Annotated in this window: 52 protein-coding genes and 2 pseudogenes (1 of these 54 cut by a window edge); 27 read left to right on the forward strand and 27 right to left on the reverse strand. The window is 72.9% G+C overall.

The genetic code is table 11. The features are described 5' to 3' along the window. Positions 1-186: 186 nt before the first annotated feature. The gene (locus AC3ERT_RS31340) at positions 187-984 is read right to left on the reverse strand and encodes a G1 family glutamic endopeptidase (protein WP_435130746.1); all 798 of its coding nucleotides are present in this window, start codon (positions 982-984) and stop codon (positions 187-189) included. 352 nt (positions 985-1,336) lie between these two features. Here AC3ERT_RS31340 and AC3ERT_RS31345 point away from each other — a divergent pair, with 352 nt between their 5' ends. From AC3ERT_RS31345 to AC3ERT_RS31360, 4 genes and pseudogenes are all read left to right on the forward strand, one after another. After that, positions 1,337-2,299 carry a transcriptional regulator gene (locus AC3ERT_RS31345; protein WP_435130745.1) on the forward strand — a complete coding sequence of 321 codons (963 nt, stop codon included), beginning with the start codon at positions 1,337-1,339 and terminating at the stop codon, positions 2,297-2,299. A 183-nt stretch (positions 2,300-2,482) separates the two neighbouring features. Further along, positions 2,483-2,783 (forward strand): annotated as a pseudogene (locus AC3ERT_RS31350) (L-serine ammonia-lyase, iron-sulfur-dependent, subunit alpha); the annotation flags it as partial. 28 nt (positions 2,784-2,811) lie between these two features. Beyond that, a complete protein-coding gene (locus AC3ERT_RS31355; RefSeq protein ID WP_435130744.1) occupies positions 2,812-3,174 on the forward strand; it encodes a DUF6086 family protein in 363 nt (120 codons plus the stop codon). Between the two features lie 337 nt (positions 3,175-3,511). Continuing rightward, entirely contained in the window at positions 3,512-5,320 is a 1,809-nt protein-coding gene (locus tag AC3ERT_RS31360) for a relaxase/mobilization nuclease domain-containing protein (protein ID WP_435178216.1), read from the forward strand. Positions 5,321-5,343: 23 nt separating this feature from the next. Here the strand turns inward: AC3ERT_RS31360 and AC3ERT_RS31365 are convergent, their stop codons facing one another. Beyond that, the gene (locus tag AC3ERT_RS31365) at positions 5,344-6,549 is read right to left on the reverse strand and encodes an IS256 family transposase (RefSeq protein WP_435178256.1); all 1,206 of its coding nucleotides are present in this window, start codon (positions 6,547-6,549) and stop codon (positions 5,344-5,346) included. 164 nt (positions 6,550-6,713) lie between these two features. Here AC3ERT_RS31365 and AC3ERT_RS31370 point away from each other — a divergent pair, with 164 nt between their 5' ends. Next, entirely contained in the window at positions 6,714-8,006 is a 1,293-nt protein-coding gene (locus AC3ERT_RS31370; RefSeq protein WP_435178218.1) for an IS256 family transposase, read from the forward strand. A gap of 267 nt (positions 8,007-8,273) precedes the next feature. On the opposite strand, the gene AC3ERT_RS31375 is transcribed toward AC3ERT_RS31370, so the two are convergent. Next, positions 8,274-9,695 carry a recombinase family protein gene (locus AC3ERT_RS31375; protein WP_435178220.1) on the reverse strand — a complete coding sequence of 474 codons (1,422 nt, stop codon included), beginning with the start codon at positions 9,693-9,695 and terminating at the stop codon, positions 8,274-8,276. Between the two features lie 133 nt (positions 9,696-9,828). Then, positions 9,829-10,353 (reverse strand): annotated as a pseudogene (locus tag AC3ERT_RS31380) (recombinase family protein); the annotation flags it as partial. Between AC3ERT_RS31380 and AC3ERT_RS31385 the strand changes: the two are divergent. Then, positions 10,346-10,963 carry a flavin reductase family protein gene (locus AC3ERT_RS31385; RefSeq protein WP_435130741.1) on the forward strand — a complete coding sequence of 206 codons (618 nt, stop codon included), beginning with the start codon at positions 10,346-10,348 and terminating at the stop codon, positions 10,961-10,963. The pseudogene AC3ERT_RS31380 and the gene AC3ERT_RS31385 sit on opposite strands and share 8 nt — an antisense overlap. Here the strand turns inward: AC3ERT_RS31385 and AC3ERT_RS31390 are convergent. Next, the gene (locus tag AC3ERT_RS31390) at positions 10,917-11,825 is read right to left on the reverse strand and encodes a TVP38/TMEM64 family protein (RefSeq protein WP_435130740.1); all 909 of its coding nucleotides are present in this window, start codon (positions 11,823-11,825) and stop codon (positions 10,917-10,919) included. The two genes, AC3ERT_RS31385 and AC3ERT_RS31390, sit on opposite strands and share 47 nt — an antisense overlap. Positions 11,826-11,906: 81 nt before the next feature. Next, the gene (locus AC3ERT_RS31395; RefSeq protein WP_435178222.1) at positions 11,907-12,353 is read right to left on the reverse strand and encodes a hypothetical protein; all 447 of its coding nucleotides are present in this window, start codon (positions 12,351-12,353) and stop codon (positions 11,907-11,909) included. A 121-nt stretch (positions 12,354-12,474) separates the two neighbouring features. Between AC3ERT_RS31395 and AC3ERT_RS31400 the strand changes: the two genes are divergently transcribed. The 3 genes from AC3ERT_RS31400 (at position 12,475) to AC3ERT_RS31410 (ending at position 14,708) form a co-directional block, all read left to right on the forward strand. Further along, on the forward strand, positions 12,475-12,927 hold the full coding sequence (locus AC3ERT_RS31400; RefSeq protein WP_435130738.1) for an RrF2 family transcriptional regulator: 453 nt from the start codon (positions 12,475-12,477) through the stop codon (positions 12,925-12,927). Between the two features lie 74 nt (positions 12,928-13,001). Beyond that, positions 13,002-14,198 (forward strand): globin domain-containing protein, encoded by a 1,197-nt coding sequence (locus tag AC3ERT_RS31405; protein WP_435178224.1) that lies wholly within the window; start codon positions 13,002-13,004, stop codon positions 14,196-14,198. A 72-nt stretch (positions 14,199-14,270) separates the two neighbouring features. Then, positions 14,271-14,708: a hypothetical protein gene (locus AC3ERT_RS31410; RefSeq protein ID WP_435178226.1), complete on the forward strand. Its 438-nt coding sequence runs from the start codon at positions 14,271-14,273 to the stop codon at positions 14,706-14,708. A 79-nt stretch (positions 14,709-14,787) separates the two neighbouring features. Here the strand turns inward: AC3ERT_RS31410 and AC3ERT_RS31415 are convergent, their stop codons facing one another. Beyond that, complete coding sequence (locus AC3ERT_RS31415) at positions 14,788-15,738, reverse strand: LysR substrate-binding domain-containing protein (RefSeq protein WP_435178228.1); 951 nt, start codon at positions 15,736-15,738, stop codon at positions 14,788-14,790. 98 nt (positions 15,739-15,836) lie between these two features. On the opposite strand from AC3ERT_RS31415, the gene AC3ERT_RS31420 reads away from it, so the two are divergent. Continuing rightward, positions 15,837-17,090, forward strand: coding sequence for a gallate dioxygenase (locus AC3ERT_RS31420; protein ID WP_435130734.1), 1,254 nt, complete (start codon positions 15,837-15,839; stop codon positions 17,088-17,090). A 150-nt stretch (positions 17,091-17,240) separates the two neighbouring features. Here the strand turns inward: AC3ERT_RS31420 and AC3ERT_RS31425 are convergent, their stop codons facing one another. Next, on the reverse strand, positions 17,241-18,473 hold the full coding sequence (locus AC3ERT_RS31425) for an MFS transporter (protein ID WP_435178230.1): 1,233 nt from the start codon (positions 18,471-18,473) through the stop codon (positions 17,241-17,243). Between the two features lie 266 nt (positions 18,474-18,739). On the opposite strand from AC3ERT_RS31425, the gene AC3ERT_RS31430 reads away from it, so the two are divergent. Beyond that, positions 18,740-19,570, forward strand: a complete 831-nt coding sequence (locus tag AC3ERT_RS31430) for a spermidine synthase (protein ID WP_435178258.1) — start codon at positions 18,740-18,742, stop codon at positions 19,568-19,570. Between the two features lie 110 nt (positions 19,571-19,680). Here AC3ERT_RS31430 and AC3ERT_RS31435 read toward each other — a convergent pair whose 3' ends face one another. Together AC3ERT_RS31435 and AC3ERT_RS31440 are read right to left on the reverse strand one after the other, a co-directional pair. After that, positions 19,681-21,069 carry an MFS transporter gene (locus tag AC3ERT_RS31435; protein ID WP_435178232.1) on the reverse strand — a complete coding sequence of 463 codons (1,389 nt, stop codon included), beginning with the start codon at positions 21,067-21,069 and terminating at the stop codon, positions 19,681-19,683. A 66-nt stretch (positions 21,070-21,135) separates the two neighbouring features. After that, entirely contained in the window at positions 21,136-22,362 is a 1,227-nt protein-coding gene (locus AC3ERT_RS31440) for a DUF8017 domain-containing protein (protein WP_435178234.1), read from the reverse strand. A 72-nt stretch (positions 22,363-22,434) separates the two neighbouring features. Between AC3ERT_RS31440 and AC3ERT_RS31445 the strand changes: the two genes are divergently transcribed. Next, positions 22,435-22,887 carry a DUF4442 domain-containing protein gene (locus AC3ERT_RS31445; protein WP_335972385.1) on the forward strand — a complete coding sequence of 151 codons (453 nt, stop codon included), beginning with the start codon at positions 22,435-22,437 and terminating at the stop codon, positions 22,885-22,887. Between the two features lie 139 nt (positions 22,888-23,026). Then, positions 23,027-23,683, forward strand: a complete 657-nt coding sequence (locus AC3ERT_RS31450; protein WP_335972384.1) for a DedA family protein — start codon at positions 23,027-23,029, stop codon at positions 23,681-23,683. 35 nt (positions 23,684-23,718) lie between these two features. On the opposite strand, the gene AC3ERT_RS31455 is transcribed toward AC3ERT_RS31450, so the two are convergent. Beyond that, positions 23,719-24,300 carry a gamma carbonic anhydrase family protein gene (locus tag AC3ERT_RS31455; RefSeq protein ID WP_435178236.1) on the reverse strand — a complete coding sequence of 194 codons (582 nt, stop codon included), beginning with the start codon at positions 24,298-24,300 and terminating at the stop codon, positions 23,719-23,721. Between the two features lie 64 nt (positions 24,301-24,364). Between AC3ERT_RS31455 and AC3ERT_RS31460 the strand changes: the two genes are divergently transcribed. Next, on the forward strand, positions 24,365-25,174 hold the full coding sequence (locus AC3ERT_RS31460; RefSeq protein ID WP_435178238.1) for an acyltransferase: 810 nt from the start codon (positions 24,365-24,367) through the stop codon (positions 25,172-25,174). A gap of 130 nt (positions 25,175-25,304) precedes the next feature. Here AC3ERT_RS31460 and AC3ERT_RS31465 read toward each other — a convergent pair whose 3' ends face one another. Next, positions 25,305-25,751, reverse strand: a complete 447-nt coding sequence (locus tag AC3ERT_RS31465; RefSeq protein ID WP_435130760.1) for a CoA-binding protein — start codon at positions 25,749-25,751, stop codon at positions 25,305-25,307. A 115-nt stretch (positions 25,752-25,866) separates the two neighbouring features. Between AC3ERT_RS31465 and AC3ERT_RS31470 the strand changes: the two genes are divergently transcribed. The 3 genes from AC3ERT_RS31470 (at position 25,867) to AC3ERT_RS31480 (ending at position 30,993) form a co-directional block, all read left to right on the forward strand. Further along, positions 25,867-26,496, forward strand: a complete 630-nt coding sequence (locus AC3ERT_RS31470; RefSeq protein WP_435130727.1) for a YigZ family protein — start codon at positions 25,867-25,869, stop codon at positions 26,494-26,496. A 181-nt stretch (positions 26,497-26,677) separates the two neighbouring features. Then, positions 26,678-27,841 carry an exonuclease SbcCD subunit D gene (locus tag AC3ERT_RS31475; protein ID WP_435130726.1) on the forward strand — a complete coding sequence of 388 codons (1,164 nt, stop codon included), beginning with the start codon at positions 26,678-26,680 and terminating at the stop codon, positions 27,839-27,841. Next, positions 27,841-30,993: an AAA family ATPase gene (locus tag AC3ERT_RS31480; RefSeq protein WP_435178240.1), complete on the forward strand. Its 3,153-nt coding sequence runs from the start codon at positions 27,841-27,843 to the stop codon at positions 30,991-30,993. The genes AC3ERT_RS31475 and AC3ERT_RS31480 overlap by 1 nt, the downstream gene beginning before the upstream one ends. An 85-nt stretch (positions 30,994-31,078) precedes the next feature. Here AC3ERT_RS31480 and AC3ERT_RS31485 read toward each other — a convergent pair whose 3' ends face one another. The 3 genes from AC3ERT_RS31485 to AC3ERT_RS31495 all read right to left on the reverse strand — a co-directional run bounded on the left by AC3ERT_RS31485 (position 31,079) and on the right by AC3ERT_RS31495 (position 34,955). Further along, entirely contained in the window at positions 31,079-31,603 is a 525-nt protein-coding gene (locus AC3ERT_RS31485; RefSeq protein ID WP_435178242.1) for a GNAT family N-acetyltransferase, read from the reverse strand. A 194-nt stretch (positions 31,604-31,797) separates the two neighbouring features. Then, positions 31,798-33,486, reverse strand: coding sequence for a DUF885 domain-containing protein (locus tag AC3ERT_RS31490; protein ID WP_335972377.1), 1,689 nt, complete (start codon positions 33,484-33,486; stop codon positions 31,798-31,800). A 131-nt stretch (positions 33,487-33,617) separates the two neighbouring features. Continuing rightward, positions 33,618-34,955, reverse strand: a complete 1,338-nt coding sequence (locus AC3ERT_RS31495; protein WP_435178244.1) for a GNAT family N-acetyltransferase — start codon at positions 34,953-34,955, stop codon at positions 33,618-33,620. Between the two features lie 182 nt (positions 34,956-35,137). Here AC3ERT_RS31495 and AC3ERT_RS31500 point away from each other — a divergent pair, with 182 nt between their 5' ends. From AC3ERT_RS31500 to AC3ERT_RS31525, 6 genes are all read left to right on the forward strand, one after another. Further along, positions 35,138-36,235, forward strand: a complete 1,098-nt coding sequence (locus tag AC3ERT_RS31500) for a barstar family protein (protein ID WP_435178246.1) — start codon at positions 35,138-35,140, stop codon at positions 36,233-36,235. Positions 36,236-36,484: 249 nt separating this feature from the next. Continuing rightward, positions 36,485-37,351: a hypothetical protein gene (locus AC3ERT_RS31505; RefSeq protein WP_435178248.1), complete on the forward strand. Its 867-nt coding sequence runs from the start codon at positions 36,485-36,487 to the stop codon at positions 37,349-37,351. Between the two features lie 82 nt (positions 37,352-37,433). Continuing rightward, on the forward strand, positions 37,434-37,823 hold the full coding sequence (locus AC3ERT_RS31510; protein ID WP_435178250.1) for a hypothetical protein: 390 nt from the start codon (positions 37,434-37,436) through the stop codon (positions 37,821-37,823). 217 nt (positions 37,824-38,040) lie between these two features. Then, positions 38,041-38,307, forward strand: a complete 267-nt coding sequence (locus tag AC3ERT_RS31515) for a hypothetical protein (protein WP_435130719.1) — start codon at positions 38,041-38,043, stop codon at positions 38,305-38,307. A 44-nt stretch (positions 38,308-38,351) separates the two neighbouring features. Next, complete coding sequence (locus tag AC3ERT_RS31520; protein ID WP_435130718.1) at positions 38,352-38,843, forward strand: hypothetical protein; 492 nt, start codon at positions 38,352-38,354, stop codon at positions 38,841-38,843. Between the two features lie 32 nt (positions 38,844-38,875). Further along, entirely contained in the window at positions 38,876-39,148 is a 273-nt protein-coding gene (locus AC3ERT_RS31525; protein ID WP_435130717.1) for a hypothetical protein, read from the forward strand. 602 nt (positions 39,149-39,750) lie between these two features. Here the strand turns inward: AC3ERT_RS31525 and AC3ERT_RS31530 are convergent. Next, entirely contained in the window at positions 39,751-41,232 is a 1,482-nt protein-coding gene (locus AC3ERT_RS31530; RefSeq protein ID WP_335972375.1) for an NCS2 family permease, read from the reverse strand. 181 nt (positions 41,233-41,413) lie between these two features. Next, positions 41,414-42,160, reverse strand: coding sequence for an SDR family oxidoreductase (locus AC3ERT_RS31535; RefSeq protein WP_435130716.1), 747 nt, complete (start codon positions 42,158-42,160; stop codon positions 41,414-41,416). Between the two features lie 288 nt (positions 42,161-42,448). Between AC3ERT_RS31535 and AC3ERT_RS31540 the strand changes: the two genes are divergently transcribed. Next, positions 42,449-43,213, forward strand: coding sequence for a GntR family transcriptional regulator (locus AC3ERT_RS31540; RefSeq protein ID WP_335972373.1), 765 nt, complete (start codon positions 42,449-42,451; stop codon positions 43,211-43,213). Positions 43,214-43,362: 149 nt separating this feature from the next. On the opposite strand, the gene AC3ERT_RS31545 is transcribed toward AC3ERT_RS31540, so the two are convergent. Beyond that, a complete protein-coding gene (locus AC3ERT_RS31545) occupies positions 43,363-44,520 on the reverse strand; it encodes an ROK family protein (RefSeq protein WP_335972372.1) in 1,158 nt (385 codons plus the stop codon). A gap of 159 nt (positions 44,521-44,679) precedes the next feature. Continuing rightward, entirely contained in the window at positions 44,680-45,423 is a 744-nt protein-coding gene (locus tag AC3ERT_RS31550) for an SDR family oxidoreductase (protein ID WP_435130715.1), read from the reverse strand. 158 nt (positions 45,424-45,581) lie between these two features. On the opposite strand from AC3ERT_RS31550, the gene AC3ERT_RS31555 reads away from it, so the two are divergent. After that, complete coding sequence (locus AC3ERT_RS31555; RefSeq protein ID WP_435130714.1) at positions 45,582-46,535, forward strand: LysR family transcriptional regulator; 954 nt, start codon at positions 45,582-45,584, stop codon at positions 46,533-46,535. Here the strand turns inward: AC3ERT_RS31555 and mug are convergent. From mug to AC3ERT_RS31595, 8 genes are all read right to left on the reverse strand, one after another. Then, entirely contained in the window at positions 46,507-47,112 is a 606-nt protein-coding gene (gene mug, locus AC3ERT_RS31560) for a G/U mismatch-specific DNA glycosylase (protein WP_435130759.1), read from the reverse strand. The two genes, AC3ERT_RS31555 and mug, sit on opposite strands and share 29 nt — an antisense overlap. Further along, positions 47,109-48,542 (reverse strand): adenylosuccinate lyase, encoded by a 1,434-nt coding sequence (purB, locus tag AC3ERT_RS31565; protein WP_435178252.1) that lies wholly within the window; start codon positions 48,540-48,542, stop codon positions 47,109-47,111. Before purB ends, mug begins: the two co-directional genes overlap by 4 nt. 40 nt (positions 48,543-48,582) lie before the next feature. Further along, positions 48,583-49,461, reverse strand: coding sequence for an SGNH/GDSL hydrolase family protein (locus AC3ERT_RS31570; protein WP_435130712.1), 879 nt, complete (start codon positions 49,459-49,461; stop codon positions 48,583-48,585). Positions 49,462-49,550: 89 nt separating this feature from the next. Beyond that, positions 49,551-49,910 (reverse strand): hypothetical protein, encoded by a 360-nt coding sequence (locus AC3ERT_RS31575; RefSeq protein ID WP_435130711.1) that lies wholly within the window; start codon positions 49,908-49,910, stop codon positions 49,551-49,553. Between the two features lie 35 nt (positions 49,911-49,945). Then, entirely contained in the window at positions 49,946-51,658 is a 1,713-nt protein-coding gene (gene ctaD, locus AC3ERT_RS31580) for an aa3-type cytochrome oxidase subunit I (protein WP_335973015.1), read from the reverse strand. 279 nt (positions 51,659-51,937) lie between these two features. Then, a complete protein-coding gene (locus AC3ERT_RS31585; RefSeq protein ID WP_435130710.1) occupies positions 51,938-52,954 on the reverse strand; it encodes a hemolysin family protein in 1,017 nt (338 codons plus the stop codon). Beyond that, positions 52,951-54,294: a hemolysin family protein gene (locus tag AC3ERT_RS31590; protein ID WP_435130709.1), complete on the reverse strand. Its 1,344-nt coding sequence runs from the start codon at positions 54,292-54,294 to the stop codon at positions 52,951-52,953. The genes AC3ERT_RS31585 and AC3ERT_RS31590 overlap by 4 nt, the downstream gene beginning before the upstream one ends. 188 nt (positions 54,295-54,482) lie before the next feature. Further along, the gene (locus tag AC3ERT_RS31595) at positions 54,483-54,905 is read right to left on the reverse strand and encodes a GNAT family N-acetyltransferase (protein WP_435130708.1); all 423 of its coding nucleotides are present in this window, start codon (positions 54,903-54,905) and stop codon (positions 54,483-54,485) included. Positions 54,906-55,020: 115 nt separating this feature from the next. Between AC3ERT_RS31595 and AC3ERT_RS31600 the strand changes: the two genes are divergently transcribed. Beyond that, entirely contained in the window at positions 55,021-55,257 is a 237-nt protein-coding gene (locus tag AC3ERT_RS31600) for an antitoxin (protein ID WP_335972363.1), read from the forward strand. Beyond that, on the forward strand, positions 55,254-55,588 hold the 5' portion of the coding sequence (locus AC3ERT_RS31605; RefSeq protein ID WP_335972362.1) for a fic family toxin-antitoxin system, toxin component. Its footprint extends 37 nt past the window's final position; the window shows 335 of its 372 coding nt (coding positions 1-335); its start codon is at positions 55,254-55,256; the stop codon falls past the right edge of the window. The genes AC3ERT_RS31600 and AC3ERT_RS31605 overlap by 4 nt, the downstream gene beginning before the upstream one ends.

Consider the following 55,588-nt stretch of genomic DNA (forward strand, 5'->3'; position numbering starts at 1 on the left):
TGCCACGCTGAGCTCCTCGTCATTTGCGGACCGGGAGCGTTCCTGGCCGTGTCTGTGGAGGGTAGGGCCGAACCGGGGAGGGCCCCGACCGCTCCATGGAGCGGCCGGGGCCGCGCAGGCGGCGTGGGACCGACGGGCTGCCCGCGCACCGTGCGGGTCGCCCGCCGTGCGCTGATGGAAGGGCCGTCAGTCCTCCTGGCGCCAGGTGACCGGGAAGGACCCCCCGGACAGGCTGCCAGGAACGGCGGTGATGTCACGGCTGTCGTTGTTGCGCATGGTGATGCCGAAGGGCGAAGAGCCCGCGATGCCCTTGTCGTTGACGGTGGCATCGGTGAAGGTCACCGTCCGGAAGTCCGGAAGCGGCTGTATGACGCCGTAGTTGGAGGTGGCTTCGGCGATGATCTCGGCCGAGTTGTCCTGGCGGTTCGACGAGCCGGCCGCTGTCTTGGTACGGGTCCACCCGCGCGTTGCGTCGGCGAGGGTCATCGTGAACGTTCCGTTCCCGTTGTCGACCACGTCCGCGCTGAGACGGTCGCCGGGAGCCACGGTGACGCCGCTGAAGAGACTCTGGTTCGCGGGCAGCACCTCCCACCAAGCGTAGTAGCTGGCCTGGCCGTTGACGCAGTCGGCCTCGGTGCCGGTCTGCTCCAGCGCGTCGTTCGTCCACCCGTCGAGCCCGACCCAGAACGAGGACATGCCCGAGGGGGTGACAGTACAGTCGACGGCCGGTTGGACCCAGGACGAGGACACCTGCGTGTCGCCGCCGTTGCCGTTGGCGGCCGCGTAACCGGACCAGTTGCCGGAGTAGGAGGTACTGCGGCTGCCGCGGTGGACCTGTACGGCGTGGTCACCGCCGACCTGCGAGGCCGCGGCGGCGGTGCGGCTGCCCTGGACGGTGGTCGCAGACGCGGCGGGTGCTGCCAGTGCGAGCACTGCCGGTACGGCCAGGACGCTCAGCAAGAGGGGGACGCGGGAAGTTCGCATGGACGCTCTCCAGTCGTGAGGGGGAGGGGGCTGCGTGCGGTGATCCCGGCGCCGGGAGGGAGAGTCGGCGGCTTCGACGCCGACGTGGATAGGCTGCTGCAGGCGCCATGGCCATGGCAATATCAACAGCCCGTTAAGGGTTAGGCGTTGCCGACACCGGCGGTCTGCCGCACCGTTTCCGCTCGCGGCGCCGCTCCGCCTACGGCGGGTAGCCGTCGCGCGGACGCTCTTGACACGTCTCGTGCCGGTGAGTTCGGTGGGTGCCAAGCCGTCGGAGCGATGCCCTCGGCCGGCCAGTGGGGTTCAGCAGACCGCGAACTGCAAGCGCAGCCCTCGGGGAAAGGTGGTAGGCATGCCGGAGAACGACGCTCTATCGCTGACCGCCCTACTGCGTGACGGGCCGTTCGCCGCTGCCCTGGGAGCGGCGATGGAGTCCAGTGGGCTGACCCTGGACCGTATCCGCCAGCGCCTCGAACTCGCCGGTACGCCGGTGTCCACCGCGACTCTCAGTTGCTGGCGCTCGGGCCGGTACCAGCCTTCTCAGACCGCCGCGCTCGCCGCGCTCGGCTCACTGGAACGGGTCCTGGAGGTGCCGTCGGGCGCGCTGAGCGCCCTGTTGGGTCCGCCGAGGTCCCGGAAGCGGTGGCTGGGCATGGCAGCCGGCGCCCCGGGGCTCATCGAGGTCTGGCCCGAGCCACGGCGCAGAGAACTCGACGAGGCGTTCTGCGTGGTGGATACCCGCTGGATCTCCTCGCTGCGGTGCCTCAGCCGCCACGCGCGTCTGGAACTCGATGCCCACGGACGGGAGCATCGCATCTGGCTCCGGCAGGTCGTGCGGGCCGAGCGCGACGGCCCGGACCGGGCGATCCTCACCCACGTTCCGGATACGCCCGGCTCCGTACCGCGGGTCGAGGTGCGCCCGCCGTGCCGTCGAGGCGCCGCATTCGAGAACACCGCGACCGGCATGATCGTCCAGGAACTGCTGTTCGATCGTGCGCTGCGGCGTGGGGAGACCGCCATCTTCGATGTCACCCTGATCCACGGCGAACCCCGCCCCCTGAGCCGCGAGTTCATTGTCCACCATCAGTCTCCGGCCGGGAACTGCGTGATGGAGGTGCAGTTCGACCCTTCTGCGCTTCCCGTGGAAGTCGTCTCCCATGGCGGCACCGCTGGTCAGGGCCGTCAACAGCACCGTAGGCTGACGCTCTCCGGGGGCAGCGCCCACGTCATCAGCACCCAGGCGGGTCCAGGACGAACAGGCATCTCCTGGCGATGGCAACTTGCCGCCGAAGACCAGCACCAGCATGCCGAGTAACGTTTTCTCAACGCTCCTCAATTCCAGATCCCGTTGACGACGAGGGGGACCCGGGCGAAGTCGTCCATCCGGCTGGGCTGATGGCGGCGTGCTGCAATGTGCGCCAGCGCCTTTCGAGCGGCAGGGACGCTGCCGAGTTCAGGTCAGAGCCCACAGCGGGGTCGCGTCCGGCGCCCGGACAGGTCCTGCTCGATGGCCGCGGGCGGCCTGGCCGAGGCTCTGGGCCGGTATGCCCGAGCAGGTGGAGAACGCCCCCGAGACCGGCATGGAGCACAACACGGCCCTGACCTACGACCCGTCCGGCCTGGTGCAGATCCCGTACATCGAGCGCAACGGCATGGCCGCGGTCAAGACGGTCACCGCCGCCCGGATGGCGATGCGCCGCGATGGCCGCCACCACGTCTCCCTCGATAAGGTCATCAGGACCATGAACGAGACCGGCGCGGACATGAAGATCGAGTACGAGGAGAGCGTTTGCGGCGGCCGGGGTTTCCCGTCGGGTTCGACGCCAAGTGTCGGTTTTCGAGGCGGAGCTGGAACTCTTATCCGGCATCGGACCGATGGAGAACGACGAGTGCCAGATCGCCCCGGCCGTCTTCGAGATCCTCGTCAACGCCCTACTGGTGCAGCACCGAAGAACAAGCCACGCCGTAGTGCTTGCGCCCTCCGAGGGGTTCACCGCCACCGTGCTGGTTCTCGCCGAGCGCGCCGGGATCAGGGCGGACTGGGCACAGTTCCGATCCCTGCCGGAGGGCGTACTCGAAGATGCCCAGATTTCCGTAGCCGCAGGGATATCCGCTCCGGCCGAAGGACGTGCCTGGGGCGCGGGGCTGCGAGAGAAGACACGGGAGCTCGGGCAGCGCATGCCTCGCTGACCGGAACGACCGAGTCCGAAGAGGTAGTCGAGCAGCTCCGCGAAGGTGCGCTCATGTCTGTCGGCTATGTCAGGGCCTGCTTGCCCGTGCCCGATCATATCCACTCCAGTGGACGACTGGAGCGGCTGGCCGCTGGATGGCGCCACCGCACTTGACGAACGTCGGAGAGTTAGGTGTACGGTTCGATGTGTAACCATCCACCGTGGTGTTGCACCGCAGGTGGATGGGCCGACGGTCAACCGCGCCCCGGCGAACTCGACCACGCGCTCGCCGTACTGACCCGTGTCCTGGCCCGCGTCGACGACGCGGCGGACCACCTCGTCAGGAGGCGGACGTGATGGTCCCCGACGTAGGGCGCGGCGCCCGTACCTACGGCCTGCTCGTCTACCTCTACGGACCGGGCAGGCGTGAAGAGCACGTCGACCCCCACCTCGTCGGCTCCTGGGACGGCTTCGCTCCCGACCCCGGCCGCGACACCAGCCCCGTCCCCGACCCGAGGGCCACCCTCGCCCGGCTGGCCAACGCACTGGACCTGCGCGTCAAGCAGGCCGGTGCCCGGGCGCCGGCCGAGCACGTGTGGCACTGCTCGGTCCGTACCGCCCCTGGGGACCGGCCCCTGAGCGACGCCGAGTGGAACAGCGTCGCCCGCCGCCTCGTCCAGGCCGTGGGACTCGTACCCGACGGTGACCCGGACGGCTGCCGCTGGGTCGCCGTACGCCACGCCGAGGACCACATCCACATCCTCGCCACCATGGTCCGAGGCGACCTGCGCCGCCCCCGCATGAACTACGACTTCAAGAAGGCCCAGGCCGAATGCCGCCGCATCGAGCAGGAGCTGGGGCTGCGCCGGCTGAAGGCGGGTGATGGCACCGCCGCGAAGAACCCCACCAGCGCCGAACGGTTCAAGGCCGAGCGCACCGGCCGCGACGAGACTCCGCGCGACACGCTGCGGGAGGCCGTCCGCCACGCAGTGGCCGGCGCCGCGGACGAGGCCGAGTTCTTCACCCGGCTGCGGGACAAGGGCGTACGGATCAAGCTGCGCGAGGCGCCCTCCGGAGACACCATCGGGTACGCGGTCGCGCTGCCGGGCGACCGTAACCGGGCGGGCGAGCCGGTATGGTTCCCCGGCTCCAAGCTCGCCCCCGACCTGTCCCTGCCCAAGATCCGCCTCCGCCTGACCGGCACCGTCTCCGACGGCGCTGCGGGTGAGCGGGCCACGGCCACCGGTCGGACCGACTGGTCGCCGACCGCCCGCGGCCGCCGTATCGCCACCGGCGCAGCCGAACACGCCGCCCTCGCCCTGGACAACGGCAACGACGAAGCCGCCGCCCAACTCGTCGGCACCGGCGAACTCCTCGACGCCGTCGCCCAGACCTCCCCAGCCGCCACCCGCGCCGAACTGGCTGCCGCCGTCCGCACCTTCGAACGCGCCACCCGTAGCCACATCCGCGCCGAACACGCCGACGCGCGCGCTCTTCGATCGGCTGCCCGCGGCATCATCCACGCGGGCAGCGCACTCGGTCGCGGCGAAGACGGAGCCACCACCGCCATGCTCCTGTCCACCCTCGTCCTGCTCACCCTCGCCGCCGCCCACTGGCGCTCCGCCCGCGGCCACGCCCAACAGGCCGAAGCGTCCCGCCAGACCGCCCAGCACCTCCGTGCCGCTTATCGGCAGGCCGCGACCGCACCCCTGCGTACCCTCCACGCCCAAGGCCGCGCGATGCCCGCGGCCGAACGCCAAAAGTACGAGGCCAACATCCGCGCAGCCCTACCCGAAAGCGCTTCGCCGCGGCCGGACGGCGAACGGCACCACGACGCCCTGGCCGCCACCCTCGCCCAGGCCCGAGCAGCCGGCCACGACCCCGACACCCTGCTCCAACAAGCCATCGACATGCGCGAACTCGACTCCGCCGACAACGTGAACGACGTCCTCGTCTGGCGGCTGAGCCGCCTCACCGCCCTCCCCGCACACCCCACCGCCGCACCCTCCAAGCCGCAGGGTTGGCCCGACGATCCGAAGGCCGCCGTGTCCTCACACTCCCCAAACCGAAAACGCAAGCGGACGGCAGCGCTCATTTCCCGCAGCGCTGAACAATCAGTTGCGAGTTCGCCGGCCTTCCAGCGAAAGCGGGGTGTGTCAATTTAACGGCTGATCTTGGTTGTTGGGGTTCAGTTGTTGGCCGGGGTTAGACGGCCTTCGAAGGCGATCTGGAAGGCGTTCAGGGGTGCCTTCCAGCGCATGGTCCAGCGCTTGCGGCCCTTGCCGGTCGGATCCAGGCTCATCAGCGCCATGTAGACGCACTTCAGGGCGGCGGTCTCGGTGGGGAAGTGCCCGCGGGCACGGACAGCCTTGCGTATCCGCGCGTTGACGGACTCGATGGCGTTCGTCGAGCAGATGACGGTGCGGATCTCGACGTCGAAGGAAAGGAAGGGCACGAACTCCGCCCACGCGCTCTCCCACAGCCTGATGATCGCCGGGTACTTCTTCCCCCAGGCGTCCTGGAACTCTCCGAAGCGCTCGGCTGCCGCGCTCTCGTTCGGCGCCGCGTAGACAGGCTTGAGCGCCTTGGCGATCTTGTCCCAGTCCGCGCGCGAGGCGTATCGGAAGCTGTTGCGCAGGAGATGAACAATGCACGTCTGAACGATTGTTCGGGGCCGGACCGTCTCGACCGCATCGGGCAGGCCCTTGAGGCCGTCGCAGACCAGCATCAGCACGTCGTCCAGGCCGCGGTTCTTCAGCTCGGTGAACACCTGCAGCCAGTATTTCGCGCCCTCGCCCCCGTCTCCGGCCCAGATGCCCAGGATGTCGCGGGTGCCCTCGACGGTGACGGCCATGACGACGTAGACGGGCCGGTTGGCGACCTTCCCGTCCCTGATCTTCACGTTGATGGCGTCCACGAACAAAACGGGATAAACACGGTCGAGCGGCCGGTTCTGCCACTCGGCCATGCCGTCCATCACCTGGTCGGTGATGGTGGAGATGGTCTGCTTGGAGACCTCGGCGCCGTAAATCTCGGCCAGATGAGCGGAGATCTCCCCATGGGTCAGGCCCTTCGCGGACAGCGACAACACCATCTCGTCCACGCCCGTCAACCGACGCTGCCGCTTCTTGACGATCTGCGGCTCGAAGCTGCCCTCCACATCCCGGGGCACCTTGACCTCGACCGGACCGACATCCGTCAGCACGGTCTTCGCCCGGGTGCCGTTGCGGCTGTTGCCGCTGTTCCGGCCAGCTGCATCGTGCTTGTCATAGCCGAGGTGATCGGTGATCTCGCCCTCCAGGGCGGACTCCAGCACCCGCTTGGTCAACTGCTGCAGCAGCCCGCCGGCACCGGTCAGCTGCATGCCCTCACTCCGGGCCCGCTCGACCAGCATCGCGATCAACTGCTCGTCCGACGTGGCCGCACCGGCCAGTTCAGGCACGGACTCCGGCTCGATCGTCATCTCACTCACTTGGCGTCTCCATGATCAACAGATCCGCCGTTTATTAGGGGACTGTAAGACGTTCGGTGTAACTCCCGATCATGGAAGATGCATCGATGACCAGTGAGAACGTGTCCGCGTCGGAAGCCGTCGAGCCCACGAAGGCCGCGTCGGCGAGGGCCGTGGATGACCAGTTGATCGACGAGCTGGTGGGTCGGGCCCAGGCCGAGGGCCTGCAGTTGACCGGTGAGGGCGGGCTGCTGCAGCAGCTGACCAAGCGACTGCTGGAGTCTGCCCTGGAGGGCGAGATCACCGACCACCTCGGCTATGACAAGCACGACGCGGCCGGTAAGAACGGCGGCAACTCCCGCAACGGCACACGCTCCAAGACGGTGCTGACCGATGTCGGTCCGGTGGAGATAACCGTGCCCCGTGACCGTGATGGCTCCTTCGAACCGAAGATCGTCAAGAAGCGGCAGAAGCGTCTGTCCGGCGTCGACGAGATGGTCATCTCGCTGGCCGCGAAGGGCCTGACCACCGGCGAGGTCCAGGCCCACCTGGTCGAGGTCTATGGCGCCGAGGTTTCCCGGCAGACCATCTCCACCATCACCGACAAGGTCCTCGAGGGCATGGCCGAATGGCAGAGCCGACCGCTCGACGCCGTCTATCCGGTGCTCTTCATCGACGCCATCCACGTGAAGATCCGCGACGGTGCGGTCGCCAACCGGCCCATCTATGTGGCCCTGGCAGTCACCGCCGAGGGCCGGCGGGAGATTCTAGGGTTGTGGGCCGGCGACGGCGGTGAGGGTGCCAAGCACTGGATGCACATCCTCACCGAGATTAAGAACCGCGGCGTCGGCGACGTGCTCATGCTCGTCTGCGACGGGCTCAGGGGGCTGCCCGAGGCGGTGGAGACGGTCTGGCCCCGCACGATCGTGCAGACCTGCGTGGTGCACCTGCTGCGGAACTCCTTCCGCTATGCCGCCCGCCAGGACTCGGACAAGATCGCCCGTCTCCTCAAGCCCGTCTATATCGCTGCCACCGAGGAGGCCGCGCTGGACCGGTTCGCGGAGTTCGCCGATGCCTGGGGTCGGAAGTACCCGGCGATCGTGAAGCTGTGGGAGAACGCGTGGGAGGAGTTCACCCCGTTCCTGCGGTTCGACACCGAGATCCGCCGCATCGTCTGCACCACGAACGCGATCGAGTCCGTGAACGCCCGGATCCGTCGGGCGGTCAAGGCCCGCGGACACTTCCCCAACGAGCAAGCCGCCCTGAAGTGCGTCTACATGGCGATCATGTCTCTCGATCCCACCGGCAAGGGACAGGCCCGCTGGACCATGCGCTGGAAGACCGCGCTGAACGCCTTCGACATCACCTTCGACGGCCGCCTGACGGCGGCTCGCCAGTAAGTACAACAACCCCAGTTACACCGCTCGTTTGACAGTCCCTTTATTAGACACTCCCGGCCAATCTGCTGCGGCAGAGTTCAGTCATGTTCTGAGCTGGGGCGATGCTCCGTGAGCTCGGCCGTGCGGCCTCGTGGGGACTCGTTGAGGACGCGTTGGGGACAGGGCACTGGATGGGTTGGCGATCTGGCTGCCGTAGGTGCCGTCGGCTCCGTACCACCAATCTGCGGCTGCTCCAAGCGGGGGTGTGGGGTGATCGTGGTGACGGTGCTATTCGTGAGCTGATGGGTGAGGTGATTCGTGGTGCGTCGTTGTCGGACGGTGACGAATTTCGGGGGCGAGGACTTGTCTCGGGTTCGCCCGGGGACTGGGGAGGACTTGAGTGCGGGCGAGCGGGAGTGGGTGGAGGAGTTCTTGAGCGGGGCACCGACGGTGGGGGAGTTGGAGGGGGTGTGGCTGTGCAAGGTGTTGGTCCAGTTGGCTGCATGAGGTTGACGGGGGTGGGCTCCGGTCGGCAGGACGCCGGAGTCCACCCTCCGTCAGGTTCAGGCGGCGAGTTCCTCTGCGGTTCGCCAGTGGGGTTGGAGACGTTCGTGGACGATGTGGGTGCGGTTGAAGACGTGTGCCTTGGGGGCTGGCTGGACGGTGATGCCGTGGAGGTAGCGGCGGATGAGAGTGCGGCGCTGGTTGACGGTCCCGTGCAGCCACTGGTCGGCGTCGGGAGGGGGGCGCCGTGGTGGGGGTGGAGGCTTCGGCGGCGGCGAGGAAGTCCTGGAGTGTGGCGATCTTCTTGTTGATGGCGTGGATGAGCTGGAAGAAGTCGTCTTCGGTGAGGGCCGTTTGAGAGAGGGTGTTGTCGGCCCACCGGCGCATCAGGTCCTGCTTACGGGCGTGTTCGGCCGCGAGGGCGCTGCGCGTGTTGGTCAGCTGTGTGTCCTGGGCCGTGTCGTCGTGCCGGTGCTGGTGCCGCATCGTGGCGAGGAGCTGTTCGAAGTACGTGGTGAGGGCTCGCTCGACGGCCTTCTCGGTGGTGTCGGCGGCGATGTGGATGCCTCCGCAGCCGCCGTGAGCGGAGGGAGGGCAGCGGTAGGTGCGGTATTTCTTTTTGCGGTCCAGGTTGCTGACCAGGCCGCGGCCGCATTTTCCGCAGCGCAGGATTCCGGAGAGCAGGTACTTCGGCGTGACGGGCGGGCGGCTGCTGCCGGCAGGGATGCCGGAGGCTTGGCGGCGGAGTTGGAGTTCGAACTGGACGCGGGACCAGTCCTTGGGGTCGATGATCGGGTCCCAGTTGCCGAGCAGGGGGTGGCCGTCGTCGTCGAAGAGGACGTGTGACCAGCCGTCCCATTCGAGGGCGGGTTCGATGCGGTGTTTGCCGCCGTAGGAGGCCATGCCGGCGTAGCGGGGGTTGCGGAGCATCTTGTTGACGGTCGTGGAGGACCAGCGGTCGGCTTGCGGTGCCGGGATGCCACGTGCGTTGAGGCCGGCGGCGAGGGAGTAGGCGGTCTCGCCGATGAGGCAGCCGGCGAAGAGGGCGCGCACCACGCTGGCTTCCTCGGGGAGGTGGCGGCCCTTGTCGGGCCCCGAGCGGATCCATCCGTAGGCGATCCGGCCTTGGACCTTGCCCTGCTGGGCGGCGGCGAGGTGCATGCGGGCGACGCGGCGGGCAGTGTCCTCGGAGGACTTCAGCGCCATCACGCACATCATGCGGGCCATGTGGCGGGTCGTTGTCGTTGATGAGGTTCATGCGTCCGCCGGTGGCGCCGACGACCGGGTGCTGGACGTACTCGACGATGTCGATGAGGTCTTCGAGGTCGCGAGGCTGACGGACGAGGCGGTCGAGGTCGTAGAAGATGACGCCGTCGATCACCCCGTCGGCCAGATCGGCCAGGAGTTGCCGGAACTTCGGGCGCAGGACGACCCAGTCGATGGAGCCGTCCGGGCGGATGACCTTGCGCTTCTTGAAAGCCGAGGTGTCGTTCTCGCGGTAGACCTTCGCGAACGGGGCCCAGCCGAGCCGGGCGCGGGTGTCTTCGGCGTCGTCGTTCTGGCGGTCCACGCCTGCTTCCAGGCCGAAGCGGTCGCTGGAGATCCGAAGGTAGGCGCCGGGGCGTTTCGGGACGTAGGCGGAGAGCTGGTCGTACAGGTTGAGGGTGACGCCGCGCTTGCGGGCATGGGGCGGGATGGTGAGATCGTCCCAAGGGGACGGTGGGGTGGTGGTCACGGGCTCGGCTTTCGGTCCAGTAGTCGTCCGATACCGGGCACTGTCCGGAGAACCGAAGGTTTGGTCGCGGCGCGATCCCCTGGTAGGGGAGACGTCGAACGAACGCGTGGATACTGGCCCCATGCGCATCGACTTCGACCCTGCCCAGACGGACCGTAACGCCTTCTACAAGCTGCTGACCTCGGTGGTTGTGCCCCGGCCGATCGCCTGGGTGTCGACGACCGACCGAGACGGGGTTTCTGACAACCTCGCACCGCACAGCTTCTTCACGGTGGCGTGCGTCAGCCCGCCGATCGTGCAGTTCACGTCGGTGGGGCGGAAGGACTCGGTGCGCAACGTCGAGCAGACCGGGCAGTTCGTGGTGAACCTCGCGCCGGAGCACCTCTTCGAGGAGATCAACGCCACGGGGACCGCCTTTCCGCACGGGGTGAGCGAGTTCGACGAGGTGGGGATCGCCCGCGAGCCCAGTGCGCGGGTGAAGCCGCCGCGGGTGGCGGCGTCGCCGGTGGCGCTGGAGTGCGAACTGCACAGCACGGTCCGGCTGGGCGACTCGACCGTGGTGTTCGGGCGCGTGGTCTACGCGGCGGTCTCGGAAGCGGTGATGGCCGACGGGCTGCCGGACATCCGCGCGCTGCGGCCGCTCGCCCGGCTCGGCAAGGACGAGTGGGGCGCCCTCGGCGACATCCTGGAGATCAAGCGGATTCCGCTGGAGGAGTGGCAGCGTCCGCAGGGCCGCTGACCTCGGCGGACCCGTCGCCGGGCGCCTCGTCCGGCCACTTGCTGAGCCCGTCGCCGAGCGCATCGCCGAGCCCGTCCGCGGGCGCGGGGGCGCCGCGCGTGCGGCGCCGGGCGAAGGTGGTGGCCGCGACCGCGGTCACCCCGAGGAAGCCCAGCGCGAGCAGGAACGCCGGGGAGGTCGGCGACGCGGCCCGGGCGCCCGCGACGACGTAGGCGGCGGTGTTCGCGGCGCTGCCCGCGGCCGTGGCGGTGAGGAAGGGCGCCAGCCGGATACGGGACAGCGCCGCCGCGTAGTTCGCGGCGGCGAACGGCACCCCGGGGAAGAGTCGCAGCGCGAGGGTGCTGCGGAAGCCGTGCCGGCTGAGCTGCCGGTCCAGCGACAGCACGAACCGGCCGCGCAGCAGCGGCCGTACGGCGTCGCGCCCGAGGAACCGGCCGAGCAGGAAGGCGAGCCCGGCGCCGAGCACGGTGCCGCCGATCGCCGCCGGGAGCCCCGCGTGGATGCCGTAGAGCGCCCCGGCCGCGGCGTTGAGCAGGGGGCGCGGCACGAACACGACGGTCGCGACGCCGTACGCCACCGCGAAGACCAGGACAGCGGTGGCGCCCGAGGTCCGCGGCGGCCAGCCGTGGGTGAGCAGTTGCTGCGGGTGCCAGGCGAGTACCAGGGCGATCCCGGCGGCGAGGACCGCGACGAGCAGCCCGAAGCGCGTCCAGGGCGCCATCATCCCGCGCGAGCAGCGTACGAGGGTGCGCGCCGCGGCCCGGCGCAGGCCCCGCAGGTCCCGCAGGTCGCGGACGTCACGGATGCCACGGGCGCGCGGCCCCGGCGGTTCGGGCGTCAGGTCGGCCCCGGGCTTCGCCATCCGCCGAGCCTAACCGAGCCGGCCGGCAGGCCGCGCAGCGCGGCCGCCGCGCGTCAACTGCCGCGCACGCGCAGGCGGCTGTCAGGTGTCCGTGCGGCGCCCGATCTTCATACCCGGCCGGCGGCGGTGGACGGTCAGGTACGACAGGCCCGCCGCGCCCGCCGCCAGGGAGCGCGCGGCGCCGTGCGGCAGCCACACCAGGCTGCCGGGCGCGAGCGGCTGCGGGTCGGGCGCGCCGCCGAGGGTGCCGCCGCCGGCGACGACCGCCAGCAGGACATCGAGGTCGCCCTCGGTGTGGGCCTCGACCCGCGCGTCCGGCGGGAGACGGACGAGGTTCGCGTCGAGCTGGCGGCCCGGCTCGGTCAGCCGCCACAGCGCCCCGGCCGGTGCGGCCGCGCCCTCGTCGGCCCCGTCGGCCCCGGCGGACTCGGCCGCGGCGGACAGCGCGCCGAGGTCGCACAGCACCCGGGGCACGTCGGTGCCGTGCGGGTCGCCGGAACTGCGGGGGTCCGTGGTCGGGTCCGCCATGGAGTGCTCGTCCGTCCGATGCGTGGGTAGGTGCGCTGCCGCGGCGCCTGAGGGTCCGGGCCGGGCCGGTTCCGACCCCCCTGAATACGAACCTTACATGCGTCTTTGATAGCTTCGGGTCATGCGGCTGACGAAGTTCACGGACCTGGCACTGCGCGCCGTCATGCGGCTGGCCGCCGCCGGACCGGCCGAGAACCTCACCACCCGCGAGGTGGCCGAGGCCGTGGACGTACCCCACGCCCACATGGCGAAGGCCATCACGCGGCTGCGGCACCTGGGCGTGCTGGACACTCGGCGCGGGCGCGGCGGGGGGCTGGAGCTGACCGCCCTCGGCCGCCGCGCCTCGGTGGGATGGCTGGTCAGGGAGCTGGAGGGCGAGGAGGAGGTGGTCTCCTGCGACGGCGGCCCGTCCGGCCCGCCCTGCCCGCTGCGGGCCGCGTGCCTGCTCCGGCAGGCGCTGCGCGCGGCCCAGCAGGCCTTCTACGCCACGCTCGACCCGCTCACGGTGGACGACCTGGTGGAGTCGCCCACCGGACCGGTCCTCATCGGACTGGTCGGCCACCGGACCCCGTGAGGCGCCGCCGCCGCAGGCGGCATCCGTCCACCTGAAACGCGCACAGCAGATACGTATTCTCCTGAGGAGTCGCCGTGCTCTCCGAGCAGTCCACCCCCGTCATACGCGCCACCCTCCCCGTGGTCGGCGCCGCCATCGGCGAGATCACCGAACGCTTCTACGTCCGGCTCTTCGCCGACCATCCGGAGCTGCTGCGCGACCTGTTCAACCGCGGCAACCAGGCCAACGGCGAGCAGCAGAAGGCGCTGGCGGGCTCCATCGCCGCCTTCGCGGGCATGCTGCTGGAGCGCCCCGACGCCCGGCCCGACGCGATGCTCGGCCGGATCGCCCACAAGCACGCCTCGCTCGGCATCACCGCCGACCAGTACAAGCTGGTCCACCAGCACCTGTTCGCGGCGATCGTGGAGGTGCTCGGCGACGCGGTCACCGAGGAGGTGGCCGCCGCCTGGGACGAGGTGTACTGGCTGATGGCCAACGCGCTGATCGCCGTCGAGGCCCGCCTCTACCGCGAGGCCGGCGTGCCCGAGGGCGGCACCTGGCGGCCGATGGAGGTCGTCGAGCGCCGCGAGGAGACCGCCGACACCGCCTCCTTCACCCTGCGCCGTACCGACGGCGCGCCCGCCGGCGACTTCCGCCCCGGGCAGTACGTCAGCGTGCGGGTCGAACTGGCCGACGGCGCCCACCAGATACGCCAGTACAGCCTGTCCGGCGCGCCCGGCGGCCAGGAGTGGCGGATCACCGTCAAGCGCGTGCGGGGCGGCGCCGCGCCGGAGGGCGAGGTCTCCTCCTGGCTGCACGCACACGCGGCTGCCGGTGATGTGCTCACCGTCTCCGCGCCGTTCGGCGACCTCGAACTGACCGGCGGCGACGGGCCGTTGCTGCTGGCGTCCGCCGGGATCGGCAGCGCCCCGATGCTGTCCCTGCTCGGCCGGCTCGCCGCCCAGGACAGCAAGCGCCAGGTCACCGTCGTGCACGCCGACCGCGGCCCGGCCGACCACGCCCACCGCGAGGAGCACCGGCAGCTGGTCGGCGCGCTGCCGAACGCCGCTTTCCACGTCTGGTACGAGCAGCCGGGCGACCAGGCACCTGAGGCGGCGGCCGGGCGCGCCGACCTGACCGCGCTGGACCTGCCCGCGGGGCTGACCGCCTACCTGTGCGGGCCGCTGCCGTTCATGCGCGCGATCCGCGGCGACCTGCTGCGCGCGGGGGTTGCGGCCAGGGACGTCCACTACGAGGTCTTCGGCCCGGACCTCTGGCTCGGCCAGGAGTAACCGGCACGGCGGCGGAAGACGAAGCCGAGGTAAGCCGAGGTAAGCAGAGGAAAGCAGAGGAAAGTCCGTACGATGAACGCCACTTCGGCGGCGGTGGCCGCCGCGCTCACCTTCACCTGGTGCGGGATGGTCCTGGGGATCTCGTTCCTGGAAGCGCCGCTGAAGTTCCGCGCCCCGGGTGTGACGGTGCCCGTCGGGCTGGGCATCGGGCGGATCGTCTTCCGGGTGCTCAACCGGATCGAGGCGGTGCTCGCCGCCGGGGTGGTCGCGGCCGTCGCCGCCGGCGGCCCGCCGGTCGCGGTCGCGGTGCCCACCGCGGTCGCGGCGGCGATGATGGCCGCACAGCTCCTCGCGATCCGGCCGGGCCTGAACCGGCGCTCCGACCGCGTCCTGGCGGGCGAGGAGCTGCCCCGCTCCCGCGCCCACCACGTCTACGTGGCCACCGAGTCGGTGAAGGTCCTCGCGCTGCTCGCGCTGGGCGCGGCGGCGCTGCACACCCTCGCGGCCTGACCCGCGGCCCCGGCCGGGCCCCTTCCGTACCTGCGCCCCTGCACGTACGGGCGCGCCCTTGGACGTACCGGCGCACCGCTCAGATCGACGCCCTGATCAGCTCGAAGACCTCCTCGGCCAGGTCCGTGGGGCGGGCGCGGCTGCGGCGCAGGATGCCGACCGGCTCCGCGTTCTGCGGCACCGGGACGTCCAGCGCCGTCAGCCACCCCTGCTCCACGTCGAGTCGTACCGCGTGCCGGGAGGTGATCCACACCGCGTCGGACTGCACCGCTACCGCGCGGGCGACCGTGAGCGACTGCGTCTCGGTGCAGCGCGTCGCGGTGCCGGGGCCGATCGACCGCAGCAGCGCGTCGGCCTGGAGCCGCGGCGCGGTGCCGGATTCGGGTACCAGCAGCGGGTAGCCGCGCAGTGCGGCCGGGTCGGTCGGCCGGTCGGCGCCGGCCGCGGCCAGCGGGTGCCCCGGGCGGGCGACGACGGCCAGCGACTCGGTGTAGAGCAGTTCGAAGGAGATCCCGCGCATGGTGCTCGGCTCGGCCATGCGGCCGATCGCGCAGTCGATCCGCCCGGCGGTCAGGGCGGCCACCAGCTCCGGATTCGCCGCGGACACCACCTGCACCCAGGCGTGCGGACGATCCCGGTGCAGCCGGGCGAGCGCCCGGGCCAGCACCCCGCCGGCGACGGTCGGCAGCGCGCCGATCCGCAGCGGCGCCACGCCCGGGGCGCTCTCGCGGACCAGTGCCTGGGAGGCCGAGGCCATCGCCCCCGTCACCTCCAGGGCGTGCCGCAGGAAGCGCGTCCCGGCGTCGGTGAGCGCGGCGCCCGAGCGGCCCCGGTCGACCAGGCGGCGCCCGGCGACGAGTTCGAGCTCGGCGAGCGTCTTGGACACGGCCGGCTGGCTGAGCCCCAGCCGTACCGCCGCACCGGCGAGCGTGCGCTCCTCGGCGATGGCGACGAAGCAGGTCAGATGCCGCAGCCGGAGCCGGGAGAGCGCGGGGTCCGGGAGCGCATCGGTACCGGGCAGCTCTTCCATAACGGGAAGTTATTCAACCGGGCCAATTTCGTCAATTCACATGACCTGCGGTCATCCATAGGCTCGGCTCCACCCCAGCTCCAGCGGAGGAGATCGCCTTGGCCCGCATCATCGGCGGCATCGCCACGTCGCACACGCCGACCATCGGCTTCGCCCACGACCGCGGTGTCGAGGACGGGGCACCGCACCAGCTGCTGGACGCCTTCGCCCCGGTCCGGCAGTGGCTCGAGGACAAGCGGCCCGACGCGGTCGTCTACGTCTTCAACGACCACATGACCTCGTTCTTCTTCGACCACTACTCGGCCTTCACGCTCGGGGTCGGCGCCCGGTACGCGGTCGCCGACGAGGGCGGCGGCGCGCGCCGGCTGCCCCCGGTGCCGGGCGAGCCGGCGCTGGCCCGGCACATGGCCTCCAGCCTGGTCACCGACGAGTTCGACATGGCCTTCTTCCAGGACAAGCCGCTCGACCACGGGTTCTTCTCACCGATGTCCGTGCTCTTCGACCGGCCCGGCGGCGCGTGGCCGGTGCCCGTGGTGCCGCTCCAGATCGGCGTGCTGCAGTTCCCGATCCCCACGGCGGCGCGCTGCTACAAGCTCGGGCAGGCGATCCGGCGGGCCGTCGAGAGCTACCCGCAGGACATGTCGGTCGCGGTGATCTCGACCGGGGGGCTGTCCCACCAGGTCCACGGCGAGCGCGCGGGCTTCAACAACCCGGAGTGGGACCGCCGCTTCCTCGACGCCGTCACCTCCGACCCGCAGGCGCTCGCCGGGATGACGCACGCCGAGTACGCCACCCTGGGCGGGCTCGAAGGCGCCGAGGTGATCATGTGGCTGGTCATGCGCGGCGCCCTGTCCGCCGACGTGCGCCGGGTGTACAGCTCCTACGACCTGCCCTCGATGACCGGCGTCGCGACGCTCGTCCTGGAGAACGGGGACATCGGGCTGCAAAGCGCCGCCGCCGAGCGCCACCGGGCGCGGATGGCCGAGCAACTGGCCGGGATCGAGCGGCTGCCGGGCACCTACCCCTACGACATCGCCGCCGGCGTCAAGGCGTACCGGCTCAACAAGTTCCTGCACGGCATGGTGGACCGGGAGTACCGCGAACGGTTCCTCGCCGACGAGGAGGCGGCGTTCGAGGCGGCGGCCCTCACCGAAGAGGAGCGCGACCTCGTCCGCCGCCGGGACTGGAGCGGCCTGATCCACTACGGCGTCATCTTCTTCATGCTGGAAAAGCTCGGCGCGGTCGTCGGCGTCTCCAACCCCGAGATCTACGCGGCGATGCGCGGGGAGTCCCTGGAGGCCTTCCTCGCCTCCCGCAACACCCCGCTGCTGTACTCCGTCCGCCCCGACTAGCGCCGGTCGCCCGCCGCGCACCGCGGCCGTACCGCGTCCGCACCGCGTGCCGACCGCGTGCGGCTCTCGACGTGTGCTCACGGGCCGGGCGGGGCCGAGGCGGGCCCGTGCGGGGGAGCCGGGTGCCGGCTCCCCCGTCGAGGACACGCCTTACGCGTGCTCCTGCACGTCCTGCCGCACCCTCGGCCCGCCGCCGGCGACCACCGAGGACGCCGAGGACGTCGAGTACGCTGCCGCCCCGGCCCGGCGGTCGAGCAGCCCGGCGGTCACCGCGATCCCGAGTCCCGCCACGGCCAGCACCGCGCCCACCAGCGTCGGCGAGGTCCAGCCCCAGCCCGCCGAGATCGCCACGCCGCCGAGCCAGGCGCCGCCGGCGTTCGCGAGGTTGAACGCGGAGTGGTTGGAGGCGGAGGCGATGGTCGGGGCGTGCCGGGCCTTGTTCATGACGAGCATCTGGAGCGGCGTGGTGGTCATGAAGCCCACCCCGCCCAGCACCACCACCGCGATCGGCGCGGCGATCCTGGAGTGCGCGGCGAAGTGGAAGCCGACCAGCACCACGGCGAGCGCGGCGAGCGAACCGTAGAGGGTCGGACGCAGCGCGCGGTCGGTGAGCGGACCGGCGGCGAGCGCCCCGAGCGTCATGCCGATGCCGAAGAGCGCCAGCAGCAGCGTCACCGAGGAGTCCGCGAAACCGGTGACCTCGGTCATCATCGAGGCCAGATAGCTGTAGACGGCGAAGACCCCGGCGAACCCGAACACCGCGGTGAGCAGGCCGAGTACGACCTGCGGCTCGCGCAGCGCCCGGATCTCCTGGCCCACACCGACGTGCTCCTCGACGGGAAGCCGCGGCACCAGCAGCGCGAGCGAGGCGAGGCCGACCAGGCCGACCGCGGAGACCACCACGAACGTCGCGCGCCAGCCGAGGTGCTGGCCGAGCGCGGTGGCGGCGGGCACTCCGACGATGTTGGCGACGGTCAGCCCGAGGAACATCGCGGCCACCGCGCGCGCCCGCCGCTCCTCGGCGACCAGCCGCGAGGCGACGACCGCGCCGACGCCGAAGAACGCGCCGTGCGGCAGCCCGGACAGGAACCGGCCGCCCAGCAGCGTCCAGTACCCCGGCGCGAAGGCCGAGGCGAGGTTGCCGACGGTGAACAGCCCCATCAGCAGGAGCAGCATGCGCTTGCGGGGGACACGGGAGCCGAGCGCGGTGAGCAGCGGCGCACCGACGACGACGCCGAGCGCGTAGGCGGAGACGAGGTAACCGGCGGTGGGCACGGAGGTACCGAGGTCGCCCGCGACGTTGGGCAGCAGGCCCATCATCACGAACTCCGTGGTGCCGATGCCGAAGGCGCTCACCGCGAGGGCGAGGATGGCCAGGGGCATGGAGGGGTCCTTTACGGAACGGGGGTGGGGACGGACTTTAAGTTTACCAACGGAACAAAGTCTCCCACGTGCTGAATTCCCGTACGTCACCAGAGGATGAAGAACCGTCGACGGTTGCGTCACCCGACGGAGAGCGGGGAGAGCGGGGAGAGCGGGGGAGCGGGTGAGCAACGGACGGGGGAGCGCGGCGGGGCGGGGCGGGGTGGTCGGTGCGCGGGCGCGGGGTGCGGGAGGATGGCGGGGTGGAAGGCGAAGCTGTGGCGGTGATGCGGACCGTCGACTTCGGGGTGGCGAAGCTGCTGCCGGACGTGGACCGCGCGGACGCGTGGCTGCTGACGGTGGACGGCGCCCCGCAGTCGTACGTGGACCTGGCCGACCCCGAGCACCTGGAGTTCGAGTACGTACGGCGTGTCGCGTACGTCGTCGAGGCGGTGTGCGACACGCGGGCCGCGCCGGTGGACGTGGTCCACCTCGGCGGCGGCGCGCTGACCCTGCCGCGCCGCTTCGCCCGGACCGTGCCGGGCGCGGCGCAGGACGTCATCGAGGCGGACCGGGGCCTTGCCGGGCTGGTCGCGGAGCACCTGCCGCTGGACGCGCCCGGCGTCCGCACCCATGTCGCGGACGCGCGGGAGTGGCTGGCCGCGCGCCCGGACGCGAGCGCCGACGTGCTCGTGGCGGACGTCTTCGGCGGCTCGCGGGTCCCCGCGCACCTGACGACGCTCGAGTACGCCGCGCAGGCGGCCCGGGTGCTGCGCGGCGGCGGGCTGTACGTGTCGAACCTCGCCGACGCCGCGCCGTTCACCTTCCTCGGCTCCCAACTGGCCACCCTGCGGGCGGTGTTCGGCGCGGACGCGGAGGTGTGCGTGCTGCTGGAGCCGGGGGTGCTGCGCGGGCGGCGGTACGGCAACGCGGTACTCGCGGCCACCCGCGGGGATCTGCCGCTGGTCGCTGTGGCGCGGCGGTGCGCCGCCGATGCGTTCCCGGCGCGGGTGCTGGGGACGGCGGAGGCGGTGCGGGCGTTCCCGGGCACGCCGGTGCGGGACGCGGCGGCGGCCGACTCGCCCGAGCCGCCGGGCGGGGCGTTCACGGTCGGCTGAGCGGAGGCCGACACGGCGAGGTCGCCGACGACGGTGTGCGCGCCGTCGAACTCCTCGGCGAGCTGCCGGGCCCGGCCGGCGTCGCGGGTCGGCGGCGCGCGGACACCGGCTCAGCTCGCACCGGGCGCCCCTGCGGGGCCGTCCGCGACAGGTGCGGCGGCCTGCCCGGCCGGTACCGGCGCGGCGTCGGCGGGCCCGACCGGCACCGTGACCGTCTTCGGGCGGTGCTCCAGCCGCCGTACGTCCGGCACCAGCAGCACCGCGCCGGTCAGCAGCAGCACCATGGCCGCGCAGCCCCACAGCGCGTTCGTACGGCCGAAGGCGTTCGCGGCCGGACCGGACAGCGCGGTGGCGATCGGGGTCAGCGAGATCGAGCCCAGCCAGTCGTACGCCGACACCCGCGACATCTTGTCCTCGGGGATCTCCTGGTGCAGCGCCAGCATCCAGCCGACCGCGAAGACCTCCACGCCGACCCCGGCGACGAAGGTCGCGGTCGACAGCGGCAGCACCGACACGGCGCCGGCGAGCGCGGCCGCGGGCAGCGCCATCGGGAAGATGCCGAGGGTGCCGGCGAGCAGCATCCGGCGCGGACGCCAGCGGACCATCAGCAGGCCGCCGCAGAAGGTGCCGACCCCGCCCGCGGCGACCGCGAGCCCCCAGGGCGCGGCGCCGCCCAGGTGCTCCCGGGCGACCAGCGGGCCGTAGACGGTCTCCGCTGCGGTGACCACGGCGTTGACGATGCCGAACTGGATCACGATGCCCCACAGCCAGGGGCGGGCGGCGAACTCCCGCCAGCCCTCGCGCAGTTCGCCGACGATGCTGCTGCCCGACCCGGCGGCCCGCGGGGCGGCCGGGACACGCAGCCGGCCGCGCAGCGCCGCGGCGCACAGGAACCCCGCGGAGTCGACCGCGAGCACCCAGCCCGGGCCGATCGCGGCGATCAGCGCGCCGCCCAGGGCCGAGCCGCCGATGATCGCGCCGTTCATGGTCAGCCGGTAGACGGAGAACGCCTTGCCCGCGTGGGCGGAGTCCACCGTGGACAGCACCATGCCCTCGGAGGCGGGCGAGAAGAACGCCTGCCCGGTGCCGCCCACCGCGGCCAGCGCGGCCATCGTCCACAGCGCGGGCGAGCCGGTGAGCACCAGGACCGCGAACGCGGCCTGCGAGGTGGCGTTGAGCAGGTTGGCGCCGACCATCACCCGCTGCCGGGGCAGCCGGTCGGCCATGGCGCCGCCCAGCAGCAGGAAGACCACCAGCGCCAGAGTGCGGGCGGCCACCACCAGGCCCACGTCGGTGGCGCTGCCGCCCTGGTCGATGACCGCGTACGCGGCGGCGATCGTGGCGCCGGCGTTGCCGATGTTGGCGACCAGGGACGCGCTGACCAGCAGGCGGAAGTCCCGCCCGGCCCACGCGGGCGGCTCGGGCAGGGCCGGCAGCCGGCCGAGCAGCTTCCGGGCGGTGCCGGGGCGGGGACGGGAGCCGGGGGCGGTGCGCTTCACCCGGGCACTATCCAGGAAGGACCGGGTGAAGCGCCAACCGTTATCGGCTCTCGCGGCCGCGCCGCGCTACTTCTTGATCGGCCGGATGGTGCTCTTGATCTTGTCCACGGTGGCCTTGGTGAGCGCGTCGGAGACGCCCGTGTCGGCGTACAGGACCCACACCACCGGGGTCGGCTTCGTCTGGGAGGGGTCGGTCCAGGCCACGGTGTAGGCGACACCGCTCGGCGGCTCGCACTTGTTGGCCTTGACGACGTTGGTGGCCGTGGCCTCGGCCTGCCAGCCGGTGATGCCGTAGCTGTTGGAGAACGCCTTGCTGTCCTGGGCCTTGGAGAAGGTGCCCTTGCCCTTGACCTGGTAGGCCCAGTACGCCCACGCCTCGGCCTCGTTGTCGGCGGCGTCCTTCAGGCTCTTCGCGCCGCTGCCGCCCTTGGTGCCGACGGCCGCGCGGTCCGCCTCGCCGTCGGAGGACTTGCACCACGCGTGCTTGTAGTACGCGGGGGCGCTCATGATGACCTCGGGGTCGCCCTTGTCGTTGCTGAAGCCGACGCTCATGCCCTCGCTGTCGACCGTCCAGCCCGGCGGGACATCGAAGGCGACGTTGCGCTGGTCGCGGCGGACCACCTGCCAGCCGGGGATCACCGCCTTGATCTCGGTGCCGCCGTTGCGCGGGTTGTCGTTGTCGTCCGCGCCGCCGGTCGAGGTGTCGGTGGGGGACGGGGTGGCGGTGGGCTTCGCGGGCGTCGTCGCGGTGGGCGTGGCGGGCCCCTTCGCGTCGTCCTTCTTGCCGTGGTCGCCGGTGAGGTAGACCGCGCCGACCGCCACGGCCGCGATGACCGCGAGCGAGGCGGTGATCGCTATCGCGATGGTCAGCCTGCGGTTGTCCTTCTCCGGCGGCAGGCCGGGGCCGCCGGGTCCACCAGGGCCGCCGGGCACCGCCGGGCCCCAGCTCTGGGGAGTGGGGTAGCCGCCGGCCGGAGCCTGCCCGGGCTGGTAGCCGGACTGCGGATAGGGGCCGCCGGGCGCGGGCTGCCCGTACGGAGCTGTAGGCGGCTGCTGCGGCTGGCCGTAGGGCGGCGCCGGCGGCTGCTGCGGCTGCCCGTAGGGCGGGGCGGGCGGCTGCTGGTAACCGGGCTGCGCGTACGGGTTGGGCGGATACCCGTACGGGGCCTGCGGGGACTGCGGCGGTTGCTGCCCCTGCTGCGGTTGCTGCTGCGTGTTCGGCTGTTGCGGGTGCTGCGGGGGGCCGCCCTGCGGGTTCTGCTCTCCCCCGTGCTGCTGGTCTCCTGGCCACATGGCTCGAAACACTAGGGGAGAGGCCGGTCGGGTTCCACGCCGGACCAGGATACTGACTGGTAACATGCGGCCATGTCAGACACGTTGCCCCCCATAGGCGAAATCCTCAGCTCCACCGTGCCCATGGTCCGCACCCTCGGCCTGGAGTACCTGGAGACCACCGCCGAGCGCGCGGTCGTCGCGCTGCCCGACCGGCCCGAGTACCGCAACCACGTCGGCGGCCCGCACGCGGGCGCGATGTTCACCGCCGGGGAGTCCGCCTCCGGCGCCGTGGTGATCGGCGCGTTCGGCGACCAGCTCTCCCGCGCCGTCCCGCTGCCGGTGCGGGTCGAGGTCACTTACACCAAGATCGCCCGGGGGCAGGTGCGCGCGACCGCTACCCTCGGCCGCCCCGCCGCCGACGTCGTCGCCGAACTCGACACCGGGCGGCGCCCGGAGTTCCCGGTCGAGGTCGTCCTCACCCGCGAGGACGGTGCCGAGACCGGCCGGATGACCGTCGTCTGGACGCTGCGCCCCAACAGCTGACGTCCCCGCCGCGGCGGGGGAGCGGCCGGCCGACCGGAAGCGCACCGCTGAGCGGACAGGACGTGCGCCCGGTCGGTTAGGCTTCCAGGAAGCGCGCTGCGGGCGCGCGTTCGACCGCCACCCCGGGGAGGGACCTGCTGTGCACGTGCAGGACTGGCTGGACGGCATTCCGCCGGTCGCCGTCTATCTGATGGTCGGTCTCGTGGTGGGGGTGGAGAGCCTCGGCATCCCGCTGCCCGGCGAGATCGTGCTGATGACGGCGGCACTGCTGTCCTCCCAGGGCCACGTCAGCCCCTGGATCGTCGGCGCGTGCGCGATCTTCGGCGCGGTGGTCGGCGACTCGATCGGCTACGCCATCGGGCACAAGGGCGGCCGACCCCTGCTGGACTGGCTCGGCCGCCGCTTCCCCAGCCACTTCTCACCCGGCCACATCGCCACCGCCGAAAGCTCCTTCCAGCGCTGGGGCATGTGGGCGGTCTTCTTCGGCCGTTTCGTGGCCCTGCTGCGGATCTTCGCCGGGCCGCTCGCCGGCGTCCTGAAGATGCCCTACCACAAGTTCCTCATCGCCAACGCGCTCGGCGGCCTGGTCTGGGCCGGCGGCATCACCGCGATCATCTACTACGTGGGCGTCGTCGCCGAGCCCTGGCTGACCCGCTTCGGCTACGTGGGCCTTGCCATCGCGGTCCTGGTCGGCCTCGGCTCCTTCCTCTACGTACGGCGCCGCGCCGCCAAGGTGCAGGCCGAGCACGAGGCGGCCGCCGAACGCGAAGTGGCCGTCGCCCCCTCCGGCGAGTGACCCCCTCCCGCGGGTGACCCCGCCCGGCCCACCGGTCAGCCCAGCGCCGCCCGGTGGGCCCGGGCCAACTCCACGTAGTGCGCCGCGTTCAGCCGCAGCACCTCCCGCTCCTCCTCGGTCAGCTCCCGCCTGACCTTCGCCGGCACCCCCGCGACCAGGCAGTTCGGCGGCACCACCATGCCCTGCGGCACCAGCGCGGCCGCCGCCACCAGCGAACCGGCGCCGATCCGCGCTCCGTTGAGCACCGTGGCCCCCATCCCCACCAGCGTCCCGTCCTCCACCACGCACCCGTGCAGCACCGTGTTGTGCCCGACCGTGACATCCGCGCCGACGACCGCCGGGAACCCCGGATCGGCGTGCACCGTGCAGTTGTCCTGGACGTTGGAGCCCGCGCCGATCCGGATCTGCTCGCAGTCGCCGCGCAGCACCGCGTGGTACCAGACACTCGCCCGCTCGCCCAGCACCACGTCACCGAGCACCACGGACGTCGGCGCCGCATACGCCTCCGGGTCCAGCCGCGGCTGCCGGCCCGCCACCCCCGCGACCAGCGCCCCGGGCGCCCCGGCCGCCGAACCCGCGTGCTCCACCGACTCCGACGCCGACTGCGACTCCGCCATGCCCGCTCCCGTCCGATCCCGCGCCGCTCCACCACGGCCCCGCAGCACCGTATACGGTGGCCGTGTGCCCGAGAACAAGAACGTGTTCTTCTCCTTGCTGTCCGGCGCCGCGGCCTGGCGACGGCGCGCCACCACCCGCCTGGTGCACCGCGCCTGGCGACGGGTGCAGAACGCGGGCGCGGTCACCGCGGAGCGCCCCGGGCTGCTGCGCTTCGGCCGGATCGGCTGGGGCACCCGCCTCGCCTTCCCCCAGGGCACCGTCTTCGGCGAACCCTGGATTCACCTCGGCGCCTGCTGCATCATCGGCGAACAGGTCACTCTCACCGTCGGCCTGGCCCCCGCCGACCTCGACTACGGCCCCGACCCGGTCATCCGCATCGGCGACGGCGTCGTCATCGGCCGCGACAGCCACATCGTGGCCCTGGCCCCGATCGTCATCGGCGACAAGGTCTACTGCGGCCCCAACGTCTACGTGACCAGCACCAACCACTCCTATGAGGACCCCGACCAGGCCATCGGCGAGCAGTGGCCCCACGCGGCGCCCGTCGAGATCGGCGCGGGCAGCTGGCTGGGCGTGGACAGCGTGGTGCTGCCCGGCGCCCGGCTCGGCCGCAACGTGGTGGTGGCCGCCGGCTCCGTGGTCCGCGGCGAGGTCCCCGACCACGCGGTGGTCGCCGGCGCCCCCGCCCGGATCGTGCGCCGCTGGGCACCCGACACCGGCTGGCAGCCACCGCTGCGCACCCCCGGCCCCGCAGCGCCCGGCCCCTCGGCGCCCGGCCCCTCGGCGTCCGGGCCCTCGGCGTCCGGCCCGGACAGCGTGCCGCCCGAACAACGCCTCGACCTGCCCGGCCTGGAGACCCCCACCGCCACCTGACCCGCCCACCGCCCGACCGCACCTTCCGCCGCCCCGCCGCGGACCTTCCGCCGCGCGGGCCCGCGTACCTCCGGCGGACCGCAGGACCCCGCGGACCTCAAGCCGACCGCGGGACCCTGCGGCGCGGGTGCTAGGCGCGCGGCAGCTGCGGTATCTCGATGGCCGGGCAGAGGTTCATGACCATGTCCACCCCGGCCGCGCGCACCCGTTCGTACGCCTTCTCGTCGATCACGCCGAGCTGGAACCACACCGCTTTCGCGCCGGCCGCCACCGCCTCGTCGGCCACCTCGCCGGCCCACGCGGGGTGCACGAAGACGTCCACCACGTCGACGGGGAAGGGGATGTCCGCCAGCTTCGCGTACCCCCGCTCGCCGTGCACCGTCTCGGCCTTCGGATGGACCGGCACCACGCGCTTGCCGAACCGCTGGAGCACCGCCGCCACCTGGTAGGCCGGGCGGGTGGTGTTGCCCGAGAGTCCGACCACCGCCCAGGTGTCACCGCTGTCGGTCAGGATCTTGCGCGCCCTGGCCCTGTCCTCATAGTCCGCGTACCCGCTGCCGAACCCGTCCCCGTTCACACCGCTCACCGGCCCTCTCGCCTCGAACTCCCGACCGCCCGCGCGCTTCCCGCGCGTCCTGCCCTGATCAACGCCCCGCCCCGCGCCCCGATTCCCGCCGCACTACGCTGAACGGGTGGTAGATCGGTATCTGACGGTGGCGCGCCCGGGCGTGTACGAAAGTGAGATCAAACGCTCGCGGTTCCGGTGCGCGCTGGCCCCGGCCGCCAGCCAGGAAGCCGCCGAGGAGTTCGTCCGCGCGGTCCGCAAGGAGCACCCGGCCGCGACGCACAACTGCTTCGCCTACGTCATCGGCCCCGACGGCCGCCTGCACCGCGCGAGCGACGACGGCGAGCCCGGCGGCACCGCGGGCACCCCCATGCTCCAGGTGCTGCTCGGCCGCGAGGTGCGCGACACCGTGGCCGTCGTGACCCGCTACTACGGCGGCGTCCAACTCGGCGCGGGCGGCCTGGCCCGGGCCTACGGCGGCGCCGTGTCCGCCGCGCTCGACACCGTCGGCACCCTCCAGCGGCGGCTGCTCACGCTGCTCACCGTCACCGCGGACCACCAGCGCGCCGGACGCCTGGAGAACGAACTGCGCGCCGCCGGGCACACCGTGCGCGAGGTCGAGTACGGCGCCGCCGTCACCTTCCACCTCGGCGTGCCCGAAGCCGATGTCGCCGCCTTCCGGTCCTGGCTCGCCGACGCCACCTCCGGCGCCGCCACCTGCACCGCCGAGGGCAGCGCCTACGTGGACGTCACCTGACGCCGGGCCGACGCCGCCCGGCACCGGCTGACACCGCCGCGCCCCGGCCGATCGCGGGCGGCCCACCGGGGTGTGCGGCCGGACCGCGCGGAGATCGACGGAGATCGGTAGTACGGTGCAGGTCGGCGGGCGGACGCCCGGGAAGGGGAGGGGAACAGGTGCGGTTCGCGGCGGTGGCGGCGTGAGATTCCTGCACACCTCGGACTGGCACCTGGGGCGGTCCTTCCACCGGGTGAGCATGCTCGGCGCCCAGCGCGCCTTCCTCGACCACCTGGTGGCCACGGTGCGCGCCGAGCAGGTCGACGCGGTGCTCGTCGCGGGCGACGTCTACGACCGCGCCGTGCCCCCGCTGGCCGCGATCGAGCTGTACGACCAGGCCCTGCACGCCCTCGCCGACCTCGGCGTGCCGACCGTGCTGACCTCCGGCAACCACGACTCGGCCCGGCGGCTCGGCGTCGGCGCCGGGCTGATCGACCGCGCCGGCGTCCACCTGCGCACCGACCCCGCGACCTGCCACCGGCCGGTGCTGCTGCCCGACCCGCCGCACGGCGACATCGCCGTCTACGGCCTGCCCTACCTCGAACCGGCCCTGGTCCGCGCCGAGTTCGACGCCGAACGGGCCGACCACACCGCCGTCCTCGGCGCCGCCATGGACCGGGTGCGCGCTGATCTGGCCACCCGGCCCGCCGGCACCCGCGCCGTCGTCGTCGCGCACGCCTTCGTCACCGGCGCCGCCCCCTGCGACAGCGAGCGCGACATCACCGCCGGCGGCGTGGAAGCGGTGCCCGCCGAGCTGTTCGACGGCGTCCACTACGTCGCGCTCGGCCACCTGCACGGCTGCCAGACGGTCAACGACCGCGTACGGTACTCCGGTTCGCCGCTCGCCTACTCCTTCTCCGAGCAGCACCACCGGAAGAGCATGTGGCTGGTCGACCTCGACCCCGAAGGCGCCGTCGGCGCCCGGCGGCTGGACACACCCGTGCCGCGCCCGCTGGCCCGGCTGCGCGGCCGCCTGGACGACCTGCTCGCCGACCCCGCGCTCGAACCGCACACCGGCTCCTTCGTCGAGGCCACCCTCACCGACGCCCACCGCCCGCACGAACCGATGGCCGCGCTCGCGGGGCGCTTCCCGCACGTCCTCGCGCTCGCCTTCGCACCCGACCGCGCCGACGAGGACGACCTCGCCTCCTACGCCCGCCGGCTGCGCGGCCGCACCGACCAGCAGATCGCCGAGGACTTCGTCGCCCACGTCCGCGGCACCGCCCCCGACCCGGCCGAAACCGGCGTGCTGCGCGCCGCGTTGGACGAGGTGCGGGCCGACGCCGTACGGACGGAAGCCGACTGATGCGCCTGCACCGCCTCGAACTCACCGCGTTCGGCCCCTTCGCGGGCACCCAGCACGTCGACTTCGACGAGCTGTCCGCCGCCGGGCTGTTCCTGCTGCACGGCCCCACCGGCGCGGGCAAGACCTCCGTGCTCGACGCGGTCTGCTACGCCCTGTACGGCCAGGTGCCCGGCGCCCGGCCGGCGAACCGGTTGCGCAGCGACCACGCCGCGGCCGGCACCCCGACCGAGGTCGTCCTCGAACTCACCCTCGCCGGGCGCCGGTTGGAGATCACCCGGCGCCCGGAGCAGACGCGCGCCAAGAAGCGCGGCACCGGCACCACCGTCGACAAGGCGGTCACGCTGCTGCGCGAGCAGGTCGGCGGCACATGGCAGGGCGTGTCCAAGTCGCACCAGGAGATCGGCGAGGAGGTGCGGCAACTCGTCGGGATGAGCTGCGAGCAGTTCTGCCAGGTGGTGCTGCTGCCGCAGGGCGAGTTCGCGACGTTCCTGCGCGCGGGCGCGGTCGAGCGCGCCGCGCTGCTCGGGCGGCTGTTCGACACGCGCCGCTTCAAGGCCGTCGAGCGGCGGCTGCGCGACCTCAGGCACGAGGCGGACCGGCGGCTCGCCGCGGCCGACGACGAACTGCGGCAGATCGCCGCCCGGATGCGGCAGGCCGCGGGGGACGACAGCGCCGGCCCCCCGGCGGCGGACCCCGAAGCCGCCCTCGACACCGCCCTGCTCGCCGATGCCGCGCTCGCCCGCTGCGACGCCCGCGAGCGGTACGACATCGCGCGTACGGCCGTACGCCTCGCCGAGGACGCGCACCGCGCCGCCGCCGAGACGGCCACCGCGGCACGCGAGGTGGCCGCCCTCCAGCGCCGGCACCGCGAAGCCCGCGCCCGGGCGCGGGCCCTTGAGGAGCAGCGCCCGGCGCGGGACGCCGCCCGGACCCGCCTCGACCGCGCCCGGCGGGCCCTGGCCGTCGACCCCGCCCTAGCCCGCCACGCCAAGGCGGCCGCCCGCTACGAGGAGGCCGGCGCCGCGGAGGAGGAAGCGGCGGACCGGTTGCGGGCCGCGGGCGAACACGTCGCGGACGCGGGCGAGGTCCCGGCCCAGCGGACCGGTGACGCTGCGGTACAGGCGCTGTCGGCCCCGGTGGAACGGCAGTTGGCGCAGGCGCTCGGCGCCGGGCGGAGCGGTGGCCGTCCGGCCGGGGAGGCGGGATTCGGCGCGGCGGAGGGCGCCGAGGACGCACGCGTGGCCGTCATGGCGCGCAGGGTGGGGGAGTTGCGGGAGGAGCTGGGCGGGCTGGCCTCCGCCGGGGAGGCGGAGGCGCGGTTGGAGGAGATCGGGCGCCGCCGGGAGGCGCTGGCCCGGGAGGAGCGCGCGGACGAGGGGGCCGTACGGGAGGCGCAGGCGTGGCTGGAGCGCTGGGCGGCCGAGCGCGGCCGGCTCCAGGGCCGGGTGGAGGCCGCCGCGGAGGCTGCCGCGCGGGCGGAGGGCCTGGCCGGGCGGGTGGAGGTGGCCTTGACCCGGCGCGACGCGGCGGCCGAACGCGACCGGCTGGCAGCGCAGTTGGCCCGCGCGCAGGACGCCGGACGGGACGCGCGGGACCGGGCCGCGCAGGCCCGCGAGGCGTGGCAGGACGCACGGGAGGCCCGGATCGCCGGGATCGCCGCTGAGCTGGCCGACGGCCTGGTGGACGGCGAGCCGTGCCGGGTGTGCGGCGCCGCGGAACACCCCGCGCCCGCACGGCCCGAGGCCGGCCGCCGGGTGACCTCCGCCGACGAGGACGCCGCCCACGCCGCCTACGAGCGGAGCCGTGCGGCCCACGCGGCGGCGGGCGAGGCGACGGCCCGTCTGCGCGCCGCCCACGAGGCGGCCGCGGCCGCCGCCGGGACCGCCTCCTACGCCGAACTCGTCGCCGCCCACGCGGAGTCGGCCGCCGAGCACGCCGCCGCCGTGCGCGCCGCCGGGGGCCTGGCCGAGGCGCGCCGCGACCTCGCCCGGGCGCAGGAGGAGCAGGAGCGCCGCTCCGCCCAGCGCGAGCAGGCCCTCAGCCGTACCGCCGCCCGCACCTCCCGGCGGGAGGAACTGGACGAGCAGCACCGGCAGTTGGGTGCCGAGCTGGCCAAGGCGCGGGGCGGCCACGCCACCGTACGGGCCCGGCGCGGCGACCTGGCCGCGCGGATCGGCCTGCTGGACCGCGCCGTCGATGCCGCACGGGAGCGGGCGGAGTGCGGGCGGCAGCTCGATGAGGCGCGCGCCGCGCTCGCGGCGGCCGTGCGCGAGGCCGGGTTCGCGTCGCCCGACGAGGCAGCGGCGGCGCTGCTGCCACCGGCCGAACTGGCCCGCGCCGAACGGGACATGGCCGCATGGGAACGGGAGGAGGCCGCGGTCGAGGAGGCCCTGGCCGCACCCGAACCCGCGGCGGCCGCCGCGCTGCCGCCCGCCGCGCCCGAACGCGCCCAGCACGCCGCCGAACAGGCGCAGCGGCGGCTGCGGACGGCCTCGGCCGCGGAGTCGGCCGCCGCGACCCGCTGCCGGGAACTGGACCGGCTGAGCCGCCTGGCCACCGCGCGGGTGCGGGAACTCGCCCCGGCCCGGGCGGAGTTCGATCGGCTCCGACGGCTGGCGGACCTCGCGGCGGGCACCTCGGCGGAGAACCGCTACCGGATGGAGCTGGAGACGTACGTCCTGGCGGCACGCCTGGAGCAGGTCGCCGCGGCCGCGGGCGTGCGGCTGCACCGGATGTCGGCCGGCCGCTACACACTCGCGCACAGCGACGCCCGCGCCGGCAACCGCGCCAAGTCCGGCCTCGGCCTGGTGGTCGTGGACGCCTGGACCGGCACCGAACGCGACACCTCGACGCTCTCCGGCGGCGAGACGTTCTTCGCGTCGCTCGCCCTGGCGCTCGGCCTGGCCGACGTCGTCACCGACGAGGCGGGCGGCATGCGGCTGGACACCCTCTTCATCGACGAGGGCTTCGGCAGCCTCGACGAGGGGACCCTGGACGAGGTGCTCGATGTCCTCGACGGGCTGCGCGAACGGGACCGGGCCGTCGGCATCGTCAGCCATGTCGCCGACCTGCGGCACCGCATCCCCGCGCAGCTCGAGGTCGACAAGGGCCGCGACGGCTCCAGCGTCCGCATGCGCTCCGCCGCCGGCTGAGCTCCGTGCCGGACCAACGGCGCCCCGAATCGGACCCCGGGCCCCGTGAGCCTTTGACCCGTGACCCGTGAGCCTCCCGTGGGCCCTACCCGGGCGGCGCCGTCAGCTCGTACGCCCACAGCTCGCCGCGGTCCGCGACCCGGGTGAAGCCCACGCGCGCGAGGACCGCCTGCGAGGCGGCGTTGCCCGGCTCGGTGGTGGCCAGGACGACCATCACGTCGGGCTGGCCGAGCGCCCACTGGCACAGCGCGCGGGCCGCCTCGGTGGCCCAGCCGCGGCCGCGGGCGGACGGCGACAGGTCGTAGCCGATCTCGACGGCGCCGCGGTCCGGCGGCCCGTGGAAGCCGACCCCGCCGAGCGCGGTCAGGTCGTCGGCCCGCTGGATGACGAAGAGCCCCCAGCCGGGCCGGTAGACCCCGGCGCTCGCCGAGACGACCGTCATGGTGGCCGCGCTGGACGTGCCGTCGCCGGGCACGCCGTCGATCCAGGTGAAGTCGCCGGGCTTGCCCTCGGCGAGCACCGCGGCGGCCTCGGGCAGTTGCTCGCGCAGGACGAGCCGGCCCTGCGTGAGCACCAGGCTCCCGCCGTCGTGGGAAGCGTGCAGAGTCATCGGACCGGACCGCCTTGTCGCCAAACGCAGGGAAGCGGGAGCCGGCACGCCTGCACCGGCCCCCCTCTCCCGAACCCTACGCCCTGGTCACCCGCCCCGGCAGGCACACTTCGGACCGCGCCCGCGCCGCCGCGGCACGTGGGGGCGGACGCCGCGGACGGCCCCCGCCCCGCGCGTGGCGGTCAGCGTGCCGATCAGAGCGCCGACAGCTCCGCGAGGAGGTCGTCCAGCCCCAGCGACCCCAGCGACAGCGCCGCCATGTGCCACGCCTTGAGGTCGAACGCGTCGCCGTGCGCGGCGCGCGCGGCCGCGCGCCCGGCGAGCCAGGTGCGCTCGCCCATCTTGTAGCCGATCGCCTGCGCGGGCATGCCCAGGTAGCGGATCAGCTCGCTGTCGATCAGCGTCGCCGGGCTGCCGCTGTGCGCGGCGAAGAAGGCGTGGCCCAGCTCCGGGGTCCACCGCTCGCCGGGGTGGAAGGGCGAGTCGGCCGGGATCTCCAGCTCCAGGTGCATGCCGATGTCGATGATGACCCGCACCGCGCGCATCATCTGCGCGTCGAGGTACCCCAGCCGCCGCTCCGGGTCGGTGAGGAAGCCGAGTTCGTCCATCAGCCGCTCCGCGTACAGCGCCCAGCCCTCGACGTTGGCGCTGATGATGCCGACGGTGGCCTGGTAGCGGGAGAGGGTGTCGGCGATGTGCACCCACTGGGCGAGCTGGAGGTGGTGGCCGGGCACGCCCTCGTGGTACCAGGTGGAGACCAGGTCGTAGATCGGGAACCGGGTCAGGCCCATCGTCGGCAGCCAGGTGCGGCCGGGCCGGCTGAAGTCCTCGGTGGGCCCGGTGTAGTAGGGCGCGGAGGCGCCGCCGGGCGGGGCGATGTGCGCCTCCACCTTCTTGACCCGCTCGGCGAGTTCGAAGTGCGTGCCGTCCAGCGCGCGGATCGCCTCGTCCATCAGCGCCTGGAGCCACTCGCGCACCTCCGGCACGCCCTCCACGACGGTGCCGTGCGTCTCCAGGTGGTGCAGCACGTCCCACGGGTCGGTGTCGGGCAGGATCTTGCCCGCCTCCGCGTGCATCTCCCCGAGCAGCCGGTGGAACTCCGACCAGCCGTACGCGTACGCCTCCTCCAGGTCCAGGTCCGCGCCGTTCCAGTAGCGCGACCAGCGGGCGTACCGCTCGCGGCCCACGGTGTCGGGCGCGCCCGCCACGGCCGGGGCGTACGTCGCGCGCAGCCAGTCGCGGATCTCGGCGAAGGCGGCGGTGGCCTCGGCGGCCGCGGCGTCCAGCTCGGCGCGCTGCTCGGCCGGGCCGTCCGCGGTGAGCTGCGCGAACCAGCTGCTCTCCGCGCCGTCGCCGACCCAGGTGCCGAGCTGCTCGATGACGGTCTCCACCTGCTTCGGGCCGGCCGGCAGGCCGCGGGACAGGCCCTCCTCCAGGCTGGCGCGGTAGCCGGCGACGGACGCGGGCACCGCGCGCAGCCGGGCGGCGAGGTCGGCGTGGTCCTCGGCGGTGGCCAGCGGCATCAGCGTGAAGGTCTCGCGGATGGAGTGCAGCGGGGAGTTGATGTTGCTGACCGCCCGCAGGTGCTCGCCGGCCTCGTGGACCTCGATCTCGGCGGTGAGCCGGTCCCGCAGCAGGCGGGCGCAGCGCCGCTCGGCCGGGCTGTCGCCGCCGGGCCGCGCCTCCGCCTCGGCCAGGTCGGCCAGGGTGCTGCGCGCCAGGTCGGCCAGGGCCTGCGCGCCGGCGGGCGAGTGGTCGGGCAGCCGGCGGGCGCTGCCCGGGGCGCCGAGGTACGTGCCGAGGGCCGGGTCGAGGGCGACCAGGGCGTCGACGTAGGTGTCGGCGACCTGGCGGGGCAGTGGGCTGCTGGTGAGTGACGACATGCGGTCATCTTCGTATGCCGGGCGGCACGGCGTCACCCCGGATGCCCTTACCGGCCACGGCAGCCGGTATCACCGCAGGTCAGCGGCGTAAGAAGGCCACCAACGGCCCCCCGCGCCCCTGCGCCCCCGCGTCACGGGCGGTGGTCGGTCACCGTCCACGGCAGCGGCGCGGGACTGCCGTCGGCCGCGGCGGGCAGCGTCGCGGTGACGACCACGGTGCCGTCCTCGACCTGGTAGTCCAGCGGCAGGTCCAGGGCGCGCATCGCGGCGGTCATCCCGGTGTTGGCGGCCTGCGCCACCGCGTAGACGCTCGACCGGCCGGCGTCCGCGGCGAGTTCGACCAGCCCGCGCAGCAGCGCGGTGCCGATGCCGCGGTGCTGCCAGGCGTCCTCCACCAGCAGCGCCACCTCGCTCTCCTCGCCGTCCCACAGCAGGTGGCCGAGCGCGACCAGGCGCCCGTCGGCGGTCTCGGCCGCCAGGGACCGGCCGAAGCGCGGGCCGAGCAGGTGGGTGAGGTAGCGGTCCGCGTCGCCGACCGGGCCGTGGTAGCGGCGGGCGAGGGTGGCCGGGGCGCAGCGCGCGTGCATCGCGCGGGCCGCGGACAGGTCCTCCGGGCCGACGCGGCGCAGCGTGACCTCGCCGCCCTGCGGACCTCGGTGGCCGTGGGGGAGCGCGGCGGCGGCCCGGTGCGGCGGCACCCGCGTCCCGAGTCGCGCGTCCAGCTCCACCAGCGCCCGGGCCCGGGCGAACTCGGTGGGCGTGAACGGCGGTTGCTCGCGCCGTACGGTGATCACACCGCCGGCCGGGTCGCGCAGCCGCATGACCGCGGGCAGTTCCTCCGCGGCCGACCGGACGCCGCCGTGCCCCTGCTCCCCGGCAGGTCCCTGGCCGTACGTCTCCGCGCCCGGCTCGTCCCGGCTCCCCGCGGGGGTGGAGGTGATGGTGCAGCGGCCGAGCAGGCGGCGCAGCGCCAGCGGCAGTTCGGCGGTGTCCAGCGCGGTGCGGGTGGCCAGGGTCAGGATGCGGGTGGGCAGGTCCACCAGGTCGTGGGCGTCGGCGCGCTCCAGCCAGGTGTCGGCGCCGCCGGCCCGCGCCACCGCCGCGGCCAGTGCCGTGGCCGGCAGCGCGGACGGCGCCCGCAGCAGGAACTCGTCCACGGTGCCGTCGGCCAGCGGGTGCGTCTGGAGCGAGACGATGTCGATCCCGCGGTCGGCCAGCGCCGTGCACACCGCGCCGAGCGTGCCGGGCGTGTCGCGTACGGTCGTGCGCAGCCGCCACAGCGCGGCCGCGGGCCCCGGCCCCACCTCGGCCGGAAGAGGAGCCGGACGCCCCGGCCACGACACGGCGGCGGCGCGGCACCACCGCCGTACGCGGCGGCCGGCGGCGACCAGTGCGGCGATCACGGCGAGTTCACGGCCCCTGTGACGGCGCCGTGCGGGGGCGGAGGCAGCGGAGGTCGAATGCGGCATACGGCAACCCTGCCGAACCCGTGTTGCGCGATCACGAACACACCGTGACCGGACGGTAAAGGGGCGCTCTTTTCGGTTACCTCGGACTTTGCGGTGATCTGGGCGTTCCAGGGTTCTCCAGGTGCCTACTGCGGCTTTGGCCGGAGAAGGTCCTGGTCTGGTCGTCCGAATGCGGTCGGGGCATGATTTCCGCTGTGCAGGGGGACGAGAAGGGAAGCGGGAGCGTGTCGTACGCGCTGACCGAGACCGAACACGGCCATGTCTGGGGCGTCTGTGCCGAGGTGGAGGGGCTGTTCGCGGAATGCCGGCGCGGGACGTATGAGTTGTTCGGGTGGGTTCCGGAGCGATCCGGCGTGTTCGGGTGGGTCGGCAGCAGGGTGTGGCTGGTGCCGGCGGACGAGGCATACGATGCCTGGCTGCTGGAGGACGCGGAGAGTCCGGGGCAGCGCGTCGGGGCGGACAGTCTGGTGCTTACCGGCCTGAATGACTACGAAGGCCCGCCCGAGGGGTACAGGGGGCGCGTTCGCGTGCACGACGGGCATCGCTGGCTGGGCTCCTGCCGGGAGTTCACCCGCATCATGTCCCCCGAGCAGATACCTGCCCCAATGGTCCTGCGGGGGCTCGCGCCGAGTGATCGGCTCAGGGCGGCACTGGCGAAGGGCACCCGGCGGGCGCTGGATCTGGAGGAGGCCGCGCTGGAGATCCGGGACGGCCGAGGCGAGCTGCTCACCGATCGGCTGCTGTGGGCCACGGTCAGCGCCTGGCGCCCATCCTCTTGTGCAGCGGACCTGATCGACCTTGAGCTTGACGGAGGCAGCTTCGCACCGGTCCCCGAATATGCTCGGCCGATCTGGGAGAGGTGGCTCGCTGGACCACCGGCCGTCGTGAACACCTGGGCCGGCCTCGACACCCGCCGCCGCGGGGCCTGGCATGACCTTGTCCGCGAGCGGGCCTGCCTGCGATCCCACCGTGGCCGGTCGGCCGGCCACGCCTACGAACTCGACGGCCGGTACATCACCGACGAACCGGCTCTCTATCTGGCGCTCGGGGAAGCGGTCAACGGACCCGGCGGTTACTTCGGCGGCTGCCTCGCCGCCCTCGACGATTGTCTGCGCGGCACTTTCGGCTACACCGCCCCCGCCACCTTGCTCTGGCGAGACGCCGCGACCGCGCGCGAGCACCTGTCCCACGCCCTGACGCCGGAGGGTCAGCCCTACGACTTGTTCACCGCAGTTCTTGAAACCCTGGCCGAGGGCGGCATGGACGTCACCTTGGCATGATCCGCTGTCCGATCCCTGTAACGCTCTTTCTGCACAGGCAGTCCAGTTGGCGAACCGTGCAAACCGGAGCGCTCCGCTCCACCTGAAATGGCTTGTCCCAAGGCTGCTTGTCGACCAGGATCACCTCATGACAACCAGAAAGGCCCGTGCCTTCTAGGCACCCCGCTCCGCTCTCCACCGCTCGCGCACCGCCGTCGCCGCATCGCAGTGCTCGTTGGCAGTGACCGATCGCCCCCAGGAGAGTCCATCGTGCAGAAGACCGCCCTCGTTCCCTACGCCCAGCTGCCCCATGCGCACCACGACCGCCACGTCTTGACCAGTACCGTCGACGTTTTCGGCGCCGCCCACTGGCTGCTTGCCGAACGCGTTCCGCAGCCTGGCGGCGATGGCCTGCCCTTTGACGCGCTGGTCGTTTCCGTCGATCCGGACGGCAGCGCCGAACTCACCGAGCTGAGCGCCGTGCGGGCCCGCTGGCCGCATCTGGACCGCCTGCCCGACGGCGGGTTCGTCGTCGCCGCGTCTCGTGCCCGCCGATACGAGGACGCGAACCAGGTCCAGGTCTTCGACGCACTCGGCCGTGAGACCTCGTCCTTCTCCGTCGGGGACGCCATCGAGCACCTGCTCGTGGACGAGGCCGGCCGTATCTGGGTCGGGCACTTCGACGAGAACCCGGTGGGAATCCGCAGCTGGAGCGCCACCGGCCGACTCGGTTGGACATCGGACGACGCCCGCATCCCCGGCCTCTTCGACTGCTACGCCCTGAATGTGTCGGGCACCACCGCCTGGGCGTGCCCGTACACGGACTTCCCGCTTGTCGAGATACGACCCGACCGCACCTATGGGCCTGTGAGGGTGTGGGCGAACCGCGTACGGGGTGCCAAAGCGGTGGCAGTCCACGGTGAGCGGGTCGCCTTCTACGGCGGCTACGGCGACGGGCGGGACCAACTCGCGCACGGAGAGATCATGGAAACATCCGTCGAGACAACGGACATCTGCCTGCTCACCCTGCCCGATGGCTCCGCCCCGGGCCGTCGCCGGGTTGTCGGCCGAGGAAGCAGGATCTACGTCCAGGCCGAGCCGTTCACCACCTGGGGGGTGTTCGACCTCAGCAGCTGATCTTGGCATGGCAGGGAGGGACGTGCCGCCGTCCTTTGACGTCAGTGGCGTGTGGTGAGATGGCCGGACTATGTGGTCTGTCGTGAACGACTCCGATCGAGTGCAATGGCACTACACCCCCTTCAAGAACGTGGGCCCGCTCCGCTTCGGCATGAGCCACGAGGAATCCGGCGGGCTGGCCTGCGTAGTCATCGACGCACTGTGCGGACCACTCGTCTCGATGGACGGGATGCAGTTGGTCGGTCGGGTGCCTTCCGAGCTGACGGACCAGTTCCACGATTATCAGGAGGGTCGTGGCATGAGTCCCATGATCTCTGTCGAGGGTGATGCCGCGTCGGACGAACTCGGGATCATGGTGCGTGTGCAACGAGTCGGCGACATCCGGCTGTCACGACCGGTCTTCGCACGATTCGACGGCTGGGCTCACACTGTGCATGACTGCGTCCCAAGGGACGAGTGGGCTGTCCGCTGACGGTGCCGCGACTTCAAGCGCGCGCCGGCACGGCGCTGGGTCAGTGACGCCCCTGTATGCCCTGACTGCATGCTTCATGAGTAGAGCAGGACACGTTTGCGGAGGAGGGCGAAGCCGGCTCGGCCGAACATCTGACGCTTGAGCACCTTAAAAGTTACGTGGAATCTGTCCGGGGTGATCATTTCTCCTCGGCGCAACCACGGACTTGGGAGATGGCTTGAGTGGCACGATGGTGCTGACGGAGAGGTGGCCGGTGCTGGGCCGGCCTGAGCAGGCGGCGGTGTGGCGGCAGATATGGACTGTTCTCGGGCGGGTGCCGAGGACGATCGACGCATACGCCCACAGGCTGGCCGAGTACCCGGTGATGTGCGAGCGGGAGGACGTCGACCGCCCGACACCACGCGAACTGGACATCCCGGCGACAGCCCGCCTTCTGCCGCTCGTCGACGTCCGACAGGGCGGGACAGGCCCCGCACCGCGCTGATACCGGAGTGCGCACAGACCCGGGAGAGTGTCACAGTCACTGCCGTGACCTTGATGAACGTGCTCGTCGACTTCGCCCGGACCGGCCGGATCGGACCCCTGAACTGCGGAATGCTCCTGGCCGAGGCTGAGGACCTTCTCGGCCCGGGGCGCCCGCACCCTGCCCACATCATGAAGGGACCCGATATCGACGGCTACCCCTACTCCTGGAACGGGCTGCAGCTGGTGGTGACGCAGCGCGCCGTCAGCGGAATCTGGATCAACCTCTGGCCTGGTGCGACCGCCAAACTCCCGCCGCTCGTCCTGCCTGATTCCAAGTCATTCGAGGCCACCGTGCTCCAGGAGGAACTGATTGCGGCCCTCGACACAGCAGGCTGCCACCACGAGGTCAACCCCGTCCTCACCTTCGACGAGCAGTCGAGCATCCTCACCCAGCCCGCTGAGGTCTGCGCTGTCTTCAGCCTGCCTGGTCGGGACAACCACGTTCCGCACCGCGATCGGCACTACCTCGACGTGATGCACAAGCACACGGCTTGACATCGCTGATTCCACAGAATGATTCTGTTGACGTGGCCTTCGACGACGCCGGAGCTCCGGCGCAGGGTGAGGCCGGCGATGACGGCATTGCGGTCGCGGTCGATGCCTGCGGCGAGGGCGTGGGGGCCGGGAAGGTCGTCTCGCCGGACGGTGTCGAGCCACTGCGGCAGCCGTTCGCCCCGGTGCTCGGTGAGCACCTGGCCGAAGGAGCGGACGTGGCCGGTGAGAGCGTCGAGTTCGGGGCAGTGGACCAGAACGGCCTTGATCCGAAGGCGCTCGCTTTCGGTGAGGGTCTCCGGCCGTAGACGCGAACCCGCTGGTAGTTGCCCTGGTAGCCGAGCGGCATGATCGCCTCCCATTCCTTCCAGGCGTTCGTGCGGCTCTGGTTCCAGCGGTCATCCAGAGGTAGGGCTTGAACGCGTCGAGCTTGGACGGCCGGCCCTGCCACTGCCCATGGAAGAGGTCTTCCGGGGTGGCGGCGTCGGCGAGGCGCTTGACGGTGCCCCCTCGGCCAGGGCGATCCAGAGGGGGCTTTGAACTTCTGCGGCTCTGGGTCAGCCTGGGCCGGACCCGGCGCAAGGGCCCTCAGGCATTCGCGGTGGTCTGCGACGCACCGTTCCGCAGCCTCGCTCAGGTTGCGCCAAAGAGGCGCCGGTCCGCGACCTGCACCGCTTGTGGTGCCCCGGCCGGGAAAAATCCCGCGCATTTATGCGCGCGGGTCGGGAACTCCGCCGGGATGGCCGGAGTTGTCTTGGTACGGGCCGGTCGCGCACCGGCCCGGCCAGCGGCTCCGACCGGGCGCCCCCGTCCCGGTCGGAGCTTCGAAGGTCGTCCGCGGTCCGCCGGCCCCCTCCTCCGGGGGACCGCGGACGGCGCACGCCGCAGCGGCGGTCGCCCGCCGCACCGGTCACTTCACGCCGAACGCCTGCTGGAGCGGGTCGATCGCGAAGTAGGCGAGGAAGAAGACCGACACGCCCCACACCAGCGGGTGCACCTCGCGCACCTTGCCCAGCGCCGTCTTGAGCACCACGTAGGACAGGAAGCCCGCGCCGATGCCGTTGGTGATGCTGTAGGTGAAGGGCATCACCGCGATGGTGAGGAACGCCGGGATCGCGGTGTCGTACGAGGTCCAGTCGATCGACCGGACCTGCGCCATCAGCAGGAAGCCCACCGCGACCAGCGCGGGTGCGGCCGCCTGCGAGGGCACCACCCCGGCCAGCGGCGACAGGAAGAGCGCCAGCGCGAACAGCGCGCCGGTCACCACGCTCGCCAGCCCCGTACGGGCGCCCTCGCCGACGCCCGCCGCGGACTCCACGTAGGCGGTGTTGGAGGAGGACGAGGCGACCCCGCCCGCGACGGCGGCCGCTCCGTCGATGAACAGCACCCGGCCGATGTTCGGCACCCGGCCCCGTTCGTCGAGCAGCCCCGCCTCGCTGGAGATGCCCATGATGGTGCCCATGGCGTCGAAGAAGTCCGACAGCACCAGCGTGAACACCGACAGCAGGCAGGTCACCACGCCCGCGTCGCGGAACCCGCCGAACAGGCTGAAGTGGCCCACCAGTCCGAAGTCCGGGGTGGCGACGGCCTTGTGCGGCATCTTCGGCGGGTTCAGGCCCCAGGCCGCGTCCGGGATGTCCGCGACCTTGTTGACCACGAGCGCCACCACGGTCATCACCACGATGCTGATCAGGATCGCGCCGCGCATCCGCCGGGCCACCAGCGAGATGGTGAGCAGCACCCCGACGCAGAAGACCAGCACCGGCCAGCCGGTCAGGGTGCCGGAACCGCCGAGCTGCACCGGGGTGGTGTTGTCCGCGGCGTCCGGGATGCGGGTGACGAACCCGGCGTCGACCAGGCCGATGAAGCAGATGAACATGCCGATGCCGACCGCGATCGCCTTCTTGATCGCGTCGGGGATGGCGTCCATGATCGCCTGCCGCAGCCCGGTGAGCACCAGCACGCAGATCAGCAGGCCCTCCAGGACCACCAGGCCCATCGCGTCCGGCCAGCTCATCTTCGGCGCCAACTGGTAGGCGACCACGGCGTTCAGGCCGAGCCCGGTGGCGATGGCCAGCGGCAGGTTGCCGCCGACGCCCATGATCACCGTCATCACCGCGGCCACCAGCGCGGTCACGGTCAGCACCTGGGCCGAGGAGAGGTGGTGGCCGTACTTGTCCAGCACCGGGTGCTGGGTGCCGCCGGCCAGGATGATCGGGTTGAGCACCAGGATGTAGGCCATCGCGAAGAAGGTCGCGAACCCGCCCCGTATCTCCCGGCCGGGCGTGGAGCCCCGCTGCGCTATCCGGAACCACCGCTCCAGCAGCGCGCCGCCTCCCGGGGGCGGCGCGGGGGCGGGCTTCACGGCGTCGTCGGCGACGGAACCGGGCATGGTGCTCCTTGGGAGTTGTCCGAAGTCGGTTGCGGGGCACACGGATTGTGCCCCCGCGCGGCGCCGCGCGGGTTTCCCCGGCGTTACCCCGTATCACCGTCGGGTTTCGGACATGCTCAGGTCAACACTTGTGCCGCGGGCCCGCACCTGTGCCGCGCGGACGACCGCCCCCCGGGGACCCCTACAGCCCGCCGGCCACCCGCAGCACCGCGCCCGTGGTGTACGACGCGTCCGGCGACATCAGCCACGCCACCGCCCCGGCCACCTCCTCCGGCTGCCCGGGGCGCCGCATCGGGATGCGGTCGCCGCTGCGCCAGGGCCGCTCCGGGTCGCCCATCGCCGCGTGGATACCGGTCACGATCATGCCGGGCTGCACGGAGTTGACCCGTACGCCCTCCTCGGCCAACTCCTTCGACAGCCCGAGCGTCATGGTGTCGACCGCCGCCTTGCTCGCCGCGTAGTGGACGTACTCGCCCGGGCTGCCCAGGCTCGCCCCGCCCGAGGAGATGTTCACGATCGAGCCGCCGCTGCCGCCGTACCGGGTGGACATCTCCTGCGCCGCCCGGCGGGCGCAGATCAGCGCGCCCATCACGTTGACGTCCACCACCCGCCGCATCACCTCCACCGGGGTCTGCGCGAAGCGGCCGAGCGGGCCGGTGATCCCGGCGTTGTTCACCAGGCCGGTGACCGGGCCGAGCGTGTCGCGCGCCGCGGTGAACAGCGCGTCGACCTGCTGCTCGTCGCTGGTGTCGACCTGGTGCGCCAGGCAGGTCCCGCCGGCCTCGCGGACCTGCCGGGCCACGTCCTCAGCCGCGTCCCGCGCCCGCTCGTAGCCGATCACGACCCGGTGGCCGGCCGCCGCCAGCCGCAGCACCACCGCCGCCCCGATGCCCCGGCTGCCGCCGGTGACCACGCTGACCTGCTCCATCGCGCCGCTCCTCGTCCCCTCGCACTGCCTGCCGACGCCATTGCAGCACACCGCCAACAGTGCGTGAACGCCGCATGTATCCGCCCCCGCCGGGCCTGCGCCCGTTCGAGGATTGGTCTTGACCAAGTTCGCGACGCGCCTCTATCGTCCTAGTAGTGCAAGGACCTTTAATAAAGACTGGTTCGGAAACAAGGCTTCACAAGAAGTGACGTCGGCCGGTCCGGCAGCGGACGGGCGCACGGCGGTATCAGAGCGACACGGCGACATGACGGCGATTGCGAGGACAGGGTGGGGACCACGCAGCTCGAAGCGGTGCAGGAGCCGAAGTACTGGCACCTCAAGACGGTGCTGAACGACGCCCTGGACTCGGAGTTCGAGGTCGGCGAGATCCTGCCGAACGAGCGGGACCTCGCCGCGCGCTTCGGCGTCGCGCGCGCCACGCTCCGCCAGGCGCTCGAACAACTGGAGCTGGAGGGGCGGTTGCAGCGCCGCCGCGGTGTCGGCACCACCGTCGCCCCGCCCCGGATCGGCGTGTCCGTCGGCCCGTCGGCCAACGTGTGGCCCGGCGCCGTGCGCGACGCCTGGCACACCGTGGGCTGCGTCGAGGCCGCCGCCCCCGCCGCGGTCGCCGCGCTGCTCGGCACCGGCCGCGAGGAGGCCGTGCACACCGTGCGCCGCGAGCGCGTCATCCAGGGCCAGGCGGTCGCCACCGAACTGCTCTACGTGCCGAACGCGTCGGTGCCGGGCCTGTCCGCGATGCTCACCCCCGCCGAGCACGGCCCCGCGGTGCTGCGCGAACTGCACGCCATGGAGCTGGAGGGCGAGGACCGCTCCGTCGAGCTGGGCTCGGCCCGCGCGGAGGACGCCCGGCAGCTCGACCGGCTGCCCGGCGCGCCCGTCCTGGTGCTCACCACCCGCTACTACGCGCAGGGCCGCGTCGCGGCCGCCTCCGTGGCGACCTACCGCGCCGACACCTGCCGGCTCACCTTCGGCGACTCCGGTGCGCTGGAGGTGCTGCACCAGGAGCCCGGCAGCAGCCGCGAGGCGTCCTGACCCACCGCGCGGGCGCACGGCGCCCGCTGCCGTACGGACCGACACCGCCGGCCCGCTCCCGTATCCCTACAGGCGCGGGCCGTCGGCGTCTGTGAGCGCCTGTCAGCGTTTGTCGGCGGGTCCCTTCGAGCAGCCGCCCGCCGAAGGGCTCAGTGCCGCGGCAGCGACGTCTGCTCGACCGCGAACAACTGCTCCTCCACGTGGTCCAGCGCCAGCCGCAGCGCCCCCGTGGCGATCGCCTCCTGGCCCAGCGCCGACAGCACCACGTTCGGCGGCCGCAGGCAGTAGCGGGCCAACTCCGCCCGCAGCGGCTCCAGTACGCCGTCCAGGCCGGCCGCCCAGCCGCCGACCACCACCAGCTCCGGGTCGATCGCCAGCACCAGCGCGGCCACGTCGTGCACCAGCCGCCGCAGGAACCGGTCCACCGCGTCCTTCGCCTGCACGTCGCCCTCGCGGGCCAGCGCGAACACCCGCTCCACAGCGGGCTCGTCCAGCGGGTGCAGCGGGGTCCCCGTGGTCGACAGCAGGTGCTCCGGGGTCACCTCGCGCCCCAGCAGGTGCAGCGCGCCGATCTCCCCGGCGGCGCCGCCGAAACCGCGGTGCAGCCGCCCCCCGATCAGCGAACCGGCACCCGGGCTCAGCCCGGCGAGCACGAACACCACGTCGTCCGTGCCGACCGCCGCACCCTTCCAGTGCTCGGCGACCGCCGCCACGTTCGCGTCGTTCTCCACCAGCACCGGGCAGCGGAAGGAGCGTTGCAGCCGCTCGCCGAGCGGCAGCCCGGTCCAGCCCGGCAGCGCGGTGCCGAGCCGCACCTCGCCGCCCGCCTCCACGATGCCCGGGCTGCCCACGCCCACCGCCCACAGGGTGCTGCGCGCCACGCCCGCCCGGCGCAGCAGGTCGGCGACGGTGGCGCGGACCCGGTCGATCCGGTCGTCGGCGCCGGCCGCCTCCGCCACGTCGTGGCCGAGCGTGTCGAGCACCTGGCCGCTGAGGTCGGAGAGCACCGCCCGCACCTGGTGCGCGCCGATCTCGATGCCCAGCAGGTGGCCCGCCTCGGCGTGGAAGCGGAACCGGCGGGCCGGGCGGCCCTGCTTGCGGGTGTCACCCGGCTCGGGGGAGACCTCGACCACCAGGCCGGTCTCGGTCAGCCCCTCGATGACGCCCTCGACCGTCGGCCGGGACAGCCCGGTGCTGTGCACCAGCTCGGTGAGGGTGGGGGTCTGCGCGCCGCGCAGGGCGTGGAGGACGACCGCGGAGTTGATCCGCCTGAGCAGCGACGGGTCCCCACCGGTGAGGCGCTCCAAGGTGTGTCCTCCCAGCCTGTACCTGTGTGGCGGATCGTACCCGCCGCGGCGCCGCGCGGCGAGTGCCGCCGCCGCCCCGCCGCCCGCCGTGCCCCCCGCGGCGCCGACCCGCCGTCCGGCGAAGTTACCAGGCGCAAGGCGCCCGGGTGACCGCCGCCGTCACAACTGGGAGCCGCCGCCGTCCACCGGGAACTCCGCGCCGGTGGTGAAGGTGGCGTCGAAGGCGAGGAAGGCGACCGCCCGGGCCACCTCGTCCGGGGTGCCCACCCGCAGCATCGGCAGCTGCGCGGCCATCTGCGCCCTGGTCTGCTCGGCGGCCTCTACGGGCATCGACTTCTCCAGGATGCCCGAGTCGATCGGACCGGGGCTGACCGCATTGACGCGGACCTTGCGCGGCAGCAGTTCGCGGGCCAGGCTGCGGGTCATGGAGCGCAGCGCCGCCTTGCTCGCCGCGTAGGCGCTCAGCGTCGGCATCCCGAGCACGTTGACCACCGAGGTGGTGAGCACCACGCCGCTGCCCTCGGCCAGCAGCGGGGCGAGCTTCTGCACGGTGAAGTACGGCCCCTTGGCGTTGACGGTCATCAGCTGGTCGTACAGCTCCTCGCCGGTCGCCTCGAAGGGCGCGAAGCCGTTGATGCCGGCGTTGGCGAACAGGGCGTCCACGCTGCCCAGTTCGGCCTTCACCCGGTCGGCCAGCGCCTCCAGGTCCGGCAGGCAGGAGGCGTCGCCGCGCACCGCGACCGCCCGGTCGCCGAGCTGCGCGCGGGCCGCGTCCAGCGCGTCCCGGCCGCGCCCGGTGATCAGGACGCGGGCGCCCCCGTCCACGAAGAGCCGGGCGGTGGCCAGGCCCAGGCCCGTGCTGCCTCCGGTGATCACGACGTTCTTGCCTGTGTACTTGCCCATGGCGGACACCCTCGGTTCAGGAGTGGGTTGCTGGTCGACGTCCCCCGGGCAGCGGCCTCGGCGGGACTGACACGAGTCAACCTCCGCCCGGACGGGGGCGTCCAAGACCTGTTTCGCACCACGTCATACGCGATCCGCATCACGAGTACGCTGGCGGAATGACCGATGCCACCGAGCCCGCAGCGGCGCCCGGCCCGCAGGCGGCCGGCCCCGACCCGGACCTCGACCTGCGGCTGGTCCGGTACTTCACCGTCGTCGCCGAGCACCTGCACTACGCCCGCGCCGCGCAGGAACTGCACATCGCCCAGCCCTCGCTCAGCCGCCAGATCCAGCGGCTGGAAGAAACCCTCGGAGTGCGGCTGCTGGACCGCACCACCCAGGGCAGCGCCCTCACCGCGGCCGGGGCGGCCTTCCTGCCGCAGGCGCAGGCCCTCCTGCAAGCCGCAGGGCAGGCCACCCGCGCCGCCCGCGCGGCAGGGCCGCAGCACACCGTCACCGTCGGATACGTCGAGGACCTCGTCGTCACCGCCGCGGTACGGGAGGTGCGCCGCCGCCACCCGCGGGCCCACGTCCGCACCCGGCACCTGGACTGGGACGAGACCCGCGCCCTGCCCGAGCGCAAGGTCGACGTGCTCGTCGCCCGCACCCCGCTGCCCATCCCGGACGACGGCTTGCGCGTCAGCGTGCTCTACGACGAGCCGCGGGCGCTGCTGGTGCCCGCGGACCACCGCCTGGCCGGGAAGGAGTCGGTCGGCCCGGACGACTTCGCCGGCGAACCCCTCGTCGCCTGCGCGGGCATGGCCGCGGCCTGGACTGGCTTCTGGCGGCTCGACCCCCACCCCGACGGCACCCGGGCCCCGCTCGGCCCGCTGCTCGCCGAGACCTTCGAGGACAAGCTCGAAGGCGTCGCGGACGGCCGCTCGGTGGCCCTGGTGCCCGCCTACGACCGGCGCTGCGCCGAACGCGACGACCTCGCGGTGGTGCCCGTGGACGGCATCGAGCCGTGCCAGGTCGTTGTGGCCGCCCGCGCGGACGACCGCAGCCCGCTCGTCGCGGACTTCGTGGACGCCGCGCGCCGCCTGCTCACACCGCCGGTGGGCGCGCGCCCTTGACGCCGCCCGGGTGCACGCCGCCCGGCGGCGAGCCCGGGGCGCCGGGGAAGGCGGCCGCGTGCAGCCGGGCGAACTCCGCGGCCAGCGCCGCCGGCGGCCAGTGCGCGTTGAGCCCGCTGGGGCTCGGCAGCACCCACACGCGGGTCGCGCCCAGCGTGCGCTGCTGCGGGCCGACGGCGGCGTGCCGGTCGGCGAACGCCACCCGGTAGGCGCTCACCCCCAGCACCGCCAGCCACCGCGGCTCGTACCGGGCGACCTTCGCCGCCAGCCGCGCACCGCCGGCCACCAGCTCCGCCGCGGCCAGCTCGTCGGCGCGCGCGGTCGCCCGCCCGGCCAGGTTCGTCAGCCCGAAGCCGAGCGCGAGCGCGCCGTGCTGCTCGGCGGGCGCGTACCGGCGCGGGGTGAAGCCCGAGGCGTGCAGCGCCGGCCAGAACCGGTTGCCCGGCCGGGCGAAGTGCTCGCCCCGGTACGCCGACAGCAGCCCGGGGTTGATCCCGCAGAACAGCACCCGCAGCCCCGGCCCGACGATGTCGGGCAGCTCGCGGGTGCGGGCCTGCGCCTCCTCCTCCGGGGTCAGAGGATCGCCCCGGGCCGGTAGGCGGCCGCCTGCGGGTGGGCCTTGACGACCTCCTCGACGCGGCGCGCGACCTGCGCGACCTGGTCGGCCGCGGCGCCGGTGAACGACAGCCGGTCGGCCATCAGCGCGTCCAGCGCCGCCCGGTCCAGCGGGATGCGGGGGTCGGCGGCGAGCCGGTCCAGCAGTTCGTTGCGCTCGGTGCCCTGCTCGCGCATCGCCAGCGCCGACGCCACCGCGTTCTCCTTGATCGCCTCGTGGGCGGCCTCGCGGCCCACCCCGGCCCGCACCGCGCCCATCAGGACCTTCGTGGTGGCCAGGAACGGCAGGTAGCGGTCGAGTTCGCGCGCCACCACGGCCGGGAACACCCCGAACTCGTCCAGCACCGTCAAGAACGTCTCCAGCAGCCCGTCGAACGCGAAGAACGCGTCCGGCAGCGCGACCCGGCGCACCACCGAGCAGGACACGTCGCCCTCGTTCCACTGGTCGCCGGCCAGCTCCCCGGTCATCGAGGCGTAGCCGCGCAGCACCACCATCAGGCCGTTGACCCGCTCGCAGGAACGGGTGTTCATCTTGTGCGGCATCGCCGAGGAGCCGACCTGGCCGGGCTTGAACCCCTCGGTGACCAGTTCGTGCCCGGCCATCAGCCGGATCGTCTTCGCCAGCGACGAGGGCGCCGCCGCCAGCTGCACCAGCGCGGTCACCGCCTCGTAGTCCAGCGAGCGCGGGTAGACCTGGCCGACGGAGCCGAACACCTGCGAGAAGCCCAGGTGCCCGGCGACCCGGCGCTCCAGCTCGGCGAGCTTGCCGCTGTCCCCGCCGAGCAGGTCCAGCATGTCCTGGGCGGTGCCGACCGGGCCCTTGACGCCGCGCAGCGGGTAGCGGGACAGCAGCTCCTCCACCCGCCCGAACGCCACCAGCAGCTCGTCGGCGGCGGTCGCGAACCGCTTGCCCAGCGTGGTCGCCTGCGCCGCGACGTTGTGCGAGCGGCCGGCCATCACCAGCTCGCCGTACTGCGCGGCGAGCTGCCCGAGCCGGGCCAGCACCGCGACCGTGCGGTCCCGGGCGTGCTCCAGGGACAGCCGGATCTGCAACTGCTCGACGTTCTCGGTCAAGTCGCGCGAGGTCATGCCCTTGTGCACCTGCTCGTGCCCGGCGAGCGCGTTGAACTCCTCGATCCGGGCCTTCACATCGTGCCGGGTGACCTGCTCGCGGCGCGCGATCGACTCCAGGTCGACCTGCTCCAGCACCCGTTCGTAGTCCTCGATGGCGCCGGCCGGCACCTCGACGCCCAGATCGGCCTGGGCGCGCAGCACCGCCAGCCACAGCCGGCGCTCCAGCACCACCTTCTGCTCGGGCGACCACAAGGCGGCCAGCTCCGTCGAGGCATAGCGACCGGCGAGGACATTCGGGATACGCGGCTTGGCTGTCACGTGGGCTGATTCTACTGGTCGCGAGCGGTGCCCCGGACGCTCAGACGTCGGCGCCCGGCACCGCGTCCGGCGCAGCGCCGGGCAGCGCCCCCGGCCCCGTACGCGGCTCCTTACCCAGCGCCGCCCCCGGCAGCGGCACCTCGTACGGCAGCAGCTGCGCCCGCTTGGGGTCGCGGCCGTCGCCGCTGGAGCGGCCGGTCAGGCGGCGGCCGATCCAGGGCAGCAGATGCGTGCGGGTGAAGCGCGCGTCCGACAGCCGGCGGGCGGCCCACCCGGCGCGCACCGCCGGCGGCAGCGGGCGGGTCCAGTCGCTCTGCGCGGGCAGGCCGAGCGCCTGCCAGACCGCCTCCGCGACCCGCTCGTGGCCCTGCGCGGTCAGGTGCAGCCGGTCCTCCGCCCACATCCGGTCGTCGCCCAGCACGTGCGCCCCGTACAGGTCGACCACGGCCGCGCCGTGCTCGGCCGCCAGCGCCTCCACGAAGTCGAACAGCTCCAGCATCCGCGGCAGGAACCTCGTGGCGACCGGGCCGCGCCGGATCGGGCTGCGCATCAGCACCAGGCGGTCGCAGGCCGGCGCGAGGCGCCGCACACAGCTCTCCAGCACCGCGCACACCGCCGGCACGTCGCAGCCCGGCCGCAGGACGTCGTTGAGCCCGCCGACCAGCGTGATCACGTCCGGGCGCATCGCGGCCGCCGCGTCCACCTGCTCGTCGGAGATCTGCCGGATCAGCTTGCCGCGCACCGCGAGGTTCGCGTAGCGCACCCCCGGGCCGCCCGCCTCCCGGGAGGCCGCGGCGAGCCGTGCCGCGAGCAGGTCCGCCCACCCGCGGTAGGAACCGTCGGGCAGCAGGTCCGACATGCCCTCGGTGAAGGAGTCCCCGACGGCGACGAGGCTGGAGAAGGTGGCTGGCGTCTGCATGGCGACAAGATCCTACCGGCGCGTACGGCGGTGCGGGACCGCGGTCGCGGGCCGGCGCCGCCGGTGCCCCTCGGCAAGCGCCGCCGCTCTCACCTGGCCAGGTACGCGGCCGCGCCCGCCGCCCCCGCCGCCGCGCTGCCGCCGACCACGGCGGCCGCCACGCACCGCCGCTTCAGCAGCAGATAGCGCCCGGTGTACTCCGCGCGCAGTTCCGCGGCGCGGTCGGCGATGCGGTGCAGCGTCTCCTGGGAGAGCAGCAACCGGTCGGCGACGTAGGCCCGTTCGACCTCCTCGCGCTCCGCCGTGGTCAGCCACGGCAGATGGCCGGCGAAGCGGCCCGCCGCGCGGTGGGCCTGGGCCACCTCCGCGTTCCACAGCAGATAGCCCTCGAGCCGTTCGAGCCCGGAGTACCCGCTCGCTTCCGTCTGGTCGTTCCTGTCCGTGCGCACGAGCGCTCCCGTCCGGTGGTCGGGCCGTTGGGCGGCTACTGCTGCTTGTCGCCCGGCGCCACGGTCAGTGACTCGTCGGGCCGGTTGGTGAGCTCGTCCAGGTGCGCGATGTCCGGGTGGTGCAGGTCGAACGCCGGGGACTCGGAGCGGATACGCGGCAGCGTCACGAAGTTGTGCCGCGGCGGCGGGCAGGAGGTCGCCCACTCCAGCGAACGGCCGTACCCCCAGGGGTCGTCCACGTCGACCTTCTTGCCGTACTTCGCCGTCTTCCAGACGTTGTAGAGGAACGGCAGCATCGACAGGCCGAGCAGGAAGGAGCTGATCGTGGAGACCGTGTTGAGGGTGGTGAAGCCGTCGGCGGCCAGGTAGTCCGCGTAGCGGCGCGGCATGCCGATCACCCCCAGCCAGTGCTGGACGAGGAAGGTGCCGTGGAAGCCGAAGAACAGCGTCCAGAAGGTGATCTTTCCCAGCCGCTCGTCAAGCATCTTGCCGGTCATCTTCGGCCACCAGAAGTGGAAGCCGGCGAACATCGAGAAGACCACCGTGCCGAAGACGACGTAGTGGAAGTGCGCGACCACGAAGTACGAGTCCGAGACGTGGAAGTCCAGCGGCGGCGCCGCCAGGATCACCCCGGTCAGCCCGCCGAACAGGAAGGTGATCAGGAAGCCGATGGACCACAGCATCGGCGTCTCGAAGCTCAGCGAGCCCTTCCACATGGTGCCGATCCAGTTGAAGAACTTCACCCCGGTCGGCACCGCGATCAGGAACGTCATGAAGGAGAAGAACGGCAGCAGCACCGCCCCGGTGACGTACATGTGGTGCGCCCACACCGTCACGGAAAGGCCCGCGATGGAGATGGTCGCCGCGATCAGCCCGAGGTAGCCGAAGATCGGTTTGCGGGAGAACACCGGGATCACCTCGCTGACGATCCCGAAGAACGGCAGCGCGATGATGTACACCTCGGGATGGCCGAAGAACCAGAACAGGTGCTGCCACAGGATCGCGCCGCCGTTGGCCGCATCGAAGACGTGCGCGCCGAATTTCCGGTCCGCCTCCAGGCACAGCAGCGCCGCCGCGAGCACCGGGAAGGCGAACAGGACCAGCAGCGAGGTGAGCAGCACGTTCCAGGTGAAGATCGGCATCCGGAAGATCGTCATTCCCGGCGCCCGCATGCCGATGATCGTGGTGATGAAGTTGACCGCGCCGACGATCGTGCCGAACCCCGACAGCGCCAGCCCCATGGCCCACATGTCGCCGCCGACGCCGGGGGAGTTGATCGCGTTGGACAGCGGCGAGTACGCGAACCAGCCGAAGTCCGCCGCGCCCTGCGGGGTGAGGAAACCGCCCACCGCGATCAGCGAACCGAACAGGTAGAGCCAGTACGCGAGCATGTTCAGCCGCGGGAACGCCACGTCGGGCGCGCCGATCTGCAACGGCATGATCCAGTTGGTGAAGCCGGAGAACAGCGGCGTGGCGAACATCAGCAGCATCACGGTGCCGTGCATCGTGAACGCCTGGTTGTACTGCTCCTCCGACAGGATCTGGATCCCCGGGCGGGCCAGCTCGGCCCGCATCAGCAGCGCCATCACCCCGCCGATCAGGAAGAACGCGAACGACGTCACCAGGTACAGCGTGCCGATCGTCTTGTGGTCGGTGGTCGTCATCCAGCTCACGACAACGCTGCCCGGGCGTCTGCGCCGGGCCGGGACCTCGTCGGCGTACTCCTCGTCGGCCCCGACCGGCTCCATGGTGCTGCCCGCCGCCACGTCATCACTCCCTGAGATGGACCTGAAAGAACACGGAACGGGCCCGCACGAAGCCCCGCGGACCCGGCGGCGCCAAAGAGCGGCGCCCGCCCGCGACCCGGCCGTAGGCGAAGCATGGCAACGGCCGCGGCGGGCGCAGAAGCGGCCGCGCCGACAGGTCAGCCGGGTTGATCAATAGTCGGCTAGGGCGAAAAGCCCGTTAGTCGGGTAGAAGCAGGAGCGGGTGGAGCGGGTGGGCGGGAAACGGGGGAGGCGGTGCGGTCAGGGCCGGCCCCGGCCGACCAGCTCCTTGAGGACGTCCGCCATCGTCACCAGGCCGACCCCGCGCCCGCCGGCGTCCACGACCGCCGCCAGGTGCGCACGCGCGGCCCGCATCGCGGTGAGCGCGTCGTCGAGCGGCGTGGCGGCCGCGAGCCGGGGGATTCGGCGCAGCGCCGACCGCGGCAGCGGCTCGTCGCGCTCCTCGGCGTCCAGGGCGTCCTTGACGTGGAGGTAGCCCAGCACCCGCCCGTCGTCGTCGGCGACCGGGAAACGGGACAGGCCCGTTCGGGCGCCCAGCGCCTCCAACTCCTCCGCGGTGACCCCCAGCCGGACCCGTACCACCTGCTCCGCCGGCAGGACGACCTCGCCGACCGGCCGCCGGCCCAGCTCCAGCGCGTCCCGCAGCCGCTCGGCGGCCCGCTCGTCCAGCAGCCCGGCCGCCCCCGCGTCCACCACCATCCGCGACAGCTCCTCGTCGGAGAAGACCGCGGCGATCTCGTTGCGCGGCTCCACCCGCACCAGGTGCAGTCCGGCGTTGGCCAGCGCGTTGATCGCGAAGATCAGCGGGCGCAGCGCCCGGGTCAGGGCGACCAGCGGCGGCCCCAGCAGCAGCGCGGAGCGCACCGGGTCGGCCAGCGCGACGTTCTTCGGCACCATCTCGCCGAAGAGCATGTGCAGATAGGTCGCCACCGCCAGCGCGATCACGAACGACACCGGGTGCACCGCGCCGTCCGGCACGTGCGCCGCGTGGAACAGCGGCTCCAACAGGTGCGTGATCGCCGGCTCGGCCACGATGCCCAGCACCAGGGTGCAGGCGGTGACGCCCAGCTGGGCGGCGGCCAGCAGCGGCGAGACGTGCTCCAGGCCCCACAGCACCCGCCGCGCCCGGCGGTCGCCCTCCTCGGCGCGCGGCTCGACCTGGTCGCGGCGCACCGAGATCAGGGAGAACTCGGCGCCGACGAAGTAGGCGTTCGCCACGATGGTGAGCAGGCCCACCACCAGCTGGACGGCGGTCACCGGGCCGGCCCGCCCGGGTCGTCCTCCGGTGCGCTCGGCGGGGAGACCAGCCGGGTGCGGGCCGCCCGCCGCCCGCTCGCGTCGGTCACCTCGATCCGCCAGCCGTCCACCTCGACGGTGTCGCCGCGCCGCGGAATCCGCCCGAGCCGGTGCGCGACCAGACCGGCGAGCGTCTCGTACGGGCCGTCCGGCGCGTGCAGCCCGATCCGCTCCAGCCGGTCCTCGGTGCGGGCAGCGCCGTCCGCGTCATAGGTACGGCGGCCGAGCGGGTCCTCGCGCAGCAGGCGCAGCTCGGGCGCCTCGAACGGGTCGTGCTCGTCGCGCACCTCGCCGACGACCTCCTCCACGATGTCCTCCAGCGTCGCGACGCCCGCGGTGCCGCCGTACTCGTCGATCACCACCGCCATCGAGCGGCGGCTGCTGAACCGGTCGAGCAGCCGGTCCACGGCGAGGGAGTGCGGCACCAGCAGCGGTTCGCGCAGCAGGTCGGTCACCGGCACCCGGGCCCTGCGCTCGCCCGGTACGGCCAGCACGTCCTTGATGTGCACGGTGCCGACGACCGTGTCGAGGGTGCCGCGGTAGACCGGGAAGCGGGACAGGCCGGTGGCGCGGGTGGCGTTCGCGACGTCCTCGGCGGTGGCGCGCGCCTCCAGCGCGGTGACCTGGACCCGGGGGGTCATCACGTTCTGCGCGGTCAGGTCGGCCAGGCCGATGGTGCGGACGAACAGCTCCGCGGTGTCCTGCTCCAGCGCGCCCGCCTTCGCCGAGTGCCGGGCCAGCGCGCGCAGCTCCTGCGGGCCGCGCGCCGAGGCCAGCTCCTCGGCCGGCTCCAGGCCGAAGCGGCGCAGCACCCGGTTCGCGGTGTTGTTCAGGTGCCGGATCAGCGGGCCGAACGCGGTGCTGAACGCCCGCTGCGGGCCCGCCACCGTCTTCACCACCTCCAGCGGGCGCGAGATCGCCCAGTTCTTCGGGATCAGCTCGCCGATGACCATCAGCGCCACCGTCGACAACGCCGTGCCCAGCACCAGGGCGAGGGACGCCGCGGCCGACGCCGGCAGGCCCGCCGCCCGCAGCGGGCCGCGCAGCAGCTTCGCCACCGACGACTCGGCGAGCATCCCGATCACCAGGCCCGTCACGGTGATCCCGAGCTGCGCGCCCGACAGCTGCACCGTCAGCGACCGCACCGCCGCCAGCGCCGTCCCCGCCCCGCGCTCCCCGCCCGCCGCTGCCCGCTCCAGCTCCCCCCGCTCCACCGTCGTCAACGAGAACTCCGCCGCGACGAACCCCCCGCACACGAACGTCAGCAGCACCGCCACCGCCACCAGCACCGTCTCCGTCATCCCACCACCTCGCCCCCATGATCACCCCCACCCCCACCCCTCCGCACCCCCGCCGCCCCGGGAAACGGCCGAGCAATCTGCCGAGCGAATGGGGGCGCGGGCAACTGCGCGGCCAGCCGTCCACCGGGGTCGGGTCCGGGTTTCACAGGACGGGGCACCCCGGGCGGCAGGGTGGGCCGGGGGAAGGGCTAGCGCAACCGTTTGGTCCACCTCCGCCACCGCTCCTCCGGAAGATACCCACTCGCACGCCAGGCGTACTGAGCCCGCTCGTTGGCGACGAGGACCATCGCGTCACCGCGCCGCCCCCCGACCGAAAGGAACCGCTCCTCCGCGGCGGCCAGGAGCGCCCGGGCAACCCCCTGCCTGCGGGCGTCCGGGTGAACGGCCAGCCGGTACAGGTGGCACCGCCACCCGTCGAACCCGGCGATGACCGAGCCGACCAGCACCCCGTCCCGCTCGGCGAGCAGCAGCGCCTCCGGGTCGCGCGTGACGAGCCCGACCACCCCCGCCTCGTCGTCGCTGATGCTGGTCCCCTCCGCGGCGACCCGCCAGAACGCCAGCACCGCGCTAGCGTCGGCCGCGCCGGCCGGCCGTATCCGAAGATCGTTCATCCCCCCACCCAAGCAGCCGCACCCCCGTGAGCCCCCACCATTTCCGCCATGCGAGACGCGGCACCGGCCCAGCGCGGTCTTGCCGCTACTAGCGCCCCGGCGCTAGCGTGGACGCATGGCGAAAACCCAGTTGAATGTGCGGGTGGACGAAGCCACCGCGGAGACGGCGCGGGAACGCGCCTCGCAGCGCGGCATCAGCGTGAACCGCTACATCGAGGAGCTCGTCCGCCAGGACGAGGGGGAGAAGGGCCGGGCGTTCGTCGAGGCCGCGGCCGACTTCATGAAGCGCTACGAAGCCGTCTTCGACGAGGAGTTCGACGCCGCCCCCCGCACCGGGGAAGGCGCCCGTTGACCCTGCGGATCGACCTCGCGTGGCTGCTGATGGTCGCCGAGCACAACACACCGGGGGACCCGCAGGTCACCGACTGGGGCGCGCTGGTGGCCGCCGTGAGCCGGCACGGCGCCGAGATATTCGGCCGCCCCGTGTACGACGACGAGCACCTGCGGGCCGCCGCGCTCCTCCAACTGCTGATGCACATCCCGGCCCTGGAACGCTCCAACGCGCTGTTCGCCACCGCCGTCGCCTACGCCTACCTCGTCGCGGAGGGGCTGAAGGTCACCACGTCACCCGAACGCGTCCGCGACCTGGCCCGCCTGATCAAGGACGGCGGGGTCGGCGTGGA

This window comes from Actinacidiphila sp. bgisy145 (assembly GCF_057708125.1).

Excerpts from the sequence above, each read along its gene's own strand:
- AC3ERT_RS31340 (WP_435130746.1), bottom strand. The coding sequence starts at position 984 with ATGCGAACTTCCCGCGTCCCCCTCTTGCTGAGCGTCCTGGCCGTACCG.
- AC3ERT_RS31345 (WP_435130745.1), top strand. The coding sequence starts at position 1,337 with ATGCCGGAGAACGACGCTCTATCGCTGACCGCCCTACTGCGTGACGGG.
- AC3ERT_RS31360 (WP_435178216.1), top strand. The coding sequence starts at position 3,512 with ATGGTCCCCGACGTAGGGCGCGGCGCCCGTACCTACGGCCTGCTCGTC.
- AC3ERT_RS31365 (WP_435178256.1), bottom strand. The coding sequence starts at position 6,549 with ATGCTGGTCGAGCGGGCCCGGAGTGAGGGCATGCAGCTGACCGGTGCC.
- AC3ERT_RS31370 (WP_435178218.1), top strand. The coding sequence starts at position 6,714 with ATGACCAGTGAGAACGTGTCCGCGTCGGAAGCCGTCGAGCCCACGAAG.
- AC3ERT_RS31375 (WP_435178220.1), bottom strand. The coding sequence starts at position 9,695 with ATGGCGCTGAAGTCCTCCGAGGACACTGCCCGCCGCGTCGCCCGCATG.
- AC3ERT_RS31385 (WP_435130741.1), top strand. The coding sequence starts at position 10,346 with ATGCGCATCGACTTCGACCCTGCCCAGACGGACCGTAACGCCTTCTAC.
- AC3ERT_RS31390 (WP_435130740.1), bottom strand. The coding sequence starts at position 11,825 with ATGGCGAAGCCCGGGGCCGACCTGACGCCCGAACCGCCGGGGCCGCGC.
- AC3ERT_RS31395 (WP_435178222.1), bottom strand. The coding sequence starts at position 12,353 with ATGGCGGACCCGACCACGGACCCCCGCAGTTCCGGCGACCCGCACGGC.
- AC3ERT_RS31400 (WP_435130738.1), top strand. The coding sequence starts at position 12,475 with ATGCGGCTGACGAAGTTCACGGACCTGGCACTGCGCGCCGTCATGCGG.
- AC3ERT_RS31410 (WP_435178226.1), top strand. The coding sequence starts at position 14,271 with ATGAACGCCACTTCGGCGGCGGTGGCCGCCGCGCTCACCTTCACCTGG.
- AC3ERT_RS31415 (WP_435178228.1), bottom strand. The coding sequence starts at position 15,738 with ATGGAAGAGCTGCCCGGTACCGATGCGCTCCCGGACCCCGCGCTCTCC.
- AC3ERT_RS31425 (WP_435178230.1), bottom strand. The coding sequence starts at position 18,473 with ATGCCCCTGGCCATCCTCGCCCTCGCGGTGAGCGCCTTCGGCATCGGC.
- AC3ERT_RS31430 (WP_435178258.1), top strand. The coding sequence starts at position 18,740 with ATGCGGACCGTCGACTTCGGGGTGGCGAAGCTGCTGCCGGACGTGGAC.
- AC3ERT_RS31440 (WP_435178234.1), bottom strand. The coding sequence starts at position 22,362 with ATGTGGCCAGGAGACCAGCAGCACGGGGGAGAGCAGAACCCGCAGGGC.
- AC3ERT_RS31445 (WP_335972385.1), top strand. The coding sequence starts at position 22,435 with ATGTCAGACACGTTGCCCCCCATAGGCGAAATCCTCAGCTCCACCGTG.
- AC3ERT_RS31455 (WP_435178236.1), bottom strand. The coding sequence starts at position 24,300 with ATGGCGGAGTCGCAGTCGGCGTCGGAGTCGGTGGAGCACGCGGGTTCG.
- AC3ERT_RS31480 (WP_435178240.1), top strand. The coding sequence starts at position 27,841 with ATGCGCCTGCACCGCCTCGAACTCACCGCGTTCGGCCCCTTCGCGGGC.
- AC3ERT_RS31485 (WP_435178242.1), bottom strand. The coding sequence starts at position 31,603 with ATGACTCTGCACGCTTCCCACGACGGCGGGAGCCTGGTGCTCACGCAG.
- AC3ERT_RS31490 (WP_335972377.1), bottom strand. The coding sequence starts at position 33,486 with ATGTCGTCACTCACCAGCAGCCCACTGCCCCGCCAGGTCGCCGACACC.
- AC3ERT_RS31495 (WP_435178244.1), bottom strand. The coding sequence starts at position 34,955 with ATGCCGCATTCGACCTCCGCTGCCTCCGCCCCCGCACGGCGCCGTCAC.
- AC3ERT_RS31500 (WP_435178246.1), top strand. The coding sequence starts at position 35,138 with ATGATTTCCGCTGTGCAGGGGGACGAGAAGGGAAGCGGGAGCGTGTCG.
- AC3ERT_RS31530 (WP_335972375.1), bottom strand. The coding sequence starts at position 41,232 with ATGCCCGGTTCCGTCGCCGACGACGCCGTGAAGCCCGCCCCCGCGCCG.
- AC3ERT_RS31535 (WP_435130716.1), bottom strand. The coding sequence starts at position 42,160 with ATGGAGCAGGTCAGCGTGGTCACCGGCGGCAGCCGGGGCATCGGGGCG.
- AC3ERT_RS31550 (WP_435130715.1), bottom strand. The coding sequence starts at position 45,423 with ATGGGCAAGTACACAGGCAAGAACGTCGTGATCACCGGAGGCAGCACG.
- AC3ERT_RS31555 (WP_435130714.1), top strand. The coding sequence starts at position 45,582 with ATGACCGATGCCACCGAGCCCGCAGCGGCGCCCGGCCCGCAGGCGGCC.
- AC3ERT_RS31570 (WP_435130712.1), bottom strand. The coding sequence starts at position 49,461 with ATGCAGACGCCAGCCACCTTCTCCAGCCTCGTCGCCGTCGGGGACTCC.
- ctaD (WP_335973015.1), bottom strand. The coding sequence starts at position 51,658 with ATGGAGCCGGTCGGGGCCGACGAGGAGTACGCCGACGAGGTCCCGGCC.
- AC3ERT_RS31590 (WP_435130709.1), bottom strand. The coding sequence starts at position 54,294 with ATGACGGAGACGGTGCTGGTGGCGGTGGCGGTGCTGCTGACGTTCGTG.
- AC3ERT_RS31595 (WP_435130708.1), bottom strand. The coding sequence starts at position 54,905 with ATGAACGATCTTCGGATACGGCCGGCCGGCGCGGCCGACGCTAGCGCG.
- AC3ERT_RS31600 (WP_335972363.1), top strand. The coding sequence starts at position 55,021 with ATGGCGAAAACCCAGTTGAATGTGCGGGTGGACGAAGCCACCGCGGAG.